General features: G+C 41.7%; 56 protein-coding genes and 1 pseudogene (1 of these 57 running past the window's edge). 29 read left to right on the top strand and 28 right to left on the bottom strand.

Annotation, left to right across the window (positions count from 1 at the left end):
- The 5 genes from AB4140_RS05460 to AB4140_RS05440 all read right to left on the bottom strand — a co-directional run.
- Positions 1 to 731, bottom strand: partial view of a D-2-hydroxyacid dehydrogenase gene (locus tag AB4140_RS05460; RefSeq protein ID WP_102438842.1) — the 5' portion only. It extends 220 nt beyond the left edge of the window; 731 of the gene's 951 nt are visible here — the first part of the coding sequence; the start codon lies at positions 729 to 731; the stop codon falls past the left edge of the window.
- Between the two features lie 14 nt (positions 732 to 745).
- A complete protein-coding gene (locus AB4140_RS05455; RefSeq protein WP_102475563.1) occupies positions 746 to 1,360 on the bottom strand; it encodes an outer membrane beta-barrel protein in 615 nt (204 codons plus the stop codon).
- Between the two features lie 59 nt (positions 1,361 to 1,419).
- Complete coding sequence (gene djlA, locus AB4140_RS05450) at positions 1,420 to 2,196, bottom strand: co-chaperone DjlA (RefSeq protein ID WP_076541194.1); 777 nt, start codon at positions 2,194 to 2,196, stop codon at positions 1,420 to 1,422.
- Between the two features lie 107 nt (positions 2,197 to 2,303).
- Positions 2,304 to 3,002 carry an N-acetylmuramate alpha-1-phosphate uridylyltransferase MurU gene (gene murU / locus AB4140_RS05445; protein WP_102475564.1) on the bottom strand — a complete coding sequence of 233 codons (699 nt, stop codon included), beginning with the start codon at positions 3,000 to 3,002 and terminating at the stop codon, positions 2,304 to 2,306.
- Positions 3,003 to 3,060: 58 nt separating this feature from the next.
- Positions 3,061 to 4,074: an aminoglycoside phosphotransferase family protein gene (locus AB4140_RS05440; RefSeq protein WP_372000073.1), complete on the bottom strand. Its 1,014-nt coding sequence runs from the start codon at positions 4,072 to 4,074 to the stop codon at positions 3,061 to 3,063.
- A gap of 135 nt (positions 4,075 to 4,209) precedes the next feature.
- On the opposite strand from AB4140_RS05440, the gene lptD reads away from it, so the two are divergent.
- The 7 genes from lptD to AB4140_RS05405 all read left to right on the top strand — a co-directional run bounded on the left by lptD (position 4,210) and on the right by AB4140_RS05405 (position 13,139).
- Positions 4,210 to 6,507, top strand: coding sequence for an LPS assembly protein LptD (gene lptD, locus AB4140_RS05435; protein WP_102475565.1), 2,298 nt, complete (start codon positions 4,210 to 4,212; stop codon positions 6,505 to 6,507).
- A 122-nt stretch (positions 6,508 to 6,629) separates the two neighbouring features.
- A complete protein-coding gene (gene surA / locus AB4140_RS05430) occupies positions 6,630 to 7,934 on the top strand; it encodes a peptidylprolyl isomerase SurA (protein ID WP_102438850.1) in 1,305 nt (434 codons plus the stop codon).
- Positions 7,935 to 7,943: 9 nt separating this feature from the next.
- Positions 7,944 to 8,930, top strand: a complete 987-nt coding sequence (gene pdxA, locus AB4140_RS05425; protein WP_102438852.1) for a 4-hydroxythreonine-4-phosphate dehydrogenase PdxA — start codon at positions 7,944 to 7,946, stop codon at positions 8,928 to 8,930.
- Positions 8,931 to 8,936: 6 nt separating this feature from the next.
- On the top strand, positions 8,937 to 9,743 hold the full coding sequence (rsmA, locus tag AB4140_RS05420) for a 16S rRNA (adenine(1518)-N(6)/adenine(1519)-N(6))-dimethyltransferase RsmA (protein ID WP_076541204.1): 807 nt from the start codon (positions 8,937 to 8,939) through the stop codon (positions 9,741 to 9,743).
- Between the two features lie 50 nt (positions 9,744 to 9,793).
- The gene (gene apaG, locus AB4140_RS05415) at positions 9,794 to 10,174 is read left to right on the top strand and encodes a Co2+/Mg2+ efflux protein ApaG (RefSeq protein WP_102438854.1); all 381 of its coding nucleotides are present in this window, start codon (positions 9,794 to 9,796) and stop codon (positions 10,172 to 10,174) included.
- Between the two features lie 4 nt (positions 10,175 to 10,178).
- A complete protein-coding gene (locus AB4140_RS05410; RefSeq protein ID WP_102475566.1) occupies positions 10,179 to 10,997 on the top strand; it encodes a symmetrical bis(5'-nucleosyl)-tetraphosphatase in 819 nt (272 codons plus the stop codon).
- Positions 10,998 to 11,117: 120 nt separating this feature from the next.
- The gene (locus AB4140_RS05405; protein ID WP_372000070.1) at positions 11,118 to 13,139 is read left to right on the top strand and encodes a methyl-accepting chemotaxis protein; all 2,022 of its coding nucleotides are present in this window, start codon (positions 11,118 to 11,120) and stop codon (positions 13,137 to 13,139) included.
- 222 nt (positions 13,140 to 13,361) lie between these two features.
- Here AB4140_RS05405 and AB4140_RS05400 read toward each other — a convergent pair whose 3' ends face one another.
- The 7 genes from AB4140_RS05400 to rplU form a co-directional block, all read right to left on the bottom strand.
- Entirely contained in the window at positions 13,362 to 13,754 is a 393-nt protein-coding gene (locus AB4140_RS05400) for a DUF3718 domain-containing protein (RefSeq protein WP_102438859.1), read from the bottom strand.
- Positions 13,755 to 13,834: 80 nt separating this feature from the next.
- Positions 13,835 to 14,317 carry a type 3 dihydrofolate reductase gene (gene folA / locus AB4140_RS05395; protein WP_102475568.1) on the bottom strand — a complete coding sequence of 161 codons (483 nt, stop codon included), beginning with the start codon at positions 14,315 to 14,317 and terminating at the stop codon, positions 13,835 to 13,837.
- A gap of 32 nt (positions 14,318 to 14,349) precedes the next feature.
- Positions 14,350 to 14,817 carry a threonine/serine exporter family protein gene (locus tag AB4140_RS05390; protein ID WP_102438863.1) on the bottom strand — a complete coding sequence of 156 codons (468 nt, stop codon included), beginning with the start codon at positions 14,815 to 14,817 and terminating at the stop codon, positions 14,350 to 14,352.
- Positions 14,814 to 15,578 (bottom strand): threonine/serine exporter ThrE family protein, encoded by a 765-nt coding sequence (locus AB4140_RS05385; protein WP_102438865.1) that lies wholly within the window; start codon positions 15,576 to 15,578, stop codon positions 14,814 to 14,816. The genes AB4140_RS05390 and AB4140_RS05385 overlap by 4 nt, the downstream gene beginning before the upstream one ends.
- A gap of 14 nt (positions 15,579 to 15,592) precedes the next feature.
- A complete protein-coding gene (gene cgtA, locus AB4140_RS05380) occupies positions 15,593 to 16,759 on the bottom strand; it encodes an Obg family GTPase CgtA (RefSeq protein WP_076541219.1) in 1,167 nt (388 codons plus the stop codon).
- Positions 16,760 to 17,021: 262 nt separating this feature from the next.
- Complete coding sequence (gene rpmA, locus AB4140_RS05375; protein ID WP_055024328.1) at positions 17,022 to 17,276, bottom strand: 50S ribosomal protein L27; 255 nt, start codon at positions 17,274 to 17,276, stop codon at positions 17,022 to 17,024.
- A gap of 16 nt (positions 17,277 to 17,292) precedes the next feature.
- Positions 17,293 to 17,604, bottom strand: a complete 312-nt coding sequence (gene rplU / locus AB4140_RS05370) for a 50S ribosomal protein L21 (protein WP_076541221.1) — start codon at positions 17,602 to 17,604, stop codon at positions 17,293 to 17,295.
- Between the two features lie 280 nt (positions 17,605 to 17,884).
- On the opposite strand from rplU, the gene ispB reads away from it, so the two are divergent.
- Entirely contained in the window at positions 17,885 to 18,856 is a 972-nt protein-coding gene (gene ispB, locus AB4140_RS05365) for an octaprenyl diphosphate synthase (protein ID WP_102438869.1), read from the top strand.
- Positions 18,857 to 18,932: 76 nt separating this feature from the next.
- On the opposite strand, the gene ung is transcribed toward ispB, so the two are convergent.
- The gene (gene ung / locus AB4140_RS05360; protein ID WP_372000066.1) at positions 18,933 to 19,598 is read right to left on the bottom strand and encodes a uracil-DNA glycosylase; all 666 of its coding nucleotides are present in this window, start codon (positions 19,596 to 19,598) and stop codon (positions 18,933 to 18,935) included.
- 68 nt (positions 19,599 to 19,666) lie between these two features.
- Here ung and AB4140_RS05355 point away from each other — a divergent pair, with 68 nt between their 5' ends.
- Complete coding sequence (locus AB4140_RS05355) at positions 19,667 to 20,212, top strand: prepilin-type N-terminal cleavage/methylation domain-containing protein (protein ID WP_372000064.1); 546 nt, start codon at positions 19,667 to 19,669, stop codon at positions 20,210 to 20,212.
- A gap of 119 nt (positions 20,213 to 20,331) precedes the next feature.
- A complete protein-coding gene (locus tag AB4140_RS05350; RefSeq protein WP_303413759.1) occupies positions 20,332 to 20,664 on the top strand; it encodes a DUF3144 domain-containing protein in 333 nt (110 codons plus the stop codon).
- Between the two features lie 70 nt (positions 20,665 to 20,734).
- On the opposite strand, the gene AB4140_RS05345 is transcribed toward AB4140_RS05350, so the two are convergent.
- Positions 20,735 to 21,352: a LysE family translocator gene (locus AB4140_RS05345; protein ID WP_102438877.1), complete on the bottom strand. Its 618-nt coding sequence runs from the start codon at positions 21,350 to 21,352 to the stop codon at positions 20,735 to 20,737.
- A gap of 196 nt (positions 21,353 to 21,548) precedes the next feature.
- On the opposite strand from AB4140_RS05345, the gene AB4140_RS05340 reads away from it, so the two are divergent.
- Positions 21,549 to 22,079, top strand: coding sequence for a thioredoxin family protein (locus AB4140_RS05340; RefSeq protein ID WP_102519357.1), 531 nt, complete (start codon positions 21,549 to 21,551; stop codon positions 22,077 to 22,079).
- Positions 22,080 to 22,166: 87 nt separating this feature from the next.
- On the opposite strand, the gene AB4140_RS05335 is transcribed toward AB4140_RS05340, so the two are convergent.
- Positions 22,167 to 24,734 carry a TonB-dependent siderophore receptor gene (locus AB4140_RS05335; protein WP_102438881.1) on the bottom strand — a complete coding sequence of 856 codons (2,568 nt, stop codon included), beginning with the start codon at positions 24,732 to 24,734 and terminating at the stop codon, positions 22,167 to 22,169.
- Positions 24,735 to 25,209: 475 nt separating this feature from the next.
- Here AB4140_RS05335 and AB4140_RS05330 point away from each other — a divergent pair, with 475 nt between their 5' ends.
- A complete protein-coding gene (locus AB4140_RS05330) occupies positions 25,210 to 26,808 on the top strand; it encodes an AMP-binding protein (RefSeq protein ID WP_102438883.1) in 1,599 nt (532 codons plus the stop codon).
- Between the two features lie 108 nt (positions 26,809 to 26,916).
- Here the strand turns inward: AB4140_RS05330 and AB4140_RS05325 are convergent, their stop codons facing one another.
- Positions 26,917 to 28,728, bottom strand: coding sequence for an ABC transporter transmembrane domain-containing protein (locus AB4140_RS05325; protein WP_372000060.1), 1,812 nt, complete (start codon positions 28,726 to 28,728; stop codon positions 26,917 to 26,919).
- Positions 28,729 to 28,890: 162 nt separating this feature from the next.
- On the bottom strand, positions 28,891 to 29,298 hold the full coding sequence (locus AB4140_RS05320) for a hypothetical protein (protein WP_372000058.1): 408 nt from the start codon (positions 29,296 to 29,298) through the stop codon (positions 28,891 to 28,893).
- Positions 29,299 to 29,572: 274 nt separating this feature from the next.
- Between AB4140_RS05320 and AB4140_RS05315 the strand changes: the two genes are divergently transcribed.
- Positions 29,573 to 30,724: a methyltransferase gene (locus AB4140_RS05315; protein ID WP_372000056.1), complete on the top strand. Its 1,152-nt coding sequence runs from the start codon at positions 29,573 to 29,575 to the stop codon at positions 30,722 to 30,724.
- Between the two features lie 911 nt (positions 30,725 to 31,635).
- Here the strand turns inward: AB4140_RS05315 and AB4140_RS05310 are convergent.
- Positions 31,636 to 32,376, bottom strand: a complete 741-nt coding sequence (locus tag AB4140_RS05310) for a FadR/GntR family transcriptional regulator (RefSeq protein WP_102438889.1) — start codon at positions 32,374 to 32,376, stop codon at positions 31,636 to 31,638.
- Between the two features lie 374 nt (positions 32,377 to 32,750).
- Between AB4140_RS05310 and AB4140_RS05305 the strand changes: the two genes are divergently transcribed.
- From AB4140_RS05305 to AB4140_RS05290, 4 genes are all read left to right on the top strand, one after another.
- Positions 32,751 to 33,056 carry a hypothetical protein gene (locus tag AB4140_RS05305; RefSeq protein WP_372000054.1) on the top strand — a complete coding sequence of 102 codons (306 nt, stop codon included), beginning with the start codon at positions 32,751 to 32,753 and terminating at the stop codon, positions 33,054 to 33,056.
- 110 nt (positions 33,057 to 33,166) lie between these two features.
- The gene (locus AB4140_RS05300; protein ID WP_372000053.1) at positions 33,167 to 35,458 is read left to right on the top strand and encodes a chondroitinase-B domain-containing protein; all 2,292 of its coding nucleotides are present in this window, start codon (positions 33,167 to 33,169) and stop codon (positions 35,456 to 35,458) included.
- Positions 35,459 to 35,483: 25 nt separating this feature from the next.
- Positions 35,484 to 35,831, top strand: a complete 348-nt coding sequence (locus AB4140_RS05295) for a cupin domain-containing protein (RefSeq protein WP_102438895.1) — start codon at positions 35,484 to 35,486, stop codon at positions 35,829 to 35,831.
- On the top strand, positions 35,828 to 37,129 hold the full coding sequence (locus AB4140_RS05290; protein WP_102475577.1) for an MFS transporter: 1,302 nt from the start codon (positions 35,828 to 35,830) through the stop codon (positions 37,127 to 37,129). Before AB4140_RS05295 ends, AB4140_RS05290 begins: the two co-directional genes overlap by 4 nt.
- Before the next feature lie 211 nt (positions 37,130 to 37,340).
- Here the strand turns inward: AB4140_RS05290 and AB4140_RS05285 are convergent, their stop codons facing one another.
- On the bottom strand, positions 37,341 to 38,258 hold the full coding sequence (locus AB4140_RS05285) for a sterol desaturase family protein (protein ID WP_372000051.1): 918 nt from the start codon (positions 38,256 to 38,258) through the stop codon (positions 37,341 to 37,343).
- 87 nt (positions 38,259 to 38,345) lie between these two features.
- Positions 38,346 to 39,383, bottom strand: a complete 1,038-nt coding sequence (locus AB4140_RS05280) for a DUF2804 domain-containing protein (RefSeq protein ID WP_372000049.1) — start codon at positions 39,381 to 39,383, stop codon at positions 38,346 to 38,348.
- Between the two features lie 222 nt (positions 39,384 to 39,605).
- Between AB4140_RS05280 and AB4140_RS05275 the strand changes: the two genes are divergently transcribed.
- From AB4140_RS05275 to AB4140_RS05260, 4 genes are all read left to right on the top strand, one after another.
- Positions 39,606 to 40,172: a YajG family lipoprotein gene (locus AB4140_RS05275; RefSeq protein ID WP_102438903.1), complete on the top strand. Its 567-nt coding sequence runs from the start codon at positions 39,606 to 39,608 to the stop codon at positions 40,170 to 40,172.
- Positions 40,173 to 40,186: 14 nt separating this feature from the next.
- Positions 40,187 to 40,771 (top strand): peptidylprolyl isomerase, encoded by a 585-nt coding sequence (locus tag AB4140_RS05270; RefSeq protein WP_102475580.1) that lies wholly within the window; start codon positions 40,187 to 40,189, stop codon positions 40,769 to 40,771.
- A gap of 291 nt (positions 40,772 to 41,062) precedes the next feature.
- Positions 41,063 to 41,401 (top strand): hypothetical protein, encoded by a 339-nt coding sequence (locus tag AB4140_RS05265; RefSeq protein ID WP_102475590.1) that lies wholly within the window; start codon positions 41,063 to 41,065, stop codon positions 41,399 to 41,401.
- Positions 41,402 to 41,658: 257 nt separating this feature from the next.
- Positions 41,659 to 43,065: an AmpG family muropeptide MFS transporter gene (locus AB4140_RS05260; protein ID WP_102475581.1), complete on the top strand. Its 1,407-nt coding sequence runs from the start codon at positions 41,659 to 41,661 to the stop codon at positions 43,063 to 43,065.
- 120 nt (positions 43,066 to 43,185) lie between these two features.
- Here AB4140_RS05260 and AB4140_RS05255 read toward each other — a convergent pair whose 3' ends face one another.
- Positions 43,186 to 43,671, bottom strand: a complete 486-nt coding sequence (locus AB4140_RS05255; protein ID WP_102438909.1) for a YajQ family cyclic di-GMP-binding protein — start codon at positions 43,669 to 43,671, stop codon at positions 43,186 to 43,188.
- Between the two features lie 169 nt (positions 43,672 to 43,840).
- Here AB4140_RS05255 and AB4140_RS05250 point away from each other — a divergent pair, with 169 nt between their 5' ends.
- From AB4140_RS05250 to AB4140_RS05235, 4 genes and pseudogenes are all read left to right on the top strand, one after another.
- A complete protein-coding gene (locus tag AB4140_RS05250) occupies positions 43,841 to 44,218 on the top strand; it encodes a VanZ family protein (protein ID WP_102438911.1) in 378 nt (125 codons plus the stop codon).
- A gap of 17 nt (positions 44,219 to 44,235) precedes the next feature.
- Positions 44,236 to 45,306 carry a ketopantoate reductase family protein gene (locus AB4140_RS05245; RefSeq protein WP_372000048.1) on the top strand — a complete coding sequence of 357 codons (1,071 nt, stop codon included), beginning with the start codon at positions 44,236 to 44,238 and terminating at the stop codon, positions 45,304 to 45,306.
- 25 nt (positions 45,307 to 45,331) lie between these two features.
- The gene (locus AB4140_RS05240) at positions 45,332 to 46,033 is read left to right on the top strand and encodes a phosphatase PAP2 family protein (protein ID WP_241904950.1); all 702 of its coding nucleotides are present in this window, start codon (positions 45,332 to 45,334) and stop codon (positions 46,031 to 46,033) included.
- A gap of 68 nt (positions 46,034 to 46,101) precedes the next feature.
- Positions 46,102 to 46,275 (top strand): annotated as a pseudogene (locus AB4140_RS05235) (transposase); the annotation flags it as partial.
- 202 nt (positions 46,276 to 46,477) lie between these two features.
- Here the strand turns inward: AB4140_RS05235 and kdsA are convergent.
- From kdsA to hemA, 7 genes are all read right to left on the bottom strand, one after another.
- Entirely contained in the window at positions 46,478 to 47,326 is an 849-nt protein-coding gene (gene kdsA, locus AB4140_RS05230) for a 3-deoxy-8-phosphooctulonate synthase (RefSeq protein ID WP_102438923.1), read from the bottom strand.
- 62 nt (positions 47,327 to 47,388) lie between these two features.
- Positions 47,389 to 48,642 (bottom strand): DUF819 domain-containing protein, encoded by a 1,254-nt coding sequence (locus tag AB4140_RS05225; RefSeq protein ID WP_076543123.1) that lies wholly within the window; start codon positions 48,640 to 48,642, stop codon positions 47,389 to 47,391.
- A 167-nt stretch (positions 48,643 to 48,809) separates the two neighbouring features.
- On the bottom strand, positions 48,810 to 49,598 hold the full coding sequence (locus AB4140_RS05220; protein ID WP_372000047.1) for a SirB1 family protein: 789 nt from the start codon (positions 49,596 to 49,598) through the stop codon (positions 48,810 to 48,812).
- A 9-nt stretch (positions 49,599 to 49,607) separates the two neighbouring features.
- Positions 49,608 to 50,003 (bottom strand): SirB2 family protein, encoded by a 396-nt coding sequence (locus AB4140_RS05215; RefSeq protein ID WP_076543121.1) that lies wholly within the window; start codon positions 50,001 to 50,003, stop codon positions 49,608 to 49,610.
- A 202-nt stretch (positions 50,004 to 50,205) separates the two neighbouring features.
- Positions 50,206 to 51,063, bottom strand: coding sequence for a peptide chain release factor N(5)-glutamine methyltransferase (gene prmC / locus AB4140_RS05210; protein ID WP_102438929.1), 858 nt, complete (start codon positions 51,061 to 51,063; stop codon positions 50,206 to 50,208).
- A 9-nt stretch (positions 51,064 to 51,072) separates the two neighbouring features.
- Positions 51,073 to 52,158 (bottom strand): peptide chain release factor 1, encoded by a 1,086-nt coding sequence (gene prfA / locus AB4140_RS05205; RefSeq protein ID WP_076543119.1) that lies wholly within the window; start codon positions 52,156 to 52,158, stop codon positions 51,073 to 51,075.
- Positions 52,159 to 52,172: 14 nt separating this feature from the next.
- Positions 52,173 to 53,423, bottom strand: a complete 1,251-nt coding sequence (hemA, locus tag AB4140_RS05200) for a glutamyl-tRNA reductase (protein ID WP_102438932.1) — start codon at positions 53,421 to 53,423, stop codon at positions 52,173 to 52,175.
- A 315-nt stretch (positions 53,424 to 53,738) separates the two neighbouring features.
- Between hemA and lolB the strand changes: the two genes are divergently transcribed.
- From lolB to AB4140_RS05180, 4 genes are all read left to right on the top strand, one after another.
- Positions 53,739 to 54,374 carry a lipoprotein insertase outer membrane protein LolB gene (gene lolB / locus AB4140_RS05195; RefSeq protein ID WP_241900962.1) on the top strand — a complete coding sequence of 212 codons (636 nt, stop codon included), beginning with the start codon at positions 53,739 to 53,741 and terminating at the stop codon, positions 54,372 to 54,374.
- 98 nt (positions 54,375 to 54,472) lie between these two features.
- Positions 54,473 to 55,342 (top strand): 4-(cytidine 5'-diphospho)-2-C-methyl-D-erythritol kinase, encoded by an 870-nt coding sequence (ispE, locus tag AB4140_RS05190; RefSeq protein WP_372000046.1) that lies wholly within the window; start codon positions 54,473 to 54,475, stop codon positions 55,340 to 55,342.
- A gap of 97 nt (positions 55,343 to 55,439) precedes the next feature.
- Complete coding sequence (locus tag AB4140_RS05185) at positions 55,440 to 56,387, top strand: ribose-phosphate pyrophosphokinase (protein WP_076543115.1); 948 nt, start codon at positions 55,440 to 55,442, stop codon at positions 56,385 to 56,387.
- 205 nt (positions 56,388 to 56,592) lie between these two features.
- Positions 56,593 to 57,597: an FAD:protein FMN transferase gene (locus AB4140_RS05180; protein ID WP_303458922.1), complete on the top strand. Its 1,005-nt coding sequence runs from the start codon at positions 56,593 to 56,595 to the stop codon at positions 57,595 to 57,597.
- Positions 57,598 to 57,671: the final 74 nt, after the last annotated feature.

The following is a 57,671-nucleotide window of genomic DNA, read 5'->3' as shown; positions in this document are numbered from 1 at the left end:
GCTACTTCATCCACTAAACCGCCTCGAGCGGTATTAACCAGTAGCGCGTTAGGCTTAAACAACTCAAGACTTTGAGCATTGATCATTTTATCAGTGGCTTGATTAAGCGGACAATGCAACGACACGATATCTGACTGGCTTAATAACTTATTGAGCGTCTGCCATTGAACACCTGCAGGTAAATCCGTTTTGGGTGTCGATGTGTTAATTAACACATTCATATTAAATGCCAGCGCTAACCTTGCCACTTGTTGACCAATATCACCATAGCCAACAACCCCCATAGTTTTGCCTTTAAGTGATACTAAAGATGAAAGCGTAAAACAAAAGTCTCTTGATTGACTCCACTGACCTTTTTTTACTGCTTTATCATGTAAATCCACCTGCTGGGTATGTTGCAGTATTAAAGCAAATACCATTTGCGCCACAGCATCAGGGCCATAAGCAGGCACATTGGTTACAACTATCTGCTGCGCGCTAGCCGCTGCGATATCAACCACATTGGTACCTGTTGCCGTCACACCTATGTATTTAAGCTGTGGACATTGGCTTATCACCTCAGCATTGATTACCGCTTTATTGGTTAAAATTATATCGGCATCTTTGCTACGGGAGATAATATCTGCCGCCATAGTGTGTTCATAAACGCTAAGCTCACCCAGCGCAGCTAACGATGACCAATCTAAATCACCCGGATTTAATGTATGGCCATCAAGTACAACAATTTTCATGTTCGGTCACCTAATTAAAATTTAACCTCTAAACCAATATTGCCCTGCCCTTGCCACATGATATCGGCAGAAATATTCCACACACATTCATTGGGGCCGCAGAAAAAGCTATTGTTTGAGTTAACGAATGTAGCGTAGCCTCTTACATCGGCAAATAAGGCCACTTGAGAGGTAATGTCATAGGCTACGCCGCCGCCAAATCCCATTGAAAAACGGGTTTCAGTTGAAAAGTCATTGCTCGGTCGCATGTGCGTGACACCGGCAGTGACGGTAACGTAAGGTTTAACGCGGCCATTGGGGAAAAATAAACTTCCACCGACATGGAAATAATCAACATCAAGATCAGTAAAGACATCCGCACTAAAAGCATTGCTTCTCAAATCAGTTTTTTGCGTGCTATACAGAAAGTAGATATTACCTGGGTCTTTGGTCGTGACTCCTGCCATAAAGCCATAATGCTCAGATTCGGTTATTTTTAGCTTATCTGTTTGCTGACTATTCAGATCGCCAATGTCAAATTCTGTACTGCCAAAACTATAACCGCCAAAAGGAGCAACAAACACCTCAGCTTGAACAGAGGTTGCTAACAACGCCAAACTTACTAGACTCACAGTCGCTTTATATTGCATAGAAAACTCCCTTTAACATCACTTCTTAATGATGATTATTGTGTTTACCACCCCTGCGCTTATTTCATTCCTCGAGATGTTTTAACTGTTTCATAAGCAGATTGAATGTCTTGAGCTTTACTTTTTGCCAGCTCCATCATTTCTTCTGGCAAACCTTTAGCGACCAGTTTATCTGGATGATGCTCATTCATGAGTTTTCGATAAGCACGTTTGATTTCTTGGTCGCTGGAAGACTCCTGCTTACCCAATAGTGAATAAGCGTCTTCAAGCTGCATGTGGCTGCCATTAGCCGTTTGATGATGGTGAAACTCTGCCTGCCAACGATTAAGTAGCGCATCCAAATGAGCTTGGCCTAACCCTAACTCTTTGGCTATGGTTGATAAAATCTGCTTTTCTTTGCTATGTAATTCGCCATCAGACAGTGCGGTTTGAATTTGAATTTCAAGAAACATTTGTAATATTTCACGGCGACCTTGGGTCATCACTCGAAATTCGCGCAGGGTTTTGACTAAGTCGAAATTGGCATCGCGTCCATTTCTAAATGCTGTTTGCGCATCACGTCTTGCATCGCCAGTTAACTTCATTTGATCCATCAGCATAGTGGCAATACGAATATCCACATCCGTCACATGGCCAGAAGCTTTGGCAACATGGCCCATAACTGTAAAGGTTGTATTAAAAAACTCAGCTTGACGCTGATGCCCCTTACGCAGCATCTCGGCAAAACCACTGCGTTTATCGTACATATGCCCAAGCCAAAGCCCTAATAGGGCGCCGAAACCTTTACCAAACATGTAGCCGATAATAAAACCGAAAACCTTACCCCAAATACGCATTCATCTTCCTGTTGTTAATTTGTCTTACTGCTGAGCTCATCACTGTCTATGTCGACTGGTTATTTATGGCACATGTCGTCATGTCCTTACTGCGGCTTGCTTACAATTTACGTTTCTGCCGATATGGTGCCTGTTGCCAAGTAGTTTGTTAACAAGTCTAACCGCTCAATGGTACCTACATCACACCAGTAAGTACTGGTACGACTACCGATAATCTTTTTATCAGCCATTTTGTGACGTAATAATGGCCCTAAGGCTTGCTTACCAGCGCCAATGTCAGCAAACATTTTGGGATGATAAATCCCCATGCCTGAATAGGTTAGCTTATTGGCACCCGCTTGCGCTAATTGCGCTCCAATAATCGCAAAATCACCTTCTGGGTTATGCTGAGGATTATCAACTAACCATAAAAAAGCCTCTAATGCGGGTTCTGCTTTTAATTGCGCCATTGCCTGGGTGATATCAGGCAGTTCATCGATATATATATCGCCATTGATAACCAAAAAAGCTTCGTCACCTAATAGGCTTAAGGCTTGTTTAATACCGCCAGCAGTTTCTAAGGCGTTCTCTTCAGCACTATAGTTAATAGTGAGCCCCCACTGACTGCCATTGCCTAGCGCTTGTACTAATTTATGCCCTAACCAAGCATGGTTGATGACAACTTCTTTGATACCAGCGGCGGCTAACTTTTCTAAATGGTAAACAATTAGCGGTTTACCCGCTGCTGCAACCAAAGGTTTGGGAAGTGAATCTGTAAGCGGTCGTAATCGCTCACCACGACCCGCAGCCAAAATCATGGCTTTCATATTTTAATGTCCATAAGGTTAAGCTTATCTGTGTATATTAACGGTAGCCGCACGAATATCATTGATCTGTCGCATCTGCAGTAAAATGCGTTAGCACCTTTTGTTGCAACCATTGACCAAAGTCTTGTAGCTCTGGGTATAAAGCGGCAATATCAACGATGTAACTAAGGGTAAGTGGAATATCCTTCAAATAACCGGCTTTGCCATCACGCAAATTCAGCCGTACAAAAATGCCGGCGGCTTTTATGTGGCGCTGCATTCCCATTAAATCAAACCAGCGCTGATATTGGCTAAAGCTTACACCATCATCAATTAATCCATGCTGAATACATAAATTAAAATGATCCATTTGAAGCTGATTAACCACAGCATCTGGCCATCTCACATAACAGTCTCGCAGTAATGACACCGCATCATAGGTAACAGGGCCAATCACCGCATCTTGAAAATCAATTAAGGCTAATTGTTGCTGATTTATGAGAATATTGCGGCAATGAAAATCACGGTGCATTCCGACACTAGGCTGCTCAATTGCATTGGCGGTTAACACCCCAAAAGCATTCTCGATAATGCCATGCTCATCTTCACTCAGGGTTAATTGCAAATGCTTCGATAACAGCCACTCGGTAAAAATGGCTAACTCTCGCTGCACAAAAGCGGCATCGTATTGCGGTAAATCCCCCTTAATGGTGGACTTAACCTGTGCCACTTGCGGCAATAACCCTAACGCTTGCTGATAAAAATCAATCACAGATTGGTCATTCAGGCGTGTTATGAGTTGCTCATCGCCTAAATCTGACTGCAATACAAAGCCGTTAATATCATCTTGTGCTATAACTTCAGGTACCTTTAATCCTGATTGTGCGTATGCAGCTGCTAGCTCAATAAAGGGCGCTATAGGTACCAGTTCAACAGGCGAATCAGAGACGATATACGTATTTGCTAAATGCTGAACGCGAAAATAACGACGAAAACTGGCATCACCACAAATGAGTGTTGGGGTGATATCTGTGTTGAAATGTTGACTTAACCACTTACTCAGTAAAATAAATCTTGTATCAGATAAACTCATCTCAATGGCTCTTATGTAAAAATTGCTTTATTATAGCCAACATAACATTTGGAAACAGCTAAAGATAAAATGTTAGCTGTGGCTCTTTTTTCAATTCATTTTGTCTAGACTAAGAATTCATAATCAATTATTAACATGCAGATCCGTTATTTCCTGGCATTAAGCCTGTTACCAAACCTAGTCTTGGCACAAGAGTCTCCTGAAATTGAAGAGGCTCAGCTTCAGTGTGCAGTGCAGGCCCCCGTTTCACCGTCAATAAACGACCGTGATAGCATTAGCAATATTTCAGCTGAAGATATTGTCATTATTTCCGATCGCTCTGAAGCAGCCATGGGCGATAAAGCCCATTTTTCTGGTAATGTCAGTTTCAGCCAAGGTAGTCGCCATATCAGTGCTGACGAAGCCATCTTAGATCAAAAAAATGAACAATTAGATGCTAATGGCAATCTGATTTTCAGTGATGAGCAATTTACCGTAACCGCAGATTCATTAAATGCGCAAATGCTGACCAACAGCGCCACCCTTACTGGGGCTAAGTATTGGCTTAATGGCCAACAAATTAACGGCGATGCTCAGCAATTAAAAATTACCGAACAAAACAATTTAGAGCTCAGTAACACCAATTTCACCACCTGCCCCCCTGGTGATAACTCTTGGCGCCTTGAAGCCAAAGAAATACGCATCGACAGCAGTGAAGAATGGGGTGAGATCTGGGATGCTAAATTACGCATAGCCGATGTACCGATTATGTACATCCCCTATATGACCATTCCGGTTTCAGATAAAAGAAAGTCAGGCTTCTTATTTCCCAGTTTTAGCACCAGTACCACCAATGGCGTTGAAGTCAGTGTGCCTTATTATTGGAATATCGCCCCAGAATACGACTTAACCTTTACCCCAACCTATATGTCAGCCCGTGGGTTTTACAGTAAAACAGAATTTCGATACTTAGCCGGTGAACAACAAAATGGTCAATTCAACTTTGAATTCCTTGCTAATGACGACAAGTTAGATAATAGCCCTGACCGTTACCTGTACCATTGGCGCCATCAAGGCGCAATAAATGACAATTGGCGTGTACAAGCTAACTTTACAGATGTCTCAGACAATAACTATTTCAATGATCTCAGTTCTGATGTTAATCGATCAACGGATAATCAGCTTTCACGTATTGGTGAAATTAGCTACTTTGAACGAGATTGGAACCTCGGCATGCGGGTACAAGACATTAAAGTTCTCGGCGAAGAAGAGAGCCCTTATCAGGTTATGCCTCAGCTGAACTTTAACTATCAGACTAATGATTTTTGGAATGGGTTAGATTTTAAATTCAATTCTGAGCTAACCAATTTTCAACATACAGAAAATGACTATGCCACGGCGACACGTTTTCATATGGAGCCAAGTATAAGCTGGCCGATACAGGGGCCTGCAGGTTCTGTGACCAGTGAAGTTAAATTACTGCAAACCCAATACTGGCAAGACAACAATAACAGCAATGATGAACTGGATGACACGGTTAACCGAACCATTCCTCAAGTGCGAATTCACGGTCAAATTAATTTTGAACGTCAGTTAGCCATGCTTGGCAGTAATTACAAACAAACCTTAGAGCCACAATTTCAATATTTATATGTCGGCTACGAAGACCAATCTAATATTGGGATTTATGATACTGCCCAGTTACAAGAAGATTACTTTGGCTTATTTAGAGACCGCCGCTTTTCTGGTTTAGATAGAATTGCAGACACCAATCAAATAACCTTAGGGGTTACAACGCGCCTCTTTGATGAGTCCAATGTTGAAAAATTTAAATTCAGCATAGGTCAAATTGTGTTTATTGAAGATAGTAAAATAAATAGTTACAACGACATAGAAGCGGACGCATCAACCTCTGTGCTTGCCGCTGAAATCGATGCCAATATGTATCAAGATTGGTTTATTAGTGGTGCTGTGCAATTTGATACTGAAAACGGTGAGAATAAGAAAAGTGAAGTCACCTTAGATTTTAGGCCCAGTAATGACAAATTATTACAGTTTAGCTATCGCTATGTGCCTGATTTGCTTAACACCAACACTAATGACAGAGTGAACATATCTCAAATAGGCATGCGCACCTCATGGCCAATAAGTGATGATTTATATTTTGTCGGTAACTTTTATTACGACTTAAATGAATCAAGAAATATTGAAACCTATACCGGTGTCCAATACGAATCTTGCTGCTGGGCATTGCGCTTAAGTTACCATTACCGCATTAAAACTAATTACGATGATGATTTAAATCCAAGTTTAGATACCCGAGAAGAGTTTGAAAGTGGTGTATACCTTAACTTTATCATTAAAGGCTTAGGTGGTTCTGGCCCCCTAGGTGTCGAAGACATGCTTGATGACGGATTATTTAACTATCGTAAACCACTTTACTTGAGGAATTAGCCATCATTTGTGGTAGATTGCTGAACCTACTGGAAAACAAACAGTCCTAATAAAAGATAACAACACTGTATGTGGTATATATTCCACTGCAATTAAAACTAAAAGTGCCAAGGATTTCGTGGATGAAACACTGTAAGAAAATGATTTTTGCTTTATTTACTTTGGCAATGAGCCAAGTAACCATCGCGGCGCCAGTTCCCCTCGACCGCGTATCAGTACAAATTAATGAGGGTATTATTCTTGAAAGTGAAATCACTCATATGGTGGCGTCGGTAAAAGCCAATGCGCTAAAAGCAGGCCAAGGCTTACCGTCAGATAATGCACTTCGCACTCAAGTTATTGAACGTTTAATTTTGACTCACTTGCAATTGCAAATGGCAGAACGTATTGGTCTATCTATTGGTGACCTACAGCTTGATCAAACCATTGAGAATATTGCTAAAGAGCAAAAGCTAACGGTTTCTCAAATGCAACAACAAATTGAAAGCGAAGGCATGAGCTATGCGCAATACCGTGAGCAATTACGTGAAGAAATCACCCTAGGTGAAATCCAACGTATTCAAGTTCAGCGTCGTATTCAAGTCTCACCTCAAGAGATCAGTAACTTAGTTAAAATGATCCAAGAGCAAGGTTTAAAAGATGTCGAGTTCCAAGTTGGACATATCTTAATTGAAGTGCCAAATAACCCAAGCAGTGAACAACTAGAAGCATCGAGCAAACGGGCGAATATCGTATTAGACCGCTTAAATGAAGGTGAAGATTTTCGCCGTACAGCTATCGCATCTTCATCAGGGCCTAAAGCGCTTGAAGGTGGTATCTGGGATTACATGAGCGTGAACGAAATGCCAACCTTGTTTGCTGAGGTAGTAACTGACGCTAAAACTGGTGATGTCATTGGCCCAATTAAAAGTGCCTCAGGTTTCCATATTATTAAAATCATGGACGCTCGCGGCCTGCAAACCAAAGAAATCAATGAAGTAAGATCACGACATATTCTGCTGAAACCATCACCGATCCTTTCAGAAGATCGTGCTAAAGCAATGCTAGAAAGCTTTTTAGCTCAAGTTCGTTCAGGCGAAGCTGATTTTGCAGCACTTGCCCGCCAATACTCTGAAGATCCAGGTTCTGGGGCAAAAGGTGGTGAATTAGGCTGGGCAGAACCGACTGTATATGTACCTGAGTTTGCTCAAACATTATCAAGCTTAGAAATTAATGAGTATAGTGAACCCTTTAGAACAACCCATGGATGGCACATCGTTCAACTTGAAGAAAAACGTAAAACTGATGCTACTGCTCAGTTTAATAGCAATCGTGCTCACCAGTTGATTTATCGTCGTAAGTTCAATGAAGAGCTACAAAACTGGTTAGATGAAATGCGTTCAGAAGCCTATATTGAAGTTTTTGAACCTGAGAGTACTCGAGGTTAAGCTAACTTAATGACAATACGTATTGCGATTACGCCGGGTGAACCGGCGAGTATCGGCCCAGATCTTGTTATTAAACTTGCTCAGCAGCCATGGCCTGCTGAGTTAGTTGTTTGCGCCGACCCAGAATTATTAACTAGCCGAGCAAAAATGCTTGGCTTGCCGCTGACATTAAGACCTTACCAGCCAACGTTACCTGCTAAGGCTCAGGAAGCTGGCACCTTAACCATTGCGCCATTTACTCTTGCTGCAGAAGTTGAATGCGGCAAATTAAATGAGCTTAACAGTGAATATGTGGTCGACACCTTGCGTTATGCGGGTGAGAAAAACATGACCAATGAATTTGAAGCTGTGGTAACGGGCCCTGTTCATAAAGGCATTATTAATCAAGCGGGTATACCTTTTAGCGGCCATACTGAATTTTTTGCATTACAAGCAAATTGCCAAGATGTGGTAATGATGCTGGCAGCGCCAGGTCTGCAGGTGGCGTTAATGACCACCCACATTCCACTGGCTTATGTTGCAAAAGCCATTACACGCGAGCGTTTACATCATATAATACAAATCTTGCACAGTGAGTTAGTGCAAAAGTTTGGCATTACTTCACCTAAAATATTCGTCTGCGGCCTTAATCCGCATGCTGGTGAAGATGGACACTTAGGCCGAGAAGAGATCGATATCATGATCCCTGCTCTGAATGAACTTAGAGAGCAAGGTATTGATATTGTAGGTCCATTACCTGCAGATACTTTATTCCAGCCTAAATACTTACAAGAAGCAGATGTGGTTCTTGCTATGTATCATGACCAAGGACTTCCAGTACTTAAATCTTTAGGTTTTGGAAAATCGGTTAACATTACCTTAGGTCTTCCGTATATCAGAACCTCTGTCGATCATGGCACAGCTTTAGAGCTAGCCGGAACCGGTGAAGCTGATAGTGGTAGTTTTACCTGTGCATTAAATAAAGCCATTGAATTGGCCTCAAAAGTAAGTAGTTAAATTTTAATGAGCAATAAAGTACATTTAGGCCACACGGCCAGAAAACGTTTTGGACAAAACTTTTTAACTGATGAAAGTGTGATCAGTCGGATCGTGGGCGCCATCTCGCCAGATAATGACCATGTTATGGTTGAAATTGGCCCAGGCCTTGGCGCATTAACTGAACCTGTTGCTGAATCAGTTGATTGCTTAACTGTAGTCGAATTAGATAGAGACTTAGTCGAGCGTTTAGAAAACCACCCAGTATTAAAGCATAAGCTTAATATCAATCAGGGTGATGCACTGAACTTCGACTTTAGCCAGTTGCAACAAGACGGCAAAAAGATGAAAGTATTTGGTAATTTACCGTACAACATCTCAACGCCGTTAATGTTTCACTTATTTGAGTTCGCTGAAATAATTGAAACCATGCACTTTATGCTACAAAAAGAAGTGGTTTTGCGCCTTTCTGCAAGTCCAGGCACTAAAGCTTACGGCCGCCTAACTGTGATGGCGCAGTACTACTGTAAAGTGGTACCTGTACTTGAAGTGCCGCCACAAAGCTTTACTCCGGCGCCAAAGGTCGACTCTGCAGTGGTACGTTTGTTGCCATACGATGTAAAACCATTCCCGTGTAAAGATGTCACCGTTTTACGTCATCTATGTACCACAGCCTTTAATATGCGCCGTAAAACACTACGGAATAACTTAAAGCACATGATAACAGATGATGAGTTCAGCGCGCTGAACATTGATTCGACTCTTCGACCGGAGCAAATAACTGTCGAGCAGTATGTGGCACTTGCAAATTTAGTTTGCGATAAAAATCTATAATTCTAAGGGCACTTTTCATTGAAAGTGCCCTTTCGTTTTTAGGAAGTTTAATGTCCTCTGTAGCCCCCAAAATTAAAATAAAAGTTGAGACTAACTATTTAGAAGAGCAGTCATCAGCAGCAGAATCAAAATATTTATTCAGTTATACCATTACCATCATTAATCTGAGCGACATTGCAGTGACACTCAAAGATCGCCACTGGATTATTACTGACTCAAACGGTGAAAAAAGTGAAGTGCAAGGCCCTGGCGTGGTCGGAGAAACACCGACTATCGAGCCTAATACAGCTTACCAATACTCAAGTGGCACAGTATTAGAAACACCCGTTGGCTTTATGGAAGGCTCATACGGCATGAGCAGCGCCCAAGGTGAAGCTTTTAAAGCTGCAATCCCAACATTTAGATTAGCCGTCCCAGGGATTCTACAATAATCCTATGGCACATTATTTTGTTGGCGATATACAAGGCTGTTTTGAAGAATTACAACTGATCCTCGCTAAAGTGGACTTTAACCCTTCAAAGGATGAACTATGGGCTGTCGGCGATTTAGTCGCCAGAGGTAATGGCTCCTTACAAACTTTACGCTATTTAAAATCATTAGAGGCCAGTGCCAAAATATCTTTGGGTAATCACGACCTGCATCTATTAGCCCTTAACGGCAACATTAAAAGGCCCAACCCCAAAGATAAGCTTGCTGAATTGCTAAGCGCTGATGATTTACCCGACTTAATTACTTGGATAAGAAAGCAACCCTTGGTGCAGACACTGCCCTCCCACAATATCATCATGAGCCATGCAGGCATTCCACCGCAGTGGGACTTAGCGACCTTACTCACAGAAGCTAATGCGGTGAGCCAAGCATTACAGCAAGATGATTATATCGATTCACTAATTGCAAAAATGTACACCGATGATGCAGAGCGCTGGGACAGTACAGCCATAGGCTTGCCAAGACTGCGATATTGCATCAATGCCCTAACGCGAATGCGCTATTTGTTTGCTGATGGCAGTTTAGACTTTAAATGTAAATCCCCCATTCAAGACAAACCACCACAACTCACGCCTTGGTTCGAATTCAACTCCCCGTTAAAACAAAGCCACACTTTGGTATTTGGTCATTGGGCGGCGTTAATGGGCGTGGTTAACCAACCTAATATGCAAGCACTGGATACAGGATGTTGCTGGGGAGAGCATTTAACCCTATGGCATTTAGAAACCAACGAAAAAATACAACAGCACAAAATAAAATCATAAATAAATAATTAAACTTTCCAGTAACAAAGCCGATACAGTTATTGGATCTCCAATGATCATACAGCCCTGAGTGATCAAAGAGATAAATTCGGGATAAAATAATAACAGCCGGAGTATGCTATGAAAATTAATGTTGCCACCAGAGTGATTGGCGGTTTTACCGTTGTGACTCTCCTTTTGATAGTTTTAGGTGGCGTGTCTTTGCTCACCAACAATAGCATCAAGGACAGTACTAGCACCTTACAACAAGTTAGTTTGCCAGCCCTTACTGCTACCGGTGAATTAACGCAAAACTTAAGCGCCCAGCAAATTCACATTCTATTCGGTTACTACACTGATCAATCAGCTCAAATTCCAGCAGTCAAAAAAAATATAAACACTGAATCAGTGGAATTTAACAAAAAACTCAATATTTTGACTGGGTTAATTTCTGGTAGACAAGAGTTTTCCAGTAACCTTTCTCAGCTTAAAAACAGCTACCATAATTTTGAAAGAAATAGCGCTTTAATGCTAATAGAGCATGAAAATGCATTATTAAAACATGAACAACTATTACAACTTCGAGATAATTTAGAAGACAGCGCAGATGATGCATCATCGATTTTATTAGACCTGATAGATCTAGAGTTGAGTGAAGATACCACTAAACAAAGTATTGCAGCTGCAGCGGGAGTCGTTGATAGTAATTTCATCAATATTATTACCACCATTTATGATTTAGTTGCCGCTAAAGAAAACGCTAAATATGAAGTAATAGTGAATGAGCTAGAGTACATGCTCAACGATACCCGCACAAAGATTGAGCATATCAACTTACAAGGCCGCGGTATTATTAGCGATAGCACTCTTAATGATTTAAACGTAGAAAGTGATGCTGTATTTGCCCTAGTGACAGGTAATAACTCCATAGTTACCTTGAAAGGCCAGCAACTAAAGCATGATCAAACCGCTGCCGAAATGTTAGCTGCAACCGATAAAGACCGTTTAGACGTTAATGCTAGAATGAACGAGCTAGCTAATAAAATTGAAAACTTCACAGCTAAAATAAGTGACGATGCAATTAAAAATATCGATTCGGCTACTATCCAAACAATGCTGGTAGTTATTCTGGCCATTGTGGTGGCAATTATCGTCAGTTACGCCGTAGTGAAACCATTAACTCGCTCATTAGAAAAAGTAAACCAGGCGCTAAATATTCTTGCCTCTGGAGATTTAACTCATAAATTAGATGATTCAGGCCATGACGAGTTCGCGCTACTAGCTAAAAACTGTAACAGCTTAGTGGATAGTTTAAGTGACTTAATCGTCGGCATTTTAGACCGCTCGAATCAGTTGGCTGCTGCAGCAGAAGAAACGTCAGCAATAACCACCCAAACTACATCTGGTATTCAAGAGCAAAAAAATCAAGTGGATCAAGTGGCCACCGCAACTACTGAGCTAAGCTCTAGCGCCCAACAAGTTTCAATGAGCGCCGATCAAGCCCTTGAACAAATTAAGCAAGCCGATCAAGAAACTCAGCATATGCGCACACTTGCTGAAGAGAATAAAGTCACTATTCTTGCCTTAGCAGAAGAAGTCGCTAAAGCGGGCGTGGTGATCAATAAGGTCCATACTGATAGCGCATCAATCGGCTCTATTCTTGATGTAATTCGTGGTATTGCAGAGCAAACTAACTTACTGGCATTAAACGCTGCGATTGAAGCTGCCCGCGCGGGTGAGCAAGGCCGTGGTTTTGCTGTTGTCGCCGATGAAGTGCGCAGTCTTGCTTCTAGAACCCAAGAATCGACTAGCGAAATTCAGCAAATGATTGAAGTGTTACAACAAGGTGCACAACAAGCAGTGACGGTCATGGAATTAGGCCGCACACAAGCAACCAGCTGTGTCGATAAAACAGAACAAGCTAACTTGGCCTTAGAAACCATTAGTCAGTCAGTACATAAAGCTTACGACTCTGGTAATCACATTGCCCAAGCCGCTCAAGAGCAAAACTTGGTCAGTCAGCAAGTCTCTGAAATGCTAGAGCACATTGCTGCTATTTCAGAAGAAACCGCCATAGGCGCAGATCAAACAGCACAATCAAGTCAGCAAGTAGCAATGCTGTCTGAAGAGCTACAAAGCTCTGTGAAGGAATTTAAAGTTTAACGACTCACAGTATCTAAATGTAGAAAAGGCTCTTTAGAGCCTTTTTTATTGCCTTTAAAGCCTAATAGCGCCATGACTTAGCAATGATTTGCGGCAATAAAAACCATAAGCAACAAAAAACCGCCCTAAGGCGGTTTTGGCAGTCAAAGCTATCAACTTTATTTATGCATAAGATTATATTTGATAATTCACAATTGCTATCACCAAATTAATCAATGCGCTTTACTCACCACTATTAATGCGATCTTGAACTGCAGCAGTAATAGCACTACCACTATGGCCATTGCTATTAGCCCAATCAAGAATGCTTTTCCCGTCGGCTTCTGGTGAACTTAAATCACCAGCAGGAAGACGTTTAGCGATGTACTCACCCACTTCAAATGAATTTGCATTATAAGCGGTTCTTAATAAGCTTGCGCCATCACAAGAAACACCGGTATAGATATTACGTAATTTAACACGACTTTCTTTGAGTTTTTTACGTAGTCGATTTTTATCATTCGATTTAACGTAATCACAAATACTTGCCACAAGTTGATCGGTATCAGCGACTGCTGGGGTTGAAACTGAAGATGCTGCAATTAGGACGGCGACGGCCACAGGCATTAAACGCATCCGATACTCCTTTGTAGGTATTATTATTTTCAGCTTACCATCAAGGGTAAACCTCTATTCAGGGTAAAACAGCTTGTAATTTAACATTTTTTCACAAAAGTGTTAAAGCTATATTGCAATTGTGCTGCATTAACCTGATTAACCTTATCTTGTAACGTCCAGCTATCATCATCCCACTCGGGGAAAAAAGTATCGCCATCAACAGTTAGCTCAATGAAGGTTAGATATAATATATCGGCCAGCGGTAAAATTTCTTTATAGAGCTGCCCACCACCAATGACAACTAATTCATCACAATCTGTAACAAGTTGTTTAGCTTGCTCAAATGAACTCACACATGAAACGCCTTCAATGTGATAATCTGCTTGGCGGCTGATGACAATATTATGTCTACCTGGAAGCGGTCTACCAATAGATTCAAAGGTTTTACGCCCCATCACCACAGGCTTACCTAAGGTCATCGCCTTAAAATGCTTTAAATCTTCAGGTAAGTGCCAAGGCATTTTATTATCTTTACCAATGACACGATTATTGGCCATGGCGGCTATCATTGCGATGCGCATATAAAAATCCTTATTTGATGCTAAAACGGGGGTTAAATAATAGGTCTGGTTCGATAATACACTAATGAGGGCATTGCTAAGCCGACTGATAATGCCCCAAGAATGAATACGGTTTTCAGGCCATTAAGAATGACTATCGAAGTTAAATCACTGCTGACTTGCTCTTGAACACTCAGTTGTACCAAAGCTATCAAGGTATTGTATGCATAGGTACCCGGTACCATGGGTATGATAGCTGCAACAGCATACATTAGCGGCGGCGCGAGGTGACGCTTAGCAAAGCGTATCGTAATAATACCAACGATGGCTGCAGCTGCAAATGTCGCCCACTCTATGGGCATATCAAAATGCATAAGTAGGCTTCTTGAACTATGCCCTATGGCGCCAGCTACCGCACAAAAAGGTAAGTATCGCTTCGGGACATTAAACAACATCGCAAAGCCTAGCGCTGGTATTGCTGAAAAAAGTCCATCATGCAGCAATTCTAAAATAAGATTCATATAAACAAAATCCCACCCAATGCCATTGAAAGTGTAATCCCAATGACAGTAGCCAGTGTTAAGAGTGTCGCGTGGCCCCAGCGAGATATACCCACATTCATATGGCCTTTAACCATATCTGATATCGCATTAATTAACGGAAAACCAGGCACTAGCATCAGCACACTGGCAGCCATTGGGGTTTTAGGGGTTGAGGTTAAATCAGTGATGAAGCCGATTTGGGCAATGATTGTGGTGATAAAAGCGGTAATGGCAAAGATAATGAGTGCATTAAAGTGCTTTTTGACTAATGATAATCGCACTGACATACCAATAGCTGAAGCACAGAATGTAATAAGACACGCGGTAATATCACCACCAAACAAGTGACAAAAACTCGCACAAGATAGCCCAATCATCGGGATCAAATATTTTGCCGGATAACTCTTAGGCTCAATGATCTCTAAGCGGCGTTTAACTTGTTTGGCATTGCACACTCCGCGCTCTGCCAAGAGGCAAATGCGTTGTACTTCACACACCACCTTCATATTGATGCCATGCTCTCGAATGCGTCGGGTTGTAGTTATACAGCGGCCATGGACTAAACTGGTCAGTACAAGGGAGTTGGAGGAAATTGAAAGTTCAACGCTGGCAAGACCCAGCGCTTTACCTAAGCGCTGACTGATCTCTTCAACAAGATCTGACTCAGCGCCATAGGCTAGAAGTAATTGTGCACTTCGTACAACAAGACGAGTGATATCATTTTGAGTTTCTGCGTACACTTGTCTCTCGACTATTAACGTTGGTAAATGATTTCCACATCGTAGTCATCGTCATCGAAGTCATCATCAAAGTCGTCGTCGTAATTTTCATTTACCGATTCAACGCTAGCTTCATGGTAGTTATCCCATTTAAACTCAACTTCATCATCTGGGCTAGTGCCTTCATCTTCAGGAGGAAGTGAATTGATGAAATCTAATAGTTTTAAGCTAATGTCTTTAGTGTTCGTTCGGTTGAATGCTGACATAGTGTAAATGTCACCCTTCCAATCCATTTCCTTAACAATGCGATCCATTCTTTCTGCAAGTTCATCTTCATGCAATAAATCGATTTTGTTAAAGACTAACCAACGTGGCTTAGCTGCAAGCTTTGGTGAATACTTTTCAAGTTCAGCCACAATTGAACGCGCAGATTCAACCGGATCACTGCCATCAATAGGATCGATATCGATGATGTGTAATAACACACGACAACGTTCCAAATGCTTCAAGAAACGAATACCAAGACCAGCACCATCTGAGGCACCTTCAATCAAGCCAGGAATATCGGCGATAACGAAGTTTTGCCCAGGTCGTGGACTTACCACACCAAGGTTTGGTACTAGTGTCGTAAACGGATAATCAGCAACTTTTGGTGTTGCACGAGATACCGCACGAATAAAGGTTGATTTACCTGCATTTGGTAAGCCCAATAGGCCGACATCAGCAAGTAACAATAATTCCAGTTTTAAGAAACGTACTTCACCAGGCGTACCTAATGTTTTCTGTCTCGGCGCACGGTTGGTACTGCTTTTAAAGCGCGTATTACCTAAACCGTGGAAACCACCTTTAGCCACAAGTAACTTTTGGCCATGGGTAGTCAAATCACCTAATAATTCTTCAGTATCGAAATCAACAGCACGCGTACCCACAGGTACTTTAAGCATTAAATCTTCACCGCCATGACCGGTACAATCACGGCCACGTCCATTTTTACCACGCTCAGCAATATGCGAGCTGACAAAACGGAAATCAATAAGCGTGTTCATGTTTTCATCTGCGACTAAAAATACACTACCACCATCACCGCCGTCACCACCATCAGGGCCGCCGTCTGGCACATATTTTTCACGTCTGAAGCTAACGCAGCCACTGCCACCGTCACCCGCTTCAACTCTGATTTTAGCCTCATCAATAAACTTCATACATACTCCTGACACCACTTAATGTGTCAATTATAACCTCAAAAGATTGAGATGTGCAGGGAAGCGTAGAAGATACAATCACCATAAATCGCTTACTGCAAAATAAATAATCAACGATGCAAAACATCGCAAATACCGCACGTAAATTTAATCCACTAATTTTTAATAAACTAAAGTCTAGCTAACTAAATCAACAATGAAGTAAAAAAACACAAAAGCCCCGCCAGAAGGCGGGGCTTTCAAAGACTGATTAGAGTCTAGATTAAGCTTCGATGCTAATAAACTTACGGTTATTAGGACCTTTTACTTGAAACTTAACTTTACCGTCTGTTAATGCAAACAAAGTATGGTCACGACCAATACCTACGTTTACACCAGCGTGGAATTTAGTACCACGTTGACGAACGATGATGTTACCAGCTACAACTGATTCACCACCAAAACGCTTAACACCAAGACGTTTACTTTCCGAATCGCGGCCGTTACGAGTAGAACCGCCAGCTTTTTTATGTGCCATGAGTTAGACTCCTAAATTATGCGCTGATCGCTGTGATTTTAACTTCAGTGAACCATTGACGATGGCCCATTTTCTTTTCGTGATGCTTACGACGATTGAACTTTTGAATAGTTACTTTCTCACCGCGACCGTGGCTAACCACTTCAGCAACAACTTTACCAGTTGCAACTAGAGGTGCACCAACGTGAACGTTCTCACCATCAGCAACCAATAATACTTGATCAAACTCTACAGTTTCACCAGTAGCAACTTCAATTTTTTCTAAACGAACTGTATGACCTTCAGCAACACGATGTTGCTTTCCGCCACTTTGAAAAACAGCGTACATAGCTATTTCACTCCAAATGGACTAACACTCCGGTTCATTGTTATGTTGATACCGGGTGCTAAAAACTTTTAATGACAATGGGCGCGGATTCTACGGCAAGATTTGCATTCTGGCAAGCGTTAAATTTGAATCAATAAAAAAAGCTCGGCTTAACTCCCACTATCTAAGAACAAAAGCTGCCTAAAGCATGAAAATTCGGTAAAATTTGTTAATATACAATTTGAACCTTATATAGTGGGCAATATAATTTTGTCCGGTAGCCTAATAACTAGAGACCATTATGGATTTAAACGCCATTCGTCAACTAGCTGATAACGACATGCAAGCCGTAAATCAGTTAATTTACAAACAACTTGAGTCTGATGTTGCATTAATAAACCAACTCGGTTTTTACATTATCAATGGCGGTGGTAAACGACTACGTCCATTGCTTTCAGTTTTAGCCGCTCGTGCTATCGACTATAAAGGTGAAGAACACCTAAAGTTAGCTGCCATTATAGAGTTTATTCATACGGCATCACTACTGCATGATGATGTTGTTGATGAATCAACCTTACGACGTGGCCGTAAAACCGCTAATGCCCTTTTTGGCAATAGCGCTAGCGTGCTTGTTGGCGACTTCTTATACACTCGCTCATTCCAGATGATGACTGAGTTAGATAGCATGAAAGTACTGCGCGTACTGGCTGACACCACTAACATTCTTGCCGAAGGCGAGGTTTTACAATTAATGAATTGTAATGACCCTGAAACCACCGAAGAGAATTATATGCGAGTGATTTACTGCAAAACAGCTAAATTATTCGAAGCCGCGACCTTACTCACAGGTGTGATTGCAGATGTGAGCAAAGAGCAACAACACGCATTAGGTGAATACGGTAAATTTTTAGGTACCGCATTCCAACTAACCGATGACTTGCTTGATTACACTGCAGATGCTGATGAGCTAGGTAAAAATATTGGTGACGACTTAGCCGAAGGGAAACCTACCTTACCGCTAATCTATGCCATGGCACACGGTAATGATGAAGCTAAAGCGCTGATCAAAGACGCAATTGAAAATGGAGATGGCACCAAAGCTATCGACGAAATCGTCGCAGCCTTAAAAGATTCAGGTGCATTAGAGTACACCAAACAAAAAGCCGATGAAGAAGCGGATAAAGCCATTGCGGCATTAGCGCCAATTGCTGATAGCGAATACAAAACCGCGCTTATCTCATTAGCTAAGATTTCAGTTCAGCGTAATAACTAAAAACCACTAAACTAAGCTGTTACTGAATATTAAAATGCACTTGATTGCTATCAAGTGCATTTTTTATTGCTAAGACCTACACTTGCCAATCAATTGGCGTACTATTTTTTGCCACTAATAATTGATTAATAATTGAAAAATGTTTGCAACCAAAGAACCCACGATAAGCCGATAACGGCGACGGGTGCGGCCCTGAAAGAATATGATGCTGAGGTGAGGTTATCCAGCGGCCTTTTTTTATCGCGTGAGCGCCCCACAGCACAAATATAATAGGTTCAATTTGTTGATTAAGGCATTGCATTACTTGGTCAGTAAAATGCTCCCAGCCCGCTTTTGAGTGCGAATGAGCCTTACTTTCTTCAACGGTTAATACCGTATTAAGCAATAACACCCCTTGTTTAGCCCAAGCAGTTAGGTTGCCATGTTCGGGAATGATAAAACCACTGATATCTTGCTTAAGCTCTTTGTAGATATTTACCAAAGAAGGCGGCGTTTTCACTCCAGCTTGTACCGAAAAACATAAACCGTGAGCTTGCCCTGCCCCATGATAAGGATCTTGCCCTAATACAACCACTTTTACCTGTTTCAATGGCGTTAGATCAAAAGCTGCAAAGGTCTCATTTTCTGGAGGGTATATCACCTTGCCTTGCTGGCGCTCTGTCGCTAAAAAATTCATTAATTCAAGATAATAGCCTTGCTGTTGTTGCTCATTAAACAGCTGCTGCCAATTCGCATATTTCATCTCATACCTACCTATAACCCCTAAACCAATCTACAATTATTTAACAACACATTACTAAAGATGCCTAAATGCAAATTGAAAAGCTCAAAATAACTCAAACTGGGTTTACGCTTATTGAACTGGTTGTCGTCATTATTATACTGGCTATTTTAGCCGTCATCGCTTTGCCTAAGTTTATCAACCTTCAACAAGATGCGCATGTGGCAAATGTAAAAGCCACTGGCGGCAGCTTCGCAACCGGTATCAGCCTCGCGCATATAAAATGGGCTGCGTTAGGCTATTCAGGCCCTGCTGATAATCTGCCAATATTTGAAAATGCCGGTACTGATGGCCAATTAGATATTAATGAGTGGGGATATCCAGCACAAAACTGGCCTCCGTTTGAGCCATCACCAAGGCTAAACAACGTCGCTGATTGTATATCGGTATGGGAAACCGTACTACAAGATGCCCCCAGTGTTTCCACCACTGCCGATGAAAACGTATCAGATTACCAAGCCACCTATATAAATCCTGATCAATGTCGCTATTTTTATAACTCATTGACGAATTTATCTATTTACTATGACTCTCGAAATGGTCAAGTGATCACTGACTCTGACCCAGACAGTTAAAATGACGTTATTGTTTAATAATTGGATCGAATCCGCAAATTCAATGGTTTTTTACCTGAATTTAAGTTTTAAAGTGGGTAAACTAATTGCAATTAAACCAGTACTAAAAAGTGGAAAATATGTCAGAAGAAAAAACTGAAACAACAATGTACCAAATTGCTGATCAATTTATCGCGCTAGCAAACCAACTTAGCCAGCAAGAAAACGATATTGGCAAAGTCGGTACTGCCCTTCGCTTTGCTGCAGCACGTTACAATGCATTTGAAGCTGCAATTAAGTCTTCAAATTTAGAAGCTGAAAAAGATAATGCCTTAGAGTGGTTTTCTGAGGAGTTCAAAGGAATGTTAAGTGAAAACTTAAATGACCATATAAAGAACCCACCAGGAAGCCAGCAGGCATCAGAAGAGGACGTTGTAGAGAAAGACGATTCAGTACAAGTATTTAAGAACTAACAACTGCTTTAACCAAAAAAAGCCATCGCAAGATGGCTTTTTTGTTCTCTCTATCTGTAATAAATACTATTTAAAATAGATTTATCAACACCCGAACTGCCAGCAAGATAAGTACCACACCCGATAACTTATCAATCAATGCCGCTTTGTTTCGTAACCGATTTAAGATCGGCCCATGGGATAACACCACGGCAATAAGGGTGTACCAAAGCCCATCAACAACCAAGGGCGTTAGCACAATAACGGTTTGACCTGCCATGGTTTCAGCTGCAAGCACAAACTGACTAAATAATGCTAAAAAGAATAATAAAATCTTTGGGTTAAATAATGATATCGCTAAACCGTCTCTTGCAGCCTCAAGTAAAGATGCTGGCACTCCTGCTTGTAGCTTTTGCTCCATACCACCTTTAGAGTTTAGTGCTTGAAACCCCATCCAGGCCAAATAAAGCGCCCCCAGAATCGCAATACCGTTAAACACAATTGGCGACTTTTCTAGCACCACTGCAAGCCCTAATAAGGTCACCAAAGCATAAACACCAATACCTATTGAATGTGCCCAGGCACAAACAACACCATGTAATCGCCCACCAGATAAAGTATGTTTTAACACCATAGCTAAACTAGGACCTGGAGACATGGCTCCTAAACAACAGATAGCCAATAGACCTAACCACGTACTAAACGCCATTTTATTTCCCAAATCATTAATGAGTGAATATTCTTACAATTAAATACAGATGATTATATTCATTTAATTATCTGCAGTTTAATAAAGGCGTAACGTTACCATGAATGACCACTGACAACATGGGTTTAACCTCAAATTAAGTAAAACTTGATATAGTCGCCTATATCTTCTGCATAATTAACTGAGAACACATCCTATGGCCTTATTGCTGCCAATATTACTTGGATTACTACTAACCGGTATCGGTTTACTGATTATCCTAAAAATAAAAGGGAATAATATTCCTACTGCGATCATCGTGTTACTTAGTTTTATGACCTTATGTTTTGGCGGGGTGTATGCTTTTTTACAAAAAGATGAAGATTACAATGCTTATAAACGCTTGCAGTGGCAAACGCTTAACCCAAGCCAAATAGCGCCTTTAGTTGAGCAAGGCTATACTGTATTTGTGGATGTATACGCGGACTGGTGCTTGCCTTGTCGAACCAACCAAGCCAATGTCACCCATAGAGAAAAAGTCGTTAATGTACTTACTGCAGATAATATCATTTTAATGCAAGGCAATTGGACTGAACCTAATGCACTTATCGAAACCTATGTAACCAATGAAGGCGGCATGGGTACGCCATTCAATAAAGTTTACGGCCCTAAGTACCCACAAGGGGTTAAGCTGCCAACAGTGCTCACCATTGAATCATTGTTTGATACTTTAGATGCGGTTAACTGATTCGATTAGTGTTTAGCAAGTTCAACTCAATAAATTTATCGCAAAAAAAAGACTGCAGATGCAGTCTTTCTTGTTCAAGTTAAACGCTTAAAAGCTGTAAGTTAACTTACCGTAGTAGAAGCCACCGTTATAATCGAATGGACCACTTTCATAGTAAACTGCACCTAGAGCACCTAAAGTACCGTCTTTAAGCTTTTGAGCTTCTTGGTCGAAGATATTATTCGCACCCACTGAAATAGTTAATGCATCAACTACCGTATAACTCACTTCAAGGTCAACAGTGAAAGCAGAATCTGCCGTTTCAGAACCCCAATCAGACGTATCATCAGCATGGGTTGCATAGTATTCACCAAAGTAATTACCACGTAACGATACGTTTAAATCGTCCCAGGTTTGATTCCACGTTAAGGTCGCACGATGAGCAGGAATACCATCTTCTAAACGACGCACTTTACCTTCGTCAGTAGTATCTGGATCAAACTTATCAACGTTTGTATCCGTCCAGCCATAGGCAAGACTGAACATTGAGTCACCAGACATCAGCTCTGTTTCATACGAACCCACAATATCAATACCTTGAGTTGTAGTATCAAAGTCATTGGTATAATAAGTAACCGCCGAAATTAACTCAGGAAACTCTACTCCCGCCGCTCTTAACGCATCATAATCATCCGCTTGTACTTCAATTTGACTTGACTGCGCCAGACGACCTGTCACTTCAATATTGTAGTAATCAACCGTTAAGAAAAAGTCTTCATACTCAAATACCGTACCTAACGCATAGCTGATGGATTCTTCCGGTTCTAAAACTTCACCACCATAAAATGCCGCTAATGGATCCGTTGGTGGAGCAATAAATGTCTGGATCAAATCACCGTTTACAATCGAGGTTTGAGTGTTAACCACATTCTCTTGACCGACTGTTGGCGCTCTAAACCCAGTGCTGTGTGAGCCACGAATTGACAAGTAATCATTCACTGAATATTGGGTTGAAATCTTATAATTTAAGGTATCGCCGAAAGTAGAAAAGTCCTCATAACGCAGCGCTAAACCCAATAACCAATCATCAGTTAAATACGCTTCAACATCGGCATAAATACCAATATTGGTTCGAGAGTTTTTACCCGCAGCTTCAGGACCAAAACCTTTAAAGCCATGGGAACCAATATTGAAACCTTGATCTGCGTATGGGCCAGCTAACCAAGAAGCTTCTTCACCTTGAGTAATTTCAAATGACTCTTCACGCCACTCAAAACCCGTTGCAAAGCTAATATCTTCAATTGAGCCAATGGTGAAATAACGCGAGAAGTCGAGGTTGACTGTGGTTTCAACTTGCTCGTAAGCACCGGTATCAAAATCAGTTTGAGTATCTTCAGGGTTAGCCGCTAAACCTAAAGAAGGGTTAAGCGAGTTCCTTAAGCTAAAACTTGCTTTGTTGGCACCGGTACCTGCACTGGCATCATAAGCCCACTCACCAAATTCGCCTTCAAAACCTAAGAAGAAAGACATATCTTCAATGGTCCCAGCAAATTGAGGGGTATAACCACCTGGGCGCACTTGGTTCATTGAGAAACAGTTAGGATCTGCAACCATTGCTGCATATTCAGGGGTATCAAGTACATTAGGTACATTTGCAGGCACAACATCACATGTTGATGGATCGCCATTTACTGCCCCCACTAGCAAGGTTTCGCCGCCATCAAGGGAGTAAACATTGCCACGGTTATGGGGGTTACGGTAATAGAAGCCACCCACAGCATCTCTTGACGATACGTTACCAAATGCATAAAGGCTGTGCTTGTCATTAAAGTCAAAGCCAAGATTCGCAAATACAGTGTAATCATCTTTAATTTCTGGGTTACCCCATATTTGGGCAGGATCATTAACGAATGTGTTTCCTCCCGCAATTAAACCCGCAGCATCAGGGCGCTGTACACTGCGACTGGTTGCATCAGCAGTTTTGTATTGCGCACTAATATTAACGAAGCCAGCATCTGTTAACGGCAATCCGATGTTGCCATCCACGGTTGTCGTTGCACCATCGCCTTCATAATATTCACCGTGAGAAACAGAGACAGAGCCACCTTCAGCGCTATCTTTTAATTGGAAGTTCATTACACCTGCAATGGCATCAGAACCATATTGCGCCGCGGCGCCATCACGCAGCACTTCAACTTGCTTTAACGCAATACTTGGAATCACCGAAATGTCAGGCCCTTGAGCACCATCATTTATGCCACCTCCTTGGAATGCAATGACAGACGCACGATGACGTCGCTTACCATTAACAAGGATTAAAGTACTGTCTGAAGGCAATCCACGTAAATTGACTGGGCGCACAAGGGTTGCAGCATCACTAATCGGCTGAGCGCGCGAGTTAAATGATGGTACTGAGGTGACCAACATATCAATCATGTCGGTAGAGCCATTCTTCCTTAAATCATCAGCGCTAATGATATCGATAGGTACAGGGGACTCACCCACTGAACGAGGTGCAGCGCGGCTACCTACAACAGCAATTTTTTCTACATTGTCTGCAACTTCTTCCGCAGCTGCGACTTGAGTAGACATGACTGAACCAGTCAATGCTACTGTAATTGCGAGGCTTAATGAGCTAAAGCCAAACTTGGTTGTTTTCTTTAGATTGGTCATCATGTGGTCTCTTTATTTATTATATTTTTGCTTGTGACTCATTTTTATTCATAAACATATGATTAAAAATCGTCTCTCCCAAAATGAAATACATCATCTCGGTTACATTTCTATAACAAATGCAAGCTAATTGCGAACAATTTCGATTACCTCTCAAAATAATCTACGCATTTCGAGGTAATAACAGAGTAAAAGACTAAAACACTAACTAAATGAATAGCAAGGCAGTTGATAACGCTGACTTTATACTTACAAACCAATTAACCATGAGGCTCAAGAACACCTTTCTAGTTCAAAAAATCATCAAAACTGAACGAATAGATAATGCTAACCATCAGCCATTATAGAGCAAAAACTCCATACTTTTTAATACTATAATTTTACAAAGCTATAGAATGTTGTTGACCTGTTAACTAAAACCACTCTAATCTAAACGCCTGTTTGAAATGCAGCAAAAAAAACAACAAAGGGGATAAGCATGGGGTATGACGCAGATAAAGAACTCAATCTACAGCAATATGATTCATTGGTAGATTTGATCGAACAAACTTGCCAACGTTATGGGGATAATGTGGCTTATGCTTGTTTGGGGAAACAAACCACCTTTAAAGAACTCGAACTTGCTTCACGTCAGTTTGCCGCCTACATGCAAAACCATAGTCAGCTAAAACCTGGGGATCGCATCGCGATTCAGTTGCCAAATATCACTCAATTTGTGATTGCCGCATACGGTGCAATTCGTGCGGGGCTAATCATAGTCAACACTAACCCGCTGTATACTGAACGTGAGCTAATCCATCAGTTTAATGATTCCGGCGCAAAAGCCTTGGTGGTGTTATCTGACTTATTACCCACATTAAATAATGTAGTTGCGAAAACTGATATTGAATTAGTCATCAGCACCCATGCACTGGATTTAATTAATCCTCAGCCTCAAGCCGACACCCCTTTTGCAAAAGTCGAATTTAACCACATGCTCGCCTTAGGTGAACAATCAAGCTTTAGTCCTTACAAACCTCAGCAAGAAGATCTAGCCGCGCTGCAATACACTGGCGGCACCACGGGCTTATCAAAAGGTGCCATGCTAAGTCATCGCAATATGTTGGCTAACTCAGGCCAAGTAAAGTCGCGTATTGCCAGCACTATGACTGAAGGCAAGGACATTTTTGTCGCACCGTTACCGATTTATCATATCTATGCCTTTATGGTGAATTTAGTCCTGTATTTTGAATCTGGCAGCTGCTCAGTGCTAATCCCTAACCCACGCGATATTGCAGGCTTAATAAAGACTATGGCCAGTTATCCGTTTACTGGCTTTGCAGGGCTTAATACTTTATTTGTTGGCCTATGCCACCAACCAGAATTTCAAGCATTGGATTTTAGTAAGTTAACCATTACGCTCTCTGGCGGCACAGCACTGACAAGTGCTGCGGCAAATATTTGGCAAAAAACTACTGGCAGTATGATATCTGAGGGTTATGGCTTATCAGAAACCGCCCCGGTAGTGAGCTTAAATGCGCCGGGTTACCAAAAGTTAGGCACTATTGGTAAACCTGTATTGGCCACCGAGGTTAAAATATTAGATATAAACGATGAAGAAGTGCCATTAGGTGAAGCTGGCGAACTTGCAGTTAAAGGCCCACAAGTGATGCAAGGCTATTGGCAAAAGCCTGAAGAAACCGCCAAAGTCATGACCCGTAACGGTTATTTTAAAACCGGCGATATTGCAGTCGCTACTGAAGATGGTTTTCACAAAATAGTCGATCGCAAAAAAGACATGATTATCGTTTCAGGTTTTAATGTTTATCCCAATGAAGTGGAAGATATTTTATCCCAAAACGAATTAGTGCTTGAGTGCGCGGTAGTCGGTGTCGAAGATGAAAAATCCGGTGAAGCAGTTAAAGCAGTGATCGTTTTAAAAGATCCCTCAATTGATGAAGCGCAAACCAAACAGCAAATTTCAGATTATTGCCGCAGCCAATTAACAGCCTATAAAATTCCACGCATTATTGAGTTTACCGAGCAACTGCCGAAAAGCACTGTGGGTAAAATCTTACGCCGCGAGTTAAGAAAGTAGCAGTCCACGGTATATGATTTAAAAGAAATATCATTCGTAACAACATCAAAAATGCCTTCACAATTGAAGGCATTTTTTTATCGCTGGCTAAACTGAAAATAGTCAGCGCTAAGCAGATTCTTGCCCTATGTCAATGTCAGCGAGTAATTGCAAGCTGGCAAACGCGTTATAAATTTCACTTGTATGCATTAGCTCTTGGTGTGTGCCCACAGCAACGACTTGGCCTTTTTCTAACACCACAATTCTGTCGGCATTAATCACTGTGGCTAATCGATGGGCAATGATCAAGGTGGTTCTGCCCTGCATCAGATTATCTAAACCTTGCTTTACATACACTTCACTCACCGCATCTAGGGCACTGGTGGCTTCATCTAATAATAGAATAGGTCTGTCTGCCAATATGGCTCTGGCAATGGCAATGCGCTGTTTTTGACCACCTGAGAGCTTAACGCCTCTCTCACCTAAATAGGTATGATAGCCGTCAGGTAACTCATTAATAAATTCATCAGCTTTAGCTGTTTTACAAGCGTTAATAACCTCATCTTCGCTGGCATCAACCCGGCCATAGCGAACATTTTCAAGTACGTTAGTGGCGAAAATAACTGAGTCTTGTGGCACTAATGCATACTGCTCGCGTAATTGGTTTAAGCTCAACTGCGAGATATCAAATCCATCTAACTTAACAGCGCCTGAGCGAGGTTGATAAAAACGCAGTAATAATTCAAATAAGGTACTTTTACCGGCGCCGCTTTCTCCTACCAACGCAACTCTTTCACCCGCCTTAATCTGTAAATCAATGCCTTTAATGACATCATCGGCAACACTAGGGTAAGCAAAACGTAACTGCTCTAGACTCAGTTGGCCTTTAACCTCATCAGGGAGCATCTGAGGAGTTGTAACTTGTGGTAAATCAATAGGAGTGTTCACTAACTCAACTAATCGCTCTGCAGCGCCTGAGGCGCGCTGAATTTCACTGAACACTTCACTAATGGTGGCCACTGCACCTGCTGCCATTACCGCATAAAACATAAAGGCGGATAATTCACCAGCGGTAATATTTTGCGCCATCACATCTTGCGCCCCAACCCACAGCACCAAGGCAATAGCGGCAATACTTAAAAACATTACTGAAGATATTAAAATAGAGCGATAGAGAATACGGCTTTTAGCCGCGGTCATCACAGCTTCAACTTGCTCATTGAACACGTAGCGATCTTTACTTTCATGGCCGTAGGCTTGCACGGTATGAATTTCATGGAGGGTTTCATCGATATACGCCCCCAGATCGCCCACTTTATCTTGGCTGGTACGTGAATACTGACGCACTTTTTTACCAAGAAAAATAACCGGAACAAACACCATAGGCACAGCCAGTAACACTAAGCCCGTTAACTTAATACTGGTCAGCGCCATCATCACTATAGCGCCGAGCACGGTAACACTTGAGCGAAACGCCATCGACAAACTACTGCCCACCACACTTTGCAATAACGTGCTGTCAGCGGTAAAGCGTGAAATCACTTCACCAGTGCGCTGCTCGGCAAAAAATGCCGGCGATAATGACAATAAATGGTTATATACTTTCAAGCGAATATCAGCGATAACCCGCTCACCTAGCCAAGTCATTAAGTAAAAGCGACAAAAGACCGCCGTGCCACTTACTGCGGTTATCACTAATATAAACAAGACGATTTCATTGAGCCGGCCAGCGTTATCAGCCACAAAGCCTTCATCGACCATCATCTTCACTCCTTGGCCTAGTGATAACCAAGCAAATGAGCCGATAAATAAAAAGATAATTGCCGCTACCACTCTCATTCGATAAGGCTTAAGAAATGTCATAATCCACGGCAATACTGGAAATGCTTGTTTAGACGATGGCTTTTGTTCAAGTGGCTGTGAAGGCGAGTCAGTAGTCAAAATAGATACCAATAAAAACTAAGTAGCCAAATAGTACCAATAAACAATCAAGCAGATGAAGATAAATATAGCATTGACAATACTGAGCCAATTATTGAACTCAGCATTGTTGCAAAATGGTGCAGGGTTTTACTATTGCTTGCAGTAAAACAAAACAGTAGATTAGCTCAAGCTGTTACTGTCGATGGTTTTCAGTGAGCGTAAAAATATCCCTAAGCCGCCAACACTCAGCACTAAGATAACAATTAATTCGAACGCGCTCATTTGGGTAAAGCGAAAATTAATTGAGCTAATCACGCCGAAGATAAGCGCAACCAGTGAGCCAAAGGTTAGGATCCAGCAAAAAATATTTTTGGCATTGTAAAACATCAAACCTACTCCAAACATAAATGGGATCATGATCATGCCACTGGTCAGGTTCATACCGCCCATTCTGTATAGACTATGCCCCATACCAAATGAACTGGTGATTTTAATGGCATTCAGTAGCATATAAAAACCACCGCACATCATAATCAAACCAATAAAAAATGACCCAATTCCACCTGACGTTCCACCTGCACCTTTCATACAATTCCTTTGTAAATGTTAATGTTATTAGCGCGTTGAGCTTAATCTATTGCCTATGTAATCTAGCATCAGTCACCTTGGCGCTGCAAACCTTATCAGCCTATGTCGAACAAATACGCCACAGGGCAATTTGGGTGTAAGGCGTCATCATTTTAGATATGGCGATTAAACGGGGCGATTAACTGCAGATAAGCCCTGAGTTCCTCTCGCACAATAAACGCTTATCTGCGATAATTATCGGCTATTTTGATGATGTTGATGACAGGTAATTATAATGACGGCAAACCAATTCTCATGTGAAGGAATTGAGTTAACACTTTTTCGCTATCCAAAGCAGCAAGAGTCCAACCTGCAAGCTTGGGATGCCGCCGATGAACACCTGATAAAACATATTATTGAGTCAAGCCAGATTCAGTCAAACACGAGCCCAGTTAATACCGCCATCATTAATGATAATTTTGGGGCGCTGCAATGCGGCCTTGTTGCGATTGAGCCAAGCTGGCCTTTATTTGTGGAAACCGACGCGAAAACCAGTTTACTGGGGGCTGAGTTAAACTTAGCAGCCAATCAACTGCCATCAGATAATATCCAGCGTTTTCATAGCCGTGAGCTATTACCTGACACCTTGCAGCTAGTGTTAATGAAGCTGCCAAAAAACCTCAGTTATTTTGCTCATCAATTGCAGCGCTTATCTCAGGTTTTACCAAAAGGTACTCAGGTACTCATTGGCGCTAAAGCAAAAACCATCAATAAAGCGATTTTAGCCGTCATTGAGAAAAATTTAGGCGCTGCTAATGCTAGCTTAACTTGGAAGAAAACCCGCGTAATCACTTGTATTGCTGACGGTAATAAACGCCAACTTCCACAAGCTGTCAACTGGCCTGTTGATGAGTTATCACTTAACATCAGTAACTTAAGCAATGTATTTGCCGCTAACAAGCTCGATATTGGTGCTCGTATCATGCTAGATAACTTGCCAGAAGGTGAGTTTTATACCGTTATAGATCTTGGTTGTGGTAATGGTATTTTAGGCCTGCGAGCCGGACAACTTTACCCGCAAGCAACTATCCACTTTGTAGACGACTCAGAAATGGCCGTTGCATCGAGTCGTCACAATTGGCAAGCAAATGGCTTTGCTCGTGAAAAAGCGCAGTTTCATTGGGATGATTGTTTAACCCACTTAGATGCTGAAATGGTGGCTGATTTGGTGTTGTGTAACCCTCCTTTTCACCAGGGGGAAGCAATAACCGATCACATTGCATGGCAGATGTTTGTTGATGCCCGTAAACGTTTAGCCCCTGGCGGCATGTTACAAGTCGTGGGCAATCGGCATTTGGCTTACCATGTAAAATTGAAGCGTTTATTTAAAAACTGCAACACTGTGGCGTCAAATGGTAAGTTTGTTATTTTACAAGCAATTAAGTAAACCCTGCCAGACTCAACCTTTGTTCAAGCTTCGATTAAGCCTTTAACTTAAAGGCTTAATCGCGCTAACAGTTAAACGACTCATTGTGGCTAATCAGTGCAGTTAATCTGTGCCGCTAATCTGTGTTAGTCATATCAGGCCCTAGTTTCAATACTTCTCCCCCACAGATACTTTACTCGGCCGAGTCAAAACAGTTAACCGCCAAGACGAGCATTACCACTTAAGTTGTTACTCATGTAAGTTTATTACCAGCTGTAACAATCGAGCTTACCATAACGGCTAATGATCGAAGACTGGCTATAAAATAAAGCGCCTAATAAATCGATATTGATATGACACCCTATAGCAAATTATAACGCTATTAACTAACCCGAGACGCTATTATTCAAGCTAATAAGCTGCCACCAGCCCCTAAATAAAAGCTTAGATAAGGCAATTGAATTGGTAATAACAGCAGAAAAAATTGGTATACCAATAGACCAGCTAGATGATCTTCGTAACCAACGCCAAAAATACAAACAAATATCATTCTCAGAAAATTTGTTACAATTTAGTAATAAAAAACTTTTAAGATAGCAAGGTAATTACATGCTTTTTAAGCACCTATCATCACTTTTTCACTGTAAATCAATAAAAGCTTATCCCGAAGGTTTAATATAATGTCCAATAAACTGACAATCCTTGTTAATTGATAAGGTAAAATATCACCAGGGTTAGACTCTAGACCAACTCGGCTTAAGTCATTAAATTAGTGATTTGAATTAGCGATTTGAATTAGCGATAAGAGTAAAAAAGACAACCTTTAACCGCAGCCCTTGCTTTGGCCGCTGATTTTGTACAAAAAAACAAACAGAATTCTCTACAACCATAAAAAAAGGACGCTTAGCGTCCTTTAAAGTGTGTATTGATGGTTAACTTAATCTGTTAACCAAGTTATCAATTGAATATAAATCACGCTTCTCACTGTTTTTACGTTTCACTTCTTCAAGTGATTTAGCCTCAACAGTATCAAACAATACATTAATCAAGCGATTAAAGTGTTTGTGCATAGCTGCACGCGCCTCTGAAGCATCTGCTGCGGCGAGAGCCTCATAAATGGCAGTATGTTCATCTAAGGTCTTCTGGTTGTCTTTGCTACAAACGCTATCATAGTCGTCAATAATTTTTGGACTTGATGCCCGCAGTGCCCACAAGCTTTCAAACATTTTGATTAATGCACCGTTACGAGTAGAGTTAGCGATGATGTTATGAAACATTTGATCAGCTTCTTCTACATAAGACTTATTCTCCATCATAATCAACGTCTTATTTAACTCTACCAATTCTTCTTCGGTAATAGTATTTGCAGCAAGTGCCGCTATCTCACCTTCAACAAGTGCTCTAGCCTGGGTTAATTCAAAGGCGTTGATTTTGTTTTTTAGCTGGGACTGATTGACTGATTGTAAGACGTAAACACCCGAACCCGTTTTAACTTCAATTTTCTCTCGCACTTCCAGTGCAATAATCGCCTCACGAATGGTTGGACGGCTAACATCAAACTTTTCAGCTAGCTCCCTTTCTGGAGGTAAACGACTACCAGGTACATATTCGCCGCGAGTAATAGACGCTTCAATCTCTTCTACGATGCGCCAAAACATACGTCTATTTTTCATGTTTGGTCCTTCAATATTTTAAAAAATAACAATTTGCATAACCTACATCATATCGATTTAGTAATTCAACGCAAAGCCTATTTATCACTTTAGAGTGCAATTCAGCAATCATACAAGCAGTAATCATTGTTACCTTAATGTTATTGGTAATAACAAAAAAGTAAAGTCGATTTAATATTGGTAACACAAAATGGTTGACACGCACCATGACCATTGGTTAGTTTCTATGCAGCGAAAGGTTGTATTTAAAGATCATGTTTAAAGGATTGTGTTCGCATTTAAATACAATATTTTATCTGGGGAGATAAACGTGAAACTTAATAAAATAAGCGACGCATTAAGGTTAAGTAAGCTTAACTGGCAGCCAAAATATTGTGCCTGATGCAAATCTATTTGGTTTCTCACCACAAGTGGCATCTGCGTCAGTGTATTGGGAAGGTGATTGGGCAACATTCATAGTACTTTATAAGTACCGAGAATCGTATTTCCAACCTAATAACTTGCCGTTTCCAGATAGTTCAAACCGTTATGTGCAAGATTCTGATTACTTATCTGTATCACTTAAAGCGCTAAACCTGCTAGACGAGCCACAAATCATGACTCGTGGTAATGACACCACAGTTTCTGACTACTCTCGTTCAGGGCCTAAGTACTTCCTTGGCGCGAAAGTTAAGTTTTAATCCGCATTAGAAACTTAGCATTGCCACTCCTACCCCACTATTGAGCTAGGAGTTTATTTACGATTAAAACAACACTAAAACTCAGTATAAAAATAACAATGAGCGTACTAATGCAATATCAATATTTACCTAGCAAGGATAAAAACTTAAAACATATTGCTCTTATGCTGTGTCTATCGGCATTAAGCCCTTTCTTATCGCTCAATGCAGCCACTTACACAGTGAAGACGCCTGTGGAATATAACCAAACAATAAAAAATATTGTCGCAGGTGATGAAATCATCTTGGCTGACGGTATTTGGCAAGACTTTGAAATCAACTTTAGCGGTCAAGGCACAAAAGCGGCCCCCATCACACTGTCAGCGCAAACCAAAGGCAAAGTCATATTATCAGGCCAATCTAATTTGCGTTTATCTGGCCAGTATTTACATGTAAGCGGCTTAGTATTTAAAAATGGCTACAGTCCAAGCCGTGAAGTGATTGCCTTTAGAAGCAGTGATGATGATTTTGCTAATCATTCGCGAGTATCTGAAGTGGTCATCGACAACTTCAATAAGCCAGAGCGATTTGATTCTGATCAGTGGGTGGCGCTGTATGGTAAAAATAACCGCTTCGACCACAATCATTTAGTGGGTAAGCGTAATAAAGGCGTGACCTTAACGGTGCGATTAAAATCGCCGTTAAGTCAGCAAAATAATCATCAGATTGATCATAACTACTTTGGTCCTCGGCCAACCTTGGGATCCAATGGCGGTGAAACAATCCGCATTGGCACTAGCCATCATTCCATGTCGGCATCGCAAACTGTCATCGAAAATAACTACTTTGACCGCTGTGATGGCGAAGTAGAAATCATCTCCGTTAAGTCCGGCAACAACACCATTCGTAACAACACCTTTTTTGCATCCCGCGGCACCTTAACCCTACGTCATGGTAATGCTAACCAAATAAGCAGCAATGTATTTTTAGGTAATGGCGTAGAGCACACTGGCGGCGTTCGGGTGATCAATCGCGATCAAATCGTCACCAACAACTACTTTGAAGGCTTAACGGGTTATCGCTTTGGCAGTGGCTTCACCATTATGAATGGCGTACCTAACTCGCCTTTAAATCGTTATCACCAAGTGGTTAATGCCAATATTAATCACAACAGTTTTATTGATGTAAACCATATTCATTTAGCTGCAGGTAGCGATGCTGAACGCTCTGCTGCGCCGCTAGAAACTCAGTTTTCAAAAAACCTGTTAGTTAATCGCAATCAACTATCACCATTCGCCATATTTGATGATATTTCAGGGATAAGCTTTACTAACAACGTTTCTAATAAGCTTAACAATAACAGCATTACTCAAGGCATTGATGCGCAATCGATTAAACTCGTGCGGGCTGAAAATGGCCTGTTATATCCAAGCAATAACGCCTTAAGCGCCTATGGCATATCGACCTCACTCACTCCCACTTTAAAAAGCGCAACTGGCGTGAGTTGGTATCCGAAAACAGAACCAGAAATCGCCTTTGATTCAGGTAACCAAATCGCAGTTTCAACCGCGCAAGAGCTTAAGCAAGCCGTTAACCATGCAAGCGCTGGCGATGTTATCGCACTCAATAACGGCGAATATCAGCTTGAACAAGTGTTACTTATCAATAAGCCGCTCACCATCAAGGCACGAGTAAAGCAACAAGCCAAACTGAGTTTTAGCCAATCCAGCCTATTTGAAATTCAAAATAACGGCAGTTTAAAGCTCGATGGTTTAGTCATTAGCGGTAAAAATAGTACCAATATTGCAGGTAACGATATTGCAGCTAAAGATGTTGCAGAAAACAGTGTGGTAAAAACCACCAGCTCCGGCATGTTAACCAATTATCGATTCAGCTTATTAAATAGTGAAATCAAACAACTTGATAACCAGCCTTCATTTCACTTTTTTGACTCAGGTGCGCGAGCTTTTGCCAATAATATTGTCATTAGCAATAATCACTTTATCAATATCAGCGGTGATATTTTAAGGCTCAATAAAGAGACTGATGATAAAGGCATTTATAACGCTGAGTATGTACAAGTAAACAACAATCAGTTTGAGCATATTCAAGGCTCACTGGTTAATTTATATCGCGGCGGTAAAGACGAAAGTACCTTCGGCCCTCACCTTACATTTGTGAATAATCACATCAATCAGGTTGGCCTTGGAAAACGTAATCCCTTCAAAGCCAGCTTATACCTTCATGGCGTGCAAGTGACCGATATGGCTAATAATCAATTTACTGACAGTGCCGCAGTCAAAATAGAACACACCACAGGTGACCCCGTCACTCAACTCAGTCATAACCAATTTACTCATACGCTACTACCAAGCATTAGCGCGCTTTATGAAAACCCTAAATTTATCCATAAAAACCAATAACTAAAAATAAGCAGTAGGAGTCACAATGAAACAGAGCGAACATTTTTCATTTGGAAATGAAACAGAAATTGAAGACATTGGCGGCGGTTTAAAGCGTCAAATGCTTGGGTTTAATCAAGAGCTAATGGCAGTAAAAATTTGGTTTGAGAAAGGCGCCATTGGTTACAATCATGCCCACAGACACTCACAAGTTTCATACGTTGTGGAAGGTGAATTTCACTTTAATATCGATGGCGTCACTAAAATTCTAAGAGCGGGTGATAGCTGTATGATCCCGCCTCATGCAGACCATGGGGCCACTTGCCCAACAGGCGGTATTTTAATTGATACCTTTAGTCCCGCAAGAGAAGATTTCATTGAGGGACTAAAATGAAAATAAGAAACTTACGCTGGTGGGTGATTCTACTCATCGCATTAGCTACGGTAATTAATTATATCGACCGTTCAGCGCTAAGCGTGCTTTGGCCTGATATTGTTGAAGATATATTTCCTAATGAAACCGCACTAGAGCGCAAACAGATCTATGCCAATATTTCTATTGTATTCATATTATCTTATGCCTTTGGTCAGGCGATATTTGGTAAAATATTTGACTGGATTGGTACCCGACTAGGCTTTGTGCTCTCAATTGGGGTGTGGTCTATTGCAACAGCTGCGCACGCATTCGCACAGGGCATGCTGAGTTTCAGTATCTTTAGAGCAATTCTAGGTCTGGCTGAGGCAGGTAACTGGCCAGGCGCAGCTAAAAGTAATGCTGATTGGTTTCCTACAAAAGAGCGTGCTTTAGCTCAAGGCATTTTTAACTCAGGCGCTGCGATTGGCGGCATTATATCGATTCCACTTATCGCTTATATGACCGTTTATTTTAGCTGGCAAATGGTCTTCGTTGTCATTGGTTTGGTTGGTTTATTATGGTTAATCCCTTGGATTATCTTAGTTAAAGCACCGCCTAAGTCTCACCCTTGGATTACCGAGGAGGAGCGACAATACATTTTAACAGGTCAGAAATGCACTAACGCTGACGATGAAGTTGATGCAAAAGAATATAACCCGACCACCACAGAGCTACTTTCTCATAAGCAAAGTTGGGGGGTGATTATTGCGTCTGCAGCAATCGATCCTATCTGGTGGTTGTTTGTTTTCTGGATCCCTATTTACCTCAATGAAGTGTACGCCATGGATGTTAAGTCTATTGGGATATACGGCTGGGTGCCTTATGTGGGAGCAATGCTTGGGGCATGGTTTGGTGGCTTACTGGCACAAAACCGTTTAAAAGCAGGTTGGGATACCAATAAAACCCGTAAGCTGACGATTACCCTGGGTTGTTTGATTATGTTGCCATCGCTTTTATCTATGGCAAACCCAGGTGGGCCAACGACCGCGGTAATGATCATGGCGGTGATCTTGTTCGGCTTTCAAACCGCTATTGGTAATGTACAAACACTGCCCAGTGATTTATTTGGGAAAAAAGCTGTGGGTACACTAGCAGGGGTTTCAGGAATGGCTGCCAAGCTAGGGGCATTAGGGTTAACAGCGTTAGTGCCCTATTTAACGGCTGACGGTAACTACACGCCAGCATTTGTTATTGGTGCATCTTTAGCTCTCATTGCCATTGCTGCGGTGTGGATATTGATCCCCAGAATTGAGCCTGTTAGCCCCAAAAGCAAATAGCCTCAGCAAGGAATTAGCTTTAAACAATTTAGCATTACATTATCTAGTAATAAACCTTATGTTCTGAGCAAACATAAAGTGACTAGTTAATTGTCGCTGGGGCTGAACCCAAATAGCCCTTTTTTATTTGGTGAGACCTACTTTTCATGTACTCAACCCCTTCCGAGTATCTGTTAAGTAGGTTAAACCTTTCTTTAAAAATCCGTCATCATTATCGAGTCTGGCTCTGCTCTTCCTCAAGATGGTTAAGGTTTTCAGTATGACTATTGGGCTTAGCATCAACTTGAGCCGGCGGCGACAATAACACCGCTAATCTTTGCTTTAATGTTAACCCCGCCATAGTCACTTCCTTAAACATGTCTCGCCACTCAGCAAAGCTCACGATTATAGGATTAAAACTATTAACCGGCTTGGTAATACCATAAATCACCGTGTCATTTTCAGGCTCAAAGGTGTTAAATAACTTATCCCAAATGATCAGCACGCCTGCATAATTTTTATCAATATATTGTGGGTTACGGCCATGGTGCACCCGATGATGTGACGGCGTATTAAAAATAAGCTCAAGCGGGTCAAGAGATTTAATCGCTTGGGTATGCACAAAAAACTGTAACCCCAAATTAAGCAGTACTACAAATACCACCCAATTGGGGTCAAACCCAATCACCACCAATGGCAGCCAAAACAGCCACATTCCCGCTAAGGGGTAAAGCAAACTCTGCCTAAAAGCAGTGCTGAAATTCATATTTTCAGAGCTATGGTGAACAACATGAGCCGCCCACATCCAGCGCACACGGTGGCTTGCGCAGTGAAACCAGTAATAACAGAAATCTTGGGCGATCATCAACGCAATAAAACTGCCAATTCCCATTTGAATATCAAGTAGCTTCCAATCAAATACCATCAGGTATAATTTTGCGATAAATAATCCGGCTAAAATGTCAGTTAGTTGATGCATTGCGGCAAGGCAAAAATTACAAGCAACTTCCATAGGGGCGTACTTGGCTGATTCGGGTAACTTATTGGTTCTAGTGCCTAGATACCACTCCAGTAAAATGCACAGGAAAAATAGCGGCGCCAGCACCAGTAGCAAGATCTCGGGGTGAGTGATCAGTGTATTCAAATCCATTGAAAACCTTCTTTATTTTTTATTATTGTATTTTATGAATCTATTTATAAATGCATTAACCCATTGGCGCTAACAGGCTTAGGTTCATTACCACTTTGCAAAATGATCTTCGGTTAATCCAAGTTGATTTTGTAACTGATGCACTCGGCCATTATTGTCGGTTATCTGGCCACTAAAATAACCAATATACTGCCTGAAATTACTTTTAAGAAACCCAAGGTTAATCTTCTCACTGCGACACTTTAATGCGTGAAAGCTTAAATCAATTTGATTGTCCCCCCCGGTGATGTACCAATCATCGTCACTGCGCTGGCGATTAAACTCAAACCTTACCGCGGGCATAAAATGGCGTTCACCATTAATCCATAACACGTTCTCGGTGGCGCCTGTTTCATTAACGCCCGCGGCTAAGTTAAGCCCCAACACACCAGACTCTACTTGAGTATTAATTGACGCCCAGCGCCAGCTGGTTTCTCGGCGCATGTATCCGGCAGAAAAATCATAACTCGCTAAAGCCTGATTCAGCGGCTGCGGTTCATCATTGACCGTTAAACTGCCTGATACTTTTAAACCATTGTGTTTTTGGGTATAGGTCCAACCGTTATAGCCGGTTGGCGTGCATAAACTCATCGGCAAACTTAACATGGGCGCTGTTAATGTAAGCTCAGCCTGAATATTGTCTGCGGCGATATATAACTGCCAGACACCGTCTTTAATAACAAATTCAATCTGAGATTGGCGATGCTTAATGCGCGACTGACCATTTTTAGGTGACTGAGACAGTGACATACCCAGCGCTAACGGTTTTAAGGTTTGCGTCTGTGTTAAGCGATTTTTTTCTATGTCATAGAGGTAACAAAAACTGCTGCCAACATAGCGAATATCGGCAATAGCCACCCCAATGATATAACGAGGGGTAGTAATATTAATAAATTGAAATTGCTTAAAATCGACATGTTTTGCAAACCATGAACTGGGCTTATCCATGTCAGTAAAGTAACTAAATTGCTTAACACCAAGATCTGCGACAATGCCATCAAAATGCCCATATATAGGTTGGCAGTCATTTTTAATTAACGATTCTGGCGCTAATGCCGAAGTGGGTTGTCGATGATGTAAAGCCATTTAGCATCCAATGAATAATATGATTAGACTCTAACCTCTATACTTTCAGGGCTAAAGTCAATGGTTTGTTACCATGGGATATCACCACTAATCTCTCATCATCATGGCGAAATAATCCAGACTAATAAATGAACCAGTGAAACTGATTAACTCAGGTTATTGGGCTGGCAAGGCAGTAAAAATCTGTTATTCTGAGGCCATCATTTTTTACCGTTTTGTGACATGAAATCATTACCTTTGTTGTTATGCAGCTCGTTATTTCTTTCAGCTTGCGCCAGTTACACCCCGACCCATATTGCGCTTAACCCCAGTGTCCCCCAACCACTGAATCAAATCGACCAATATGCCACTGTTGCGGTAAACACCATTGATGTCCGCAAAGCTAACTTTATTGTTCGCTTTAATAAAGAAGGTGAAGCAGCAGAATTAATTAGCCCAAGTGAACCTATCAGGCAGCAACTGGACAATGTATTTAAGCAAGCCATGACCAAGGCGGGCTATCAAGTTGACCCTGCAGCGACCAATTCGGCTGAATTTCAATTAGATTATTTACTGACAGATGTCACCGAGTCGACTTTCGGTTTTGAGGCAAAGACGACATTAACCATCAATGTGGTCGCTAAAAATCAAACCCAAGAATTTACTAAGATATATAACGCTAAAGGTTTATTAAAGGGCCCATTTAGCCCAGATTACGCCACCCTTGAGCTGGATATGAATAAGCTCATCGATGAACTGACCAGCAAAATTATTAATGATGCTGAACTGCACCATTTCTTACAACAATAACCCAGGAAGAAGCCATGCTTAAGTGGATGTTAGCCAGCGTACTTGCATTATCAACCATGGTTGCTCAAGCAGCCGTGGATATTCAGCCCGATACGCTTTACCCAAAAGTTGAGTTTGATACCAGCATGGGCAAGGTCGTGGTTGAGCTAGATAGAACCCGTGCGCCACTCACTGTGGATAATTTTTTGACCTATGTGGTCAAAGGCGATTATGACAATACGATTTTTCATCGCGTCATTGCCGATTTTGTGGTTCAAGGTGGCGGATTAACCTCGGAGTTTGAAGAACTTCCATCGCTAGACCCTATCGTTAATGAATCCGGTAATGGTTTATCCAATGCTATGGGCACCATTGCTATGGCTCGCGATAACGACCCCCACTCTGCCACGCGTCAGTTTTACTTCAATGTAGGCGATAATAAAAACCTCAATCCTTCCAAGCGCCGTTGGGGTTATGCGGTATTTGGCGAAGTCGTAGAAGGAATGGCAGTACTGGAAGCCATGTCATATGTTCCAACTGGCCATAATGCCCAACTCAATTGGCCTGATGTGCCCGTTAAAGAAGTGAAATTGAATAAAGCGACACTACTGAAACGATAAACCTTATAAATTTCATGGTTATAGGTGACTCATTTACGTTACGTAAATTCATCAATTATTTAAAAAAGCGGCGTTAAATATACATTTAACGCCGCTTTTTTGTAGTTTTTTACAATGCCTAGCGATGATTATCTAGTCATAAATACTGAATTTCATTTTACTTTGTAAATCCGAGTGAATGTTCAAGATAACCAACTATACTTTAGTCTATCTTGTAACAAACCTTATTGGTCAATAAATGGAATTATAAGGACGCTTCTCATGCCAATTAAGATAACAACGCCAAAGACGATGACGCCCAATGATTTTATAGAAACCAAAGCCCCTCAACTGGCGTATTATGGAAAAGCCTTCTTAGATAACCAACTAGATCACCATGAAATCAAGCTCTACATGTGGGATGTATTGGAAGAGTGGCAAGCCGTCGACTTAGATAACCCTCCTGAAACTATGACTCCAACTGATACTGAAAAAGTATTTTGGCATTTATTGCACTGTTTTCATGAATGGCCAGCAATGGTTATCCGCGGTAATCAATATTTACGTCAACAAGTTCACGATTGCTGTGATTACATTAATAGCGGTGGTGAAGTACCTCAAGGTTGTGTTGGCATTAGACCCACTATTTAGTGGGTCTTTTTAGTTACAACACAGCTTGTTATAAGCGCTATGCTAATTACTTTTTTATTATTTTAATCATCAATATAACCAATGCTCACTCATAGCAGCGTTGAGCTTAAACTCATGGTTTAACAAACCTGAGTATTACAAATACCCTTGTTTATTGACCAAGCTCAAATTGCTGTACTATTAATAACTTGATAATAACTTGAACCATCTAGCGAGCCCGCTTAAGCTAGAGCCATTCTCCTCTTATCTGTTGTCTTATGTCAGAATTATTTAGTCGAACTCGAGAAGCGCTGTCAGTTTATTATCATAAGCGCGTGGTTATTTTATTGTTACTCGGGTTCTCGGCTGGCCTGCCGTTAATGTTAGTATTTTCAACCTTAAGTTTTTGGTTAAGAGAAGCAGGCGTTGATCGCGCCGCCATTGGTTACTTTAGTTGGATAGCCCTCACCTACGCCTTCAAATGGGCCTGGTCACCACTGGTTGACCGCATGTCTTTGCCTATTTTTACCCGATTTTTTGGCCGCCGCCGTGGCTGGATGCTATTTGCGCAGTTATGTCTGGTGGGCGCCATTGCCGGCATGTCATTTAGCGATCCCTTAGTGGATTTAGAGCGGCTTGCCATTTGCGCTTTCTTACTCGCCTTAGCCTCAGCCACCCAAGACATTGTCATTGATGCATTTCGTATTGAATCTGCTCCAGAAAAAATGCAAGCAGCCTTAGCTGCGGCATATCAAGTAGGTTATCGCGGCGCAATGATTGTCGCCACAGCAGGGGCGTTAACCATTGCCGCTTGGGTTGACCCTGGCAATGATGGCTACAATCTTGAATCATGGCAAACCGCTTACTTTGTGATGGCGTTATTAATGTCAGTGGGTATTATTACCACTCTTTGCAGTAAAGAGCCTGAAGTTGACACCAAAAGCGCTGATGAACAAGAGTTACAACTTAAACAACGCTTTGCACAAAAGTATCCGCCTAAACTTGCAGCGCCATTGGCTTGGTTGTATAGCGCCAGCGTATTGCCCTTTATCGACTTTTTTAAGCGATATGGTAAAACCGCGATACTGATTTTATTACTTATATCTTGCTACCGCATCTCAGACATTGTTATGGGAATTATGGCCAATGTGTTCTATGTCGACATGGGCTTTAGTAAAGAGGAAATTGCTTTTGTTAGTAAAGTCTATGGTTTAATCATGACCTTAGTTGGCGCAGCATTTGGCGGAGTATTATTAGTGCGTTATGGCACCATGAAGATCCTTTTCTTAGGTGCATTATTAGTGGCCATTACTAACCTGTTATTTGCTTGGCAAGCTTACATTGGCTACAACATGCCATTTTTGACCTTTGCTATTTCAGTGGATAACTTCAGCGCTGGTATTGCTACTGCGGCATTTATTGCTTACTTATCAAGCCTAACTAGTAGCGGTTACAGCGCAACTCAATATGCCCTACTCTCCTCTATCATGTTGCTATTCCCTAAGTTTATCGCTGGGTTTTCTGGGGTTTATGTTGATGCCTTTGGCTATGTAAATTTCTTTATCGCCGCCAGTTTAATTGGCTTTCCGGTATTGATTTTAATTAGTTTATTACAACGCTATAGCTCGGTTAAACATCAACAAACTGATGAGCCTATACTGTCAGCTGAGGCCGATAAAAACTAATCTATTTAATTCATCACAAGATATTCAGCATAAAAAAAGCCCAATTACATTGGGCTTTTTTATATTAAGAGGCTTATCCGCAGCACAACTTAATGCAGCAGCATTTTACGCTTCAGAAATTTAATCTCTAAAGTTATTAAATTGGAACGGCTGGCCTAAGTCAGCTTCTTTAGTTAAACGCATGACCGCTTGTAAATCATCACGCTTTTTACCTGTCACTCGAACCGAGTCACCTTGAATCGCGGCTTGCACTTTAAGCTTGCTATCTTTAATCGCTTTGACTAATTTTTTGGCGATAAGTGTTTCAATGCCTTCTTTAAACTTCACTTTTAGACTGAAGGTTTTACCGCTATGTACCGTCTTGTCATCCACATCCATGGCTGATGGGTCAACATTACGCTTACTAAGCTGAATGCGTAAAATATCCACCAACTGCTGACATTGGAAATCATCTTCGGCTTTTAAAGTCACCACATGATCTTTGTATTCGATTTCAGCATCTTTACCGCGAAAATCAAATCGTCCCGCCAATTCACGGCGAGAGTTTTCAACGGCATTACGTAATTCAACTTCGTCAACTTCTGATACGACATCCATAGATGGCATAGTCATTCTCCAATAAATTATTTAGGGTTATTTTAACACTCTAAGCCTGTAGGCAAAGCCTAGACTAAAGAGAAAACAATTAATAGTTGGAATTTAATGACTTTGAACGCTGCTTTTTTTATTATTGATTTACTCAAACGACATTGCATCCAGCTAAGATATGTACAGCATGAAAATGAAATTGTTTTTTAGCGCCGCTTTTGCTTTCGCTGTCATCATCATCAGTTACTTGGTTTTCTCTAAACCTAACTATCCAATGACGTTTTCTAATATGGATAAAGTCGGCCATACCGTCAGTTTTTTGGGCTTAACGTTTTTAGCTTATTTTGCCTTCAAGCCTAAATGGTACTGGATGGGGCTGATAATGACTGCCTATGCGGTATTAATTGAACTGATACAATCGCAGATCCCCTATCGTAGCGCCTCTATTGCTGATGTAGTTGCAGATTTAATTGGGGTGGTATTATTTTACTTATTGCTATTTGTGTTTAGAAAATATCAAGCTGCAAAGTTATTCAAAAAGGGACCGCTCAAATCTGCCCTATAGCACTCAAGAGAAACCACATGCCACAGCGCACTAACAGCGACCGCAATATCCTTAACACTACCCAAAAGCCAGTTTTTGATGTTAACGACCACCATGTTAACGACAATCATGTTAACGACAATCATGTTAACGATAATCATGTGTACCAGACTGATATTGCGATTATTGGGGCTGGCGCTATTGGCAGCTTGCTGTACTGCCAGTTAGCAGCAATCAAGCAGCCATTACTACTCACACGCAGTCGCTCTGTAGGCGCTACAAGCCATGATGATTGCTCTACAATCACTCTTGAAACTCTTAACGGTGACAGTTTGCATCAGCCCTGTATCCAAGCGAACATAAATCAGCTTAACAAGGCTGCGTTAGCCAATATTAAATTAGTCATTGTCTGCGTAAAGGCTTATCAAGTGACTGATGCTATTGCTTCTATATTGGCGCTTATTCCACAGAGTTGTCATATTCTGCTGCTACACAATGGTATGGGGCCACATTTAGAGGTGTTAGCCCTTCTAAAGCAACACCCTCAACTTAAACTGGGGTTATCTTTAGGCACGACATCTCAAGCGGCGTTAAAACTGGCGCCGATGCAGGTGCGCCATACGGGTAAAGGTAAAAGCATTATTGGCCATTTATCTGACCCAGTAATGCCTTTAGCAATACAAAACCAATTACTGGCTGCTGTTGAAGATATGTCGGTAGTCGATGATATCGTCACTAGTTTGTGGCAAAAGCTGCTGGTTAATTGCGCCATTAACCCACTGACGGCATTAGCCCAATGTGCTAATGGTGAATTGGCCCAGCCGCAATTTCAGCAGCAAATCGAGGCGATAACGCAAGAGTGCATCATGGTCGCCAAAGCTGATGGGGTTAACCTTTCGCTGCTTGATTCTGTTGCCATCATCAATCAGGTAATTAAACTCACAGCCAACAACTTTTCGTCTATGCATCAAGATATTCATCACAATCGCAAAACCGAGATACTGCAAATTAACGGTTACGTGGTAGCCCGCGCAGCCCATCACGGTTTAACAGCTGCGATGAATCAAAGCATGCTAACTGAAATAACCGCGCTAGAAAGTGCGCTATAAACCCAATAGATGAAAAACCATAGCTATGAAAAAACAAGCCGCTAAACTTATGTTATTGCACCCCAAAGCCTTATTACAGCCTCAAGCCCTGCCGTTTAGTGCTCGAGTCGGTTTATTCTACCTTGTTGCCGTTATCGCCATACTGGTAAGCGTAAGCTACATTGATCGACCTTTGGCACAGCTTTTACATGATAGTAAGCAAAGCGACTTTGGATTAACCTCAGTATTTAAACTACTGGCAAATACTCCATTAGCCTTAGAAGTATTGGCAGGCGTGCTTGTTTTAATTGGCTTATTAGGTCGTAATAACGCATTCAGTCATTTAGTTAAGCCCATTGTCTTGGTCGCTATTAGCGCCACAGTGGTCCGTTTTGGGGCTAAAATTATCAGCGGCCGCACCTGGCCAGAAACTTGGGTTAATAATAACCCCTCTTGGATTGAGCATGGCGTGGAGATATTTGCGCCATTTTCATTGTCGCAAAGCTATCATTCGTTTCCTTCAGGGCATGCGCTATTTACCTTTGCCTTCGCCAGTTTATTTTGGCAATACAGCCCAAAGCTTTACTGGTTGTGGTTAACAGCCATGGTAAGCGTTTTTATCGGTCAATTAGGGCAAAACTACCATTACTTAGGTGACTTACTGGCAGGGGCGGTACTAGGAGTATTGATAAGTCAGTTGGTGAGTCATTATTGCCTTGCCCCAATTGCGGGCACAAAAAATCCATAAATAACTGTCTTTGATTAAGTCATTTTTAACCGCTTAAATGTCGATACCAAAGCTAACCACAAATTGGTATTGAGGAAAAGATTAAATCTTGTGATAAGCAGGTACAACAAGAGGCAAAAAGTAGTCAAGTTTGTTGGCGTTTAGAAAGTATTCCAGGTATCGGGCCAGTCACAGTTACCGCATTTTATGCAGCTGCTGGGGAGGGTAAATATTTTAATAATGGCAGACACTTTTCAGCATTTTTCGTTGGGGCAGCTGGGTGTTCCAAGAGAGTATTGCTGTTGATACCCTTTTGGTCTGGTGTGGGCGAAGCACCACGACCTTGATCTTATTACCAACTAGAGTATCAAAACTATTTCTTAACCTATCCAAACAACGTTAAGTTCAAGCAAAAAAAAGCCCTGAACTTAATCATAAGTTCAGGGCTTTTAAAAAATCTCTTATCTACTTACTGGTATCAATTGGTTCAAACGACTTGACCAAATCATCTACCGCTTTCATTTGAGTTAAGTAGTTTTCAAGCTGGTTAAGTGGCAATGCACATGGGCCATCACATTTGGCATTATCAGGATCTGGATGCGCTTCAATGAACAAACCCGCTAAACCTAATGCCATACCACTGCGAGCAAGTTCGGTTGCTTGAGCGCGACGTCCGCCTGCACTATCAGTACGACCACCTGGGCGCTGCAGTGCATGAGTTGCATCAAAGATGACTGGGTAACCAGACTGCTTCATTTCATCCATACCCAGCATATCCACTACTAGGTTGTTATAGCCAAAGCTTGAACCACGTTCACACAGAATAATGTTGTCATTACCGGCTTCATTAAACTTCTTAATGATATGACGCATTTCATGGGGCGCTAAGAATTGCGGCTTTTTCACGTTAATGATTGAACCCGTTGCTGCCATAGCAACCACTAGGTCCGTTTGACGGGCTAAAAATGCTGGCAACTGAATAATATCAACCACATCAGCCACTGGCTGGCATTGATGAATTTCATGCACATCGGTGATAATAGGTACATTAAAGGTCGACTTAATCTCTTCGAAAATCTTTAAGCCTTCTTCCATACCTGGACCACGATATGAGTTCACAGATGAGCGATTTGCTTTATCAAATGACGCTTTAAATACGTAAGGAATACCCAGTTTTTGGGTTACTTCTACGTAATGCTCTGCAATTTTCATTGCTAGATCGCGAGACTCAAGCACATTCATGCCACCAAATAAAACAAACGGTTTATCATTCGCAATTTCTAGCTCATTTAAACCAATGATTTTATGATCCATAGTCATTTCTCTTTAATCAATACCATGGGATTAGCCGCTGCTAACCCCATTAAAAAATAATGTTATACCGCAAGTATCTGCAGTAACTGGCCACACATCCAAGCCATATATGTGCCTACAGCATAGCCCAATACCGCCAACAATACGCCAACTGGCGCAAGTGCTGGATGAAACGCTGCTGCAACCACAGGGGCTGACGCTGCGCCGCCAACGTTAGCCTGACTGCCCACCGCCATATAAAACAGCGGCGCTTTAATAATTTTAGCCACGATAAGCATAAAGCTTGCGTGTACCAGCATCCAAATAATACCAATGGCGAAATACCACAGGTTTTGCTCATCAGCGAGTTTGGATACATCCATATGCAAACCAATGGTCGCAACAAGGATATATAAAAATGCCGATGCCACTTTCGAGGCGCCCGCAGCTTCTATCTGCTTTACTGGACTAAAGGATAAAGCTAAACCAATAGTAGTGGCGATAACAACCAGCCAGAAGAACTTGGAGGTTAAGCTGTAGTCTTGAGTCCAAGGGTAATTAACTTCAAAAAATGGTCCTAAAAAGTCTGCCGCAAAATGCGCTAACCCGGTAACACCAAAACCTATGGCCACAATCAGCATTAAGTCACGCAGTGAAGGTATACGGGCATTTTCTGCATGGTACTTTTCAACTTTGGCTTTAAGGGCTTCAAGGGCGGTGGTGTCTGCGCCTGTTTTAGCATCAATCTCTTTAGCACGAGATGCCATCAGCAGTAATACTGCCATCCACAGATTAGCGACAATTACATCTACAGTCACCATCACGGAAAAGATATCGCCGCCCACTTCATAAATTTCTTTCATTGAGGCTTGGTTAGCGCCGCCGCCAATCCAACTGCCCGCAAGAGTGGTCATTCCGCGCCATACTGCATCAGGGCCATTGCCGCCTAATACGTCAGGGTTAATGGCTGAGATAATCAATAACGCAATGGGACCGCCAATCACAATGCCCACGGTGCCGGTTAAAAACATCACAATGGCTTTAGGGCCTAAACTTAAAATCGCTTTTAAATCGACACTTAAAATCAATAACACCAAACAAGCAGGTAATAAGTAACGCGAGGCAACATAATATAATTTTGAGGTGTCACCATCGACGATACCAAAGGTATTCAGTAGTGATGGTAAGAAGTAACACAGCAATAAGGCTGGGATAAACTTATAGAATTTTTGCCAAAATGGGTGTGCTGACGAACTGGTATAGAAAACAAAGCCGAGAATGACGGCAAGTAATCCCAGTGCTGTTGCGTCATTGGTTACCATGGGTGTGGTGGTCATGAAAAAGCTCCCTTGCAAATGCATTTCATAGTGAATTTATTATTGTTATGAATGTACTTTAAAGTACTTATTATTTTAAATTGGCGAAGTTACTGACAGATTAACTGCTTTGCGATAAACAATTCAGGCTCATAAATGAGCCTGAATTTGAATATTATATTAACCACTTAGTGATAAGTCTGTGGTTGTTGACTTAACTCTTTCAGCTGGATTTTGACAATTTCCGTCACCGGGTCGTGTGGACTGCTGTCGATAAAGTGCTGTAAATCTGAAATGGCCACTTTAATGCACCCCAGTTGCTGGGCAATAAAAGCGCGCTCTCGATTTAAGCTCACATCATCAGGATGCCACTGCAGCAATAAATTGCAGCATTCCATCGCTTGTTCAAATTTCTGGGTTACGATGCAACCCGCTTTTAGCTCATGTAACATACGAGTTATTAAGCGTTTTAGGCTGGCTGTTTTTAAGTACTTAGGCTTAAGCATGGCCGAATTACCTAACTCACCACGCACCAGTATATGCAATTGGTGGCGGCTTAATTGCTGCCCCGTTAGCGGATCGATATAAATGACATTATCATTTATATGGCTTCTCACTACGGTGTGCCCCGGTAATAATACCGCTTCTAAGCTAATATCAAGCTGCTTAGCCAGTAAAATTAATACCGTGGCTAAGGTGGTGCTGTTACCTTGACGGGTCATAATGCAGCGACCAAGATCGGCAGCATCAACACTAAAGTAATCATCACGCACACAAAAGTCTAAATCATCATAAAACCAGTACAATAAACCTTCAAAGCGCTGTTGCTGATCTTCGACATATAAGCTCATCACTGAGCCGGCAATTTCATACCAAGCCCAAAGCGCTTTCTTCTCTTGAGAAAAGCCAAGATGTTGTGTTATTTCAAATGCAGTTTCAGGGATCTTAACTGCATCTTTCATTTGATGTTTTGCCATTAAACTCTATTAACCCATTAATACAACTTGTTTAAAATGAGCCAGCCTGGCAGCTAATACGAGCCATCCGATAGCACCTAAAAAGGCGAAGATTTTGAATAAATTGTTACGGTTACCTTTAAGTGCCATAACGCCCAATCCAATGTAGGCTAAAACTGCAATTAATTTTTCAGTCATCCACTCATCGACAAATGGATATTGTTTGATCATGAAGCACAAGATTAGCCCTGATAACAATAAGAAGGTATCAATGACATGAGGGGCAACTTTAACAAACTTTTTATCCATGATTGGCGACTTGCGCATGTGTAGTACAAAGCGAGTGACAAAAAAGACCACACTTAAAAAGATGAAGGTTAAGTGCGTGTGTTTAACAGCTGGATATAAACTGTAAAAGGTTTCCATTATTGTTTTTCTCTTTGAGCTACCGATAAAATGGCCGCTAGTTTACTCGATCTGGCGGCTTATTAGCAATGTTGTGAAAATCGCCCCATTAGGCCAGTCACTACATGAGTAAATCAGCAACTAACTCAGTATTAACTGGGCAATTAACGCAATGGATCACTGCCAATGATTAACGAACGAAAAAATGGCGGTTGCAAGTGGCTTAAACCTTGTTCCATTGACCTAAGGTGCAACGGTCATTACTGCCAAAGTCTCGCACGGTTGCGACATTGTCATAACCAAGTTCAATGAGCTTTTGTCTTACGACCAGCGCCTGTTCAAAGCCGTGCTCCAGCAGTAAATAGCCACCTTCAGATAAGTAAGCCCGCGCATAGGTTGCGATATGAAATAAATCAGCAAAACCTGCGTCACCTGCGGTCAATGCACTTGATGGTTCAAAGCGCACATCACCCATGGCTAAATGCTCATCGGCTTCGTCAATATAAGGAGGGTTTGAGACAATTAATTGAAATTGCCGGCCTTCAATTGCACTAAACCAATCTGATTGTAAAATTTCAACTTGAGTGAGATTTAAGTTTTGCCGGTTGGCTTTAGCAAGTTCTACCGCATCAGTGACTTTATCAACGGCTGTGACTTGCCATTGTGGTCGCTCAGATGCCAATGACAATGCTATCGCGCCTGTTCCCGTACCTAAATCCAGTACCTTAGCCGTTTCCGCTACAGGCAAATTTAACGCTGTTTCTACTAAAATTTCAGTATCAGGACGCGGGATCAAGGTGGTGGCGTTAACAATAAATGGCAATGACCAAAATTCACGTTCACCAATAATATGTGCCACAGGCACACCTTGCTGGCGCTTTTCGACCATGGCTTTATAAGCTTTGAATTGATCTGTGGTGAGGACTTTTTCAGGCCAAGTATAAATGAAGCTACGCTGCTTATTGATGCAATGCAGAAGCAAGGCTTCTGCATCGATATTGGCCGATTCAGATGAATCGACCAATAAACTGTAAGCCCATTGCAAAGACTCCGCAATGGTAGAGAAAGAAGACTGTGACAAGGTTACTCCTTAGTCGTCAGCTAATGCAGCAAGCAAGTCCGCTTGTTCCTCTTGCATTAATGGCTCAATAATAGCGTTTAAGTCGCCTTCCATGATTTCATTTAAGCGGTATAGCGTTAAATTAATGCGGTGCTCACTCATACGACCTTGTGGGAAGTTGTAAGTTCGAATACGTTCAGAACGGTCACCACTTGCCACTAGATTACGGCGGGTTGATTCTTCTTCGCTACGACGCTTTTCATCTTCAACCGCTTGTAAGCGCGCTGAAAGCACACTCATGGCTTGGGCACGGTTTTTATGTTGCGAGCGTTGATCCTGACATTCCACCACAATACCTGACGGTACGTGAGTAATACGAATGGCTGAATCGGTTTTGTTGACGTGCTGACCACCTGCGCCAGATGCGCGGAAGGTATCGACTTTTAAATCTGCTGGATTAATTGAAATCTGCTCTGCTTCTGGCACTTCTGGTAATACAACCACGGTAACGGCTGAGGTATGTACACGACCTTGGGATTCAGTTTCTGGTACACGTTGAACACGGTGTCCGCCAGATTCAAATTTCAATTTACCGTAAACGCCTTCACCAGTTACGTGAACGATTAATTCTTTAAAGCCACCATGCTCACCTTCGTTGGCGTTCATGATTTCCATTTGCCACTTATTCGACTCACAAAAACGTGAATACATGCGGAATAAGTCACCCGCGAATATAGCGGCTTCATCACCACCGGCGCCGGCTCGGATTTCTACGAAGGCATTACGGTCGTCATTTGGATCTTTTGGAAGCAATAAGATTTGTAATTCATCTTCAAGTTCTGCAATGGCTTTTTTGGCTGCTTTAATTTCTTCTTGAGCCATTTCACGCATTTCTGCGTCATCTTCAGTAAGCATTTCTTGCGCTGACTCAAGATCGGCTTGAGCCTCTTGAAACGCTTTAAAGCTTTTTACAATATCTTCTAACTGAGAATATTCTTTTGATAAGCCGCGAAAGCGGTCTTGATCCGCAATAACTTGTGCATCACTCAGTAATGCCAATACTTCTTCATTACGTTCAAGCAAGCCTTCCAGCTTGCGAATAACCGACTCTTTCATTTAGCTTTATTACCTTAATTTTTATCCAAACCAAGCGTGACACGTAATTGGCCTAAGGTATTCAAGTCCCCTTGACGACTAGCAGAAGTTAACGCTTGTGTCGGTGCATGGATTAAGCGATTGGTTAGCCTATTGGCTAGCTCTAAAATCACTTGTTCATTGTCACCACCTTGAGTTAATTTGTTCAAGGCGCGCTCTACTAATTCATCTTTAATTGCCAAACTTTGGCTTCGGTATTCTCGAATACTGTCTACAGACTCTAACGAACGCACCCATTCCATAAAGATATGAGATTGTTCATCGGCAATTACTTCTGCCTGCTCGGCGGCTTCTTTACGTGAAGCCATGTTCTGTTCAATGATGCTGTGTAAATCGTCCACAGTATAAAGGAAAGCATCGTCTAATTCGCCAACTTCTGCTTCTATATCACGAGGAACTGCAATATCAACCAATAGCATGGGTTGATGACGACGTTGTTTCAGTGCCTTTTCGACCATGCCCTTACCTAATATAGGCAATGGACTGGCGGTAGAGGATATCACGATATCGGCTTTAGGTAGATAGTCTGGTATTTGTTGCAGCGTAATTGCCGTTGCATCAAACTCTTCACACATCGCCTGTGCACGCTCAACCGTTCGGTTAGCCACCACAATACCGGCAACCTCATTGTCTTTTAAATGCTTGGCAACTAATTCAATGGTTTCTCCAGCGCCAATCAATAATACATTGGTGGTACTTAGTGATGAGAAAATATGTTTGGCCATGCTGACAGCGGCAAACGCCACTGACACCGCGGCGGCGCCAATTTCGGTTTCAGTACGCACTTTTTTAGCCACTGAAAAGGTGTTTTGAAACAAACGGTCAATAGTAACTGCCGTTGTGCCTGCCTCTTTAGCTTTCGCAAAGGCTTGTTTAACTTGCCCAAGAATTTGTGGCTCACCTAATACTAGAGAATCTAGACCTGAAGACACGCGCATTAAGTGTTTAACGCATTCCTGATCCTCATAGCTATAAATACAAGGCATGAGATCATCATGACTAAGATTGTGATAATCCTCTAGCCATTCGATTATGTCTTCTTTAGTGCCGTTGTTGCAATAAAGTTCTGTACGGTTACAGGTTGACACGATCACGGATTCACCCGAGCTAGTTCGACTAGCTAGACTCTTCATCGCATCGTGAATCTTATCCGGTGAAAAGGCGACTTTCTCTCGAAGATCGACCGTGGCGGTTTTATGATTTATTCCGATTGCTACTAGGCTCATGTGACTCGTTTTAAGTTCTTCGCAGGATCATTAATTAGGTCATTCTACTTAATTGGTAAAACTAAAAACACAATTGGCTTAACAAAACGGAATAATTATCTATTTTTTTTCTAATAATTCTATCTTGTTAACAAAATCATCCATCATTTGACAAAATACACCAAGAAAAACAGGGCTATGTATATCTACATTAGCTAATATTGTCTAGTATAGGAGTAATAATTAATCAAATCAGTTTTATTTATAAAAGCATTTTTACAATCAGCTTATTGCCCAGTATCATGCCTTATCGCTTTTTTATCCCAGTGAGTCCCTTTGCGAATTTTAACAACTTACCTAAAACACTTACTGTTAATGAGCTGTTTATTGTTAACGGCTTGTTCTATTCGTCCGCCGCACACGCTTTCAGAAACACAGGTAAAGCACCCCAGTGACGCCCAAGCATGGGAATTACAAGGTAAACTGGCTTTTCGTTCTAGCAGCGATAAATTTAGCACCAACTTATTTTGGTTGCACGATCAAAGCAGCCAATATGATCGCGATGAATTGACCCTTACCACCATGATTGGCACAACTGTATTGTCACTTAAGTCTGAAAATGGCCTAGCCAGTTTAGACATTCAAGATAAAACTTACACAGACAACAACCCTGAGCGGCTAATCTACCGCGTCAGCGGCATGACCATTCCCATTAATAAATTACCGCTTTGGATCACAGGTCAAGTCGCCCCTGATGATGAAGTGCTAGAATATAATCCAGATGGCAGCATCAAACGTTTTAGCAGTGCTGATAATGGCGGGGATTGGCTGGTAAGCTTTATGAGTTATCAGCAACAAAGCGGTGCTAAGCTGCCCAGATTACTGCAAATCAATCGCGCTGATGTACAAATAAAAATACAGATAAATCAATGGCAAGCGCTAACAACCAATCTAGCACAAACCAATAACTAATCGATATTGGTTTATCGGCTATTGATGATGCGCTGTTATATAAGTACTTATATAGGCACTTCGACTCAAAATGACAAAACCACTTGAATGGCTTTTACATGACAACAAATAAAGACAATTTGGCAATCTCCACTGAATGGCCAGCTCCTGCAAAGCTCAATTTATTTTTGCATATTACCGGCCAACGAGCCGATGGTTACCACGAACTGCAAACCCTGTTTCAGTTTATTGACCAATGTGACTATTTAGATTTTCAGACGACTGAGTCGAAACAAATAAGCTTGCATTCAGAATTATCAAAAGTTGTCGCAGAAAAAGATAACTTAATTCTAAAGGCCGCAAAATCTTTACAAGAATATTGCAATTATCAGGGCGGCGCACAAATTTGGTTACGTAAAAACTTGCCTATGGGTGGCGGTTTAGGTGGTGGTTCATCTGATGCGGCCACCACATTAGTGGCATTAAATAAGTTGTGGGGGCTTGATTTACCCCATGTAACCCTAGCAAAAATCGGCCTAGAACTTGGCGCGGATGTCCCTGTTTTTATTAATGGTTTTGCTGCTTTCGCTGAAGGTGTTGGTGAACAGCTTATTGCAGTGCAACCAGCAGAGTTGTACTACCTAGTCATAGTGCCTGAAGTCCATGTGTCAACCCAAGCAATTTTCCAAGCGCCAGACTTAACTCGCGACACACCTAAATTAGCAATCGATACTTTAATGCAGCAAAATTGGTCAAATGATTGCCAAAAACTTGTCACAGAAAAGCACCCCCAAGTTGCCAATGCCTTAAACTGGCTGGTAGAATATGCGCCGTCAAGAATGACCGGAACTGGCGCATGCGTCTTCGGTGAATTCGAACAGCAACAATCGGCGCTAGACGCGTTGGCACACCTGCCAACGACCATGAGCGGCTTTGTTGCTAAAGGCTTAAACCTGTCACCTTTGATGACACGCTTAAACCAAGATTAACAAATACCTTCTAGAAATGTTTTTTGCTTATTGATGACAACATCCTTAAGTCACATTTTTAGCCACTAACTTAAAGCCAACACCTGAGGTTCATAAAGTGCCCGATATCAAGCTCTTTGCTGGTAACGCTACCCCTAAACTAGCCAAAAAAATAGCCGACCGTTTATTTTGCAAACTTGGCGATGCAGTAGTAGGCCGTTTCAGCGACGGTGAAATCAGTGTTCAAATCAATGAGAACGTACGTGGTGCTGATGTATTCATCATCCAATCGACTTGTGCACCGACCAACGACAACCTGATGGAACTTATCGTTATGGTTGATGCGCTTCGCCGTGCATCTGCTGGTCGTATTACCGCAGTAATTCCATACTTCGGTTACGCTCGTCAAGATCGTCGTGTTCGTAGTGCTCGTGTACCTATTACTGCTAAAGTTGTTGCAGACTTCTTATCAAGTGTTGGGGTTGACCGCGTATTAACTTGCGATCTTCACGCTGAGCAAATTCAAGGTTTCTTTGATGTGCCTGTTGATAACGTTTTCGGTAGCCCAGTACTGCTAGAAGATATGTTAGGCAAGCAACTTGATAACCCAGTTGTTGTTTCTCCAGACATTGGTGGTGTAGTACGTGCTCGCGCTGTAGCTAAACTACTTGATGATTCTGACTTAGCTATTATTGATAAGCGTCGCCCACAAGCGAACGTAGCTCAAGTAATGCATATCATTGGTGATGTTCAAGGCCGTGACTGTATTATTGTTGATGACATGATCGATACTGGTGGTACTTTATGTAAAGCGGCAGAAGCGTTAAAAGAACATGGTGCTAACCGTGTATTCGCTTATGCAACTCACCCGGTATTTTCTGGCAATGCTGCGAAAAATATCGCTGAATCAGTTATCGATGAAGTTATCGTTACCGATACTGTGCCATTAAGCCCTGAGATCGCTAAACTTGAAAAGGTAACTCAGCTAACAATGTCAGCAGTACTTGCTGAAGCGATCCGTCGTGTTAGCAATGAAGAGTCTATTTCTGCGATGTTCCGTCACTAATCAATTATTTGAATTAGTCGCTGACTTAAGGTATCTGGCTTAGGTCTTTGAGTTAGGTCTTCGACTTAGCACCGACATCGAAAAAGCGCACTCAATCGAGTGCGTTTTTTATTGGCTGTTATTTGGCATAAATCAATCTAGATTAATAACCCATAACTCAGTACCCTATTGGCTATAAAAATAATTCAACAATAAGTCATTACCCATGTTTAAGCCTTTCTCATTAATCTCACTGTGTTTTGTTGGCCTAATCTTATCCACTCAAGTCACTGCGCAGTGGCATCAAAAGAGCTTTGAAGTCATGGGGACCCAAGCTCATGTTGAATTTTGGCTTTCAGAAGCAGAGAAGAATACAGAGTCAAATGAAAAACAAACTGCAGATAACCTCATCATCGCTGTCGAACAAGAAATGCATCGCATCGACCGATTAATGAGTCCTTATAAAGCAGACAGCGAATTAAGCAAAATCAACCAACTGGCAGGGAAAGAGGCAGTTGTCATTAATCAAGAACTGTTTGATTTGCTGCTTGATTCACACAAGATTGCTGAGCTGACAAACGGTACATTTGATATCACTTACGCCTCAATTGGTTATCAATACGATTACCGCCAAGGACAAAAGCCAGCGAAACCCGAGATAAACCAAGCCCTCGAAGCTATAGATTACCGCGCAGTAACCTTAGACAAATCACAATCTAGTGTTCGTTTTAAAAACCAAGATGTACGGATTGATTTAGGCGGAATAGCTAAAGGACATGCCGTTAAGCAATGCTTAGCCATTTTACAAGCTGCAGGTATTAAGCACGCCTTAGTCAGCGCAGGTGGTGATACAGGACTGCTCGGTGACAGACGCGGCCGCCCATGGTTTGTCGGTATTAAGCACCCTAGAGCCGCTGAAAAAACAGCGGTGCAATTACCACTGGTTAACGAGTCAATTTCAACATCAGGTGATTACGAGCGTTACTTCATCGAAGATGGCGTGCGCTACCACCACATCATTAATCCTAAAACCGGCGACTCGGCCAGAAAAGTGGTCAGCGTATCCATCATTGGTAAAAACTCAACTTACGTTGATGCCCTATCAACAGCCGTATTTGTAAAAGGCTTACAAGAAGGCATGGCGCTAATTAACCAACTACCAGAATATGAAGCGATTATTATTGATAATCAACAGACGTTACATGTATCAGAGGGACTGCAACAGGACTAGATAAGTAATGGATTAATGGTAGGTGCTGGGGGAGCGTTATAAGGATCCACTTATTTTGAGGGTGTAACAGATTC

The organism is Shewanella sp. 10N.286.51.B2, assembly GCF_041469265.1.
GTDB lineage: Bacteria > Pseudomonadota > Gammaproteobacteria > Enterobacterales > Shewanellaceae > Shewanella.
Note: the sequence above shows the minus strand (reverse complement) of the source record. Positions and strands in the feature narration are given on the sequence as shown.

Excerpts from the sequence above, each read along its gene's own strand:
- hemA (WP_102438932.1), bottom strand. The coding sequence starts at position 53,423 with ATGAGCCTAGTAGCAATCGGAATAAATCATAAAACCGCCACGGTCGAT.
- AB4140_RS05410 (WP_102475566.1), top strand. The coding sequence starts at position 10,179 with ATGGCACATTATTTTGTTGGCGATATACAAGGCTGTTTTGAAGAATTA.
- AB4140_RS05315 (WP_372000056.1), top strand. The coding sequence starts at position 29,573 with ATGACGGCAAACCAATTCTCATGTGAAGGAATTGAGTTAACACTTTTT.
- AB4140_RS05290 (WP_102475577.1), top strand. The coding sequence starts at position 35,828 with ATGAAAATAAGAAACTTACGCTGGTGGGTGATTCTACTCATCGCATTA.
- AB4140_RS05355 (WP_372000064.1), top strand. The coding sequence starts at position 19,667 with ATGCAAATTGAAAAGCTCAAAATAACTCAAACTGGGTTTACGCTTATT.
- AB4140_RS05345 (WP_102438877.1), bottom strand. The coding sequence starts at position 21,352 with ATGGCGTTTAGTACGTGGTTAGGTCTATTGGCTATCTGTTGTTTAGGA.
- AB4140_RS05350 (WP_303413759.1), top strand. The coding sequence starts at position 20,332 with ATGTCAGAAGAAAAAACTGAAACAACAATGTACCAAATTGCTGATCAA.
- AB4140_RS05455 (WP_102475563.1), bottom strand. The coding sequence starts at position 1,360 with ATGCAATATAAAGCGACTGTGAGTCTAGTAAGTTTGGCGTTGTTAGCA.
- AB4140_RS05255 (WP_102438909.1), bottom strand. The coding sequence starts at position 43,671 with ATGCCATCTATGGATGTCGTATCAGAAGTTGACGAAGTTGAATTACGT.
- ung (WP_372000066.1), bottom strand. The coding sequence starts at position 19,598 with ATGAAATATGCGAATTGGCAGCAGCTGTTTAATGAGCAACAACAGCAA.
- rplU (WP_076541221.1), bottom strand. The coding sequence starts at position 17,604 with ATGTACGCTGTTTTTCAAAGTGGCGGAAAGCAACATCGTGTTGCTGAA.
- ispB (WP_102438869.1), top strand. The coding sequence starts at position 17,885 with ATGGATTTAAACGCCATTCGTCAACTAGCTGATAACGACATGCAAGCC.
- AB4140_RS05245 (WP_372000048.1), top strand. The coding sequence starts at position 44,236 with ATGCCACAGCGCACTAACAGCGACCGCAATATCCTTAACACTACCCAA.
- AB4140_RS05310 (WP_102438889.1), bottom strand. The coding sequence starts at position 32,376 with ATGAAAAATAGACGTATGTTTTGGCGCATCGTAGAAGAGATTGAAGCG.
- AB4140_RS05240 (WP_241904950.1), top strand. The coding sequence starts at position 45,332 with ATGAAAAAACAAGCCGCTAAACTTATGTTATTGCACCCCAAAGCCTTA.
- surA (WP_102438850.1), top strand. The coding sequence starts at position 6,630 with ATGAAACACTGTAAGAAAATGATTTTTGCTTTATTTACTTTGGCAATG.
- AB4140_RS05265 (WP_102475590.1), top strand. The coding sequence starts at position 41,063 with ATGACGCCCAATGATTTTATAGAAACCAAAGCCCCTCAACTGGCGTAT.
- AB4140_RS05280 (WP_372000049.1), bottom strand. The coding sequence starts at position 39,383 with ATGGCTTTACATCATCGACAACCCACTTCGGCATTAGCGCCAGAATCG.
- rpmA (WP_055024328.1), bottom strand. The coding sequence starts at position 17,276 with ATGGCACATAAAAAAGCTGGCGGTTCTACTCGTAACGGCCGCGATTCG.
- djlA (WP_076541194.1), bottom strand. The coding sequence starts at position 2,196 with ATGCGTATTTGGGGTAAGGTTTTCGGTTTTATTATCGGCTACATGTTT.
- prfA (WP_076543119.1), bottom strand. The coding sequence starts at position 52,158 with ATGAAAGAGTCGGTTATTCGCAAGCTGGAAGGCTTGCTTGAACGTAAT.
- pdxA (WP_102438852.1), top strand. The coding sequence starts at position 7,944 with ATGACAATACGTATTGCGATTACGCCGGGTGAACCGGCGAGTATCGGC.
- AB4140_RS05340 (WP_102519357.1), top strand. The coding sequence starts at position 21,549 with ATGGCCTTATTGCTGCCAATATTACTTGGATTACTACTAACCGGTATC.
- AB4140_RS05250 (WP_102438911.1), top strand. The coding sequence starts at position 43,841 with ATGAAAATGAAATTGTTTTTTAGCGCCGCTTTTGCTTTCGCTGTCATC.
- AB4140_RS05275 (WP_102438903.1), top strand. The coding sequence starts at position 39,606 with ATGAAATCATTACCTTTGTTGTTATGCAGCTCGTTATTTCTTTCAGCT.
- AB4140_RS05330 (WP_102438883.1), top strand. The coding sequence starts at position 25,210 with ATGGGGTATGACGCAGATAAAGAACTCAATCTACAGCAATATGATTCA.
- AB4140_RS05295 (WP_102438895.1), top strand. The coding sequence starts at position 35,484 with ATGAAACAGAGCGAACATTTTTCATTTGGAAATGAAACAGAAATTGAA.
- kdsA (WP_102438923.1), bottom strand. The coding sequence starts at position 47,326 with ATGGATCATAAAATCATTGGTTTAAATGAGCTAGAAATTGCGAATGAT.
- AB4140_RS05270 (WP_102475580.1), top strand. The coding sequence starts at position 40,187 with ATGCTTAAGTGGATGTTAGCCAGCGTACTTGCATTATCAACCATGGTT.
- cgtA (WP_076541219.1), bottom strand. The coding sequence starts at position 16,759 with ATGAAGTTTATTGATGAGGCTAAAATCAGAGTTGAAGCGGGTGACGGT.
- AB4140_RS05180 (WP_303458922.1), top strand. The coding sequence starts at position 56,593 with ATGTTTAAGCCTTTCTCATTAATCTCACTGTGTTTTGTTGGCCTAATC.
- apaG (WP_102438854.1), top strand. The coding sequence starts at position 9,794 with ATGTCCTCTGTAGCCCCCAAAATTAAAATAAAAGTTGAGACTAACTAT.
- AB4140_RS05335 (WP_102438881.1), bottom strand. The coding sequence starts at position 24,734 with ATGATGACCAATCTAAAGAAAACAACCAAGTTTGGCTTTAGCTCATTA.
- folA (WP_102475568.1), bottom strand. The coding sequence starts at position 14,317 with ATGCGCATCGCAATGATAGCCGCCATGGCCAATAATCGTGTCATTGGT.
- rsmA (WP_076541204.1), top strand. The coding sequence starts at position 8,937 with ATGAGCAATAAAGTACATTTAGGCCACACGGCCAGAAAACGTTTTGGA.
- AB4140_RS05220 (WP_372000047.1), bottom strand. The coding sequence starts at position 49,598 with ATGGCAAAACATCAAATGAAAGATGCAGTTAAGATCCCTGAAACTGCA.
- AB4140_RS05320 (WP_372000058.1), bottom strand. The coding sequence starts at position 29,298 with ATGAAAGGTGCAGGTGGAACGTCAGGTGGAATTGGGTCATTTTTTATT.
- lptD (WP_102475565.1), top strand. The coding sequence starts at position 4,210 with ATGCAGATCCGTTATTTCCTGGCATTAAGCCTGTTACCAAACCTAGTC.
- AB4140_RS05405 (WP_372000070.1), top strand. The coding sequence starts at position 11,118 with ATGAAAATTAATGTTGCCACCAGAGTGATTGGCGGTTTTACCGTTGTG.
- AB4140_RS05400 (WP_102438859.1), bottom strand. The coding sequence starts at position 13,754 with ATGCGTTTAATGCCTGTGGCCGTCGCCGTCCTAATTGCAGCATCTTCA.
- AB4140_RS05215 (WP_076543121.1), bottom strand. The coding sequence starts at position 50,003 with ATGGAAACCTTTTACAGTTTATATCCAGCTGTTAAACACACGCACTTA.
- murU (WP_102475564.1), bottom strand. The coding sequence starts at position 3,002 with ATGAAAGCCATGATTTTGGCTGCGGGTCGTGGTGAGCGATTACGACCG.
- AB4140_RS05300 (WP_372000053.1), top strand. The coding sequence starts at position 33,167 with ATGCAATATCAATATTTACCTAGCAAGGATAAAAACTTAAAACATATT.
- AB4140_RS05390 (WP_102438863.1), bottom strand. The coding sequence starts at position 14,817 with ATGAATCTTATTTTAGAATTGCTGCATGATGGACTTTTTTCAGCAATA.
- AB4140_RS05225 (WP_076543123.1), bottom strand. The coding sequence starts at position 48,642 with ATGACCACCACACCCATGGTAACCAATGACGCAACAGCACTGGGATTA.
- AB4140_RS05440 (WP_372000073.1), bottom strand. The coding sequence starts at position 4,074 with ATGAGTTTATCTGATACAAGATTTATTTTACTGAGTAAGTGGTTAAGT.
- AB4140_RS05260 (WP_102475581.1), top strand. The coding sequence starts at position 41,659 with ATGTCAGAATTATTTAGTCGAACTCGAGAAGCGCTGTCAGTTTATTAT.
- ispE (WP_372000046.1), top strand. The coding sequence starts at position 54,473 with ATGACAACAAATAAAGACAATTTGGCAATCTCCACTGAATGGCCAGCT.
- AB4140_RS05285 (WP_372000051.1), bottom strand. The coding sequence starts at position 38,258 with ATGGATTTGAATACACTGATCACTCACCCCGAGATCTTGCTACTGGTG.